Origin of the sequence: Pelagibius sp. (assembly GCF_028281305.1) — a bacterium.
Lineage (GTDB): Bacteria > Pseudomonadota > Alphaproteobacteria > Kiloniellales > Kiloniellaceae > Pelagibius.
Map to the genome: position 1 here is coordinate 1 of NZ_JANQKD010000127.1, position 55,982 is coordinate 55,982.

Annotated in this window: 49 protein-coding genes and 2 tRNA genes; 23 read left to right on the top strand and 28 right to left on the bottom strand. The window is 67.5% G+C overall.

What is annotated here, in order from left to right:
- Positions 1–15 precede the first annotated feature (15 nt).
- Positions 16–90 (top strand) — tRNA-Gly (locus tag Q0982_RS22980).
- Positions 91–265: 175 nt separating this feature from the next.
- Here Q0982_RS22980 and Q0982_RS22985 read toward each other — a convergent pair.
- Positions 266–1,180, bottom strand: a complete 915-nt coding sequence (locus tag Q0982_RS22985; RefSeq protein ID WP_299400199.1) for a LysR substrate-binding domain-containing protein — start codon at positions 1,178–1,180, stop codon at positions 266–268.
- A gap of 71 nt (positions 1,181–1,251) precedes the next feature.
- On the opposite strand from Q0982_RS22985, the gene Q0982_RS22990 reads away from it, so the two are divergent.
- The 3 genes from Q0982_RS22990 (at position 1,252) to Q0982_RS23000 (ending at position 8,094) form a co-directional block, all read left to right on the top strand.
- Entirely contained in the window at positions 1,252–1,494 is a 243-nt protein-coding gene (locus Q0982_RS22990) for a hypothetical protein (protein ID WP_299400201.1), read from the top strand.
- 186 nt (positions 1,495–1,680) lie between these two features.
- Positions 1,681–2,940, top strand: coding sequence for a hypothetical protein (locus tag Q0982_RS22995; RefSeq protein ID WP_299400204.1), 1,260 nt, complete (start codon positions 1,681–1,683; stop codon positions 2,938–2,940).
- Positions 2,941–3,213: 273 nt separating this feature from the next.
- Positions 3,214–8,094, top strand: a complete 4,881-nt coding sequence (locus Q0982_RS23000; RefSeq protein ID WP_299400206.1) for an NAD-glutamate dehydrogenase — start codon at positions 3,214–3,216, stop codon at positions 8,092–8,094.
- A 17-nt stretch (positions 8,095–8,111) separates the two neighbouring features.
- On the opposite strand, the gene Q0982_RS23005 is transcribed toward Q0982_RS23000, so the two are convergent.
- On the bottom strand, positions 8,112–8,426 hold the full coding sequence (locus Q0982_RS23005; RefSeq protein WP_299400208.1) for a YbjQ family protein: 315 nt from the start codon (positions 8,424–8,426) through the stop codon (positions 8,112–8,114).
- Positions 8,427–8,571: 145 nt separating this feature from the next.
- On the opposite strand from Q0982_RS23005, the gene Q0982_RS23010 reads away from it, so the two are divergent.
- On the top strand, positions 8,572–9,912 hold the full coding sequence (locus Q0982_RS23010) for an MFS transporter (RefSeq protein WP_299400210.1): 1,341 nt from the start codon (positions 8,572–8,574) through the stop codon (positions 9,910–9,912).
- On the opposite strand, the gene Q0982_RS23015 is transcribed toward Q0982_RS23010, so the two are convergent.
- Positions 9,900–10,157 carry a hypothetical protein gene (locus tag Q0982_RS23015; RefSeq protein WP_299400212.1) on the bottom strand — a complete coding sequence of 86 codons (258 nt, stop codon included), beginning with the start codon at positions 10,155–10,157 and terminating at the stop codon, positions 9,900–9,902. The two genes, Q0982_RS23010 and Q0982_RS23015, sit on opposite strands and share 13 nt — an antisense overlap.
- A gap of 153 nt (positions 10,158–10,310) precedes the next feature.
- On the opposite strand from Q0982_RS23015, the gene Q0982_RS23020 reads away from it, so the two are divergent.
- Positions 10,311–11,198, top strand: a complete 888-nt coding sequence (locus Q0982_RS23020; RefSeq protein WP_299400213.1) for a LysR family transcriptional regulator — start codon at positions 10,311–10,313, stop codon at positions 11,196–11,198.
- Positions 11,199–11,236: 38 nt separating this feature from the next.
- On the opposite strand, the gene Q0982_RS23025 is transcribed toward Q0982_RS23020, so the two are convergent.
- The 6 genes from Q0982_RS23025 to rpe form a co-directional block, all read right to left on the bottom strand.
- A complete protein-coding gene (locus Q0982_RS23025; protein WP_299400215.1) occupies positions 11,237–12,355 on the bottom strand; it encodes a response regulator in 1,119 nt (372 codons plus the stop codon).
- A 178-nt stretch (positions 12,356–12,533) separates the two neighbouring features.
- Positions 12,534–14,126 (bottom strand): bifunctional phosphoribosylaminoimidazolecarboxamide formyltransferase/IMP cyclohydrolase, encoded by a 1,593-nt coding sequence (gene purH, locus Q0982_RS23030; protein ID WP_299400217.1) that lies wholly within the window; start codon positions 14,124–14,126, stop codon positions 12,534–12,536.
- Positions 14,127–14,232: 106 nt separating this feature from the next.
- Positions 14,233–16,176: a nucleoside-diphosphate sugar epimerase/dehydratase gene (locus Q0982_RS23035; RefSeq protein WP_299400220.1), complete on the bottom strand. Its 1,944-nt coding sequence runs from the start codon at positions 16,174–16,176 to the stop codon at positions 14,233–14,235.
- Between the two features lie 114 nt (positions 16,177–16,290).
- On the bottom strand, positions 16,291–17,349 hold the full coding sequence (locus tag Q0982_RS23040; RefSeq protein WP_299400222.1) for a glycosyltransferase family 4 protein: 1,059 nt from the start codon (positions 17,347–17,349) through the stop codon (positions 16,291–16,293).
- Positions 17,350–17,365: 16 nt separating this feature from the next.
- Positions 17,366–19,126, bottom strand: coding sequence for a heparinase II/III family protein (locus tag Q0982_RS23045; protein ID WP_299400223.1), 1,761 nt, complete (start codon positions 19,124–19,126; stop codon positions 17,366–17,368).
- A gap of 41 nt (positions 19,127–19,167) precedes the next feature.
- Positions 19,168–19,833, bottom strand: a complete 666-nt coding sequence (rpe, locus tag Q0982_RS23050; protein ID WP_299400225.1) for a ribulose-phosphate 3-epimerase — start codon at positions 19,831–19,833, stop codon at positions 19,168–19,170.
- Positions 19,834–20,125: 292 nt separating this feature from the next.
- On the opposite strand from rpe, the gene Q0982_RS23055 reads away from it, so the two are divergent.
- The 5 genes from Q0982_RS23055 (at position 20,126) to Q0982_RS23075 (ending at position 24,153) form a co-directional block, all read left to right on the top strand.
- Positions 20,126–20,812, top strand: coding sequence for a hypothetical protein (locus Q0982_RS23055; protein ID WP_299400227.1), 687 nt, complete (start codon positions 20,126–20,128; stop codon positions 20,810–20,812).
- A 250-nt stretch (positions 20,813–21,062) separates the two neighbouring features.
- Positions 21,063–22,097 carry a TRAP transporter substrate-binding protein DctP gene (dctP, locus tag Q0982_RS23060; RefSeq protein WP_299400229.1) on the top strand — a complete coding sequence of 345 codons (1,035 nt, stop codon included), beginning with the start codon at positions 21,063–21,065 and terminating at the stop codon, positions 22,095–22,097.
- 79 nt (positions 22,098–22,176) lie between these two features.
- Positions 22,177–22,674 (top strand): TRAP transporter small permease subunit, encoded by a 498-nt coding sequence (locus tag Q0982_RS23065; protein ID WP_299400231.1) that lies wholly within the window; start codon positions 22,177–22,179, stop codon positions 22,672–22,674.
- Positions 22,675–22,698: 24 nt separating this feature from the next.
- Entirely contained in the window at positions 22,699–24,012 is a 1,314-nt protein-coding gene (locus Q0982_RS23070) for a TRAP transporter large permease subunit (protein ID WP_299400233.1), read from the top strand.
- Positions 24,013–24,024: 12 nt separating this feature from the next.
- The gene (locus tag Q0982_RS23075) at positions 24,025–24,153 is read left to right on the top strand and encodes a hypothetical protein (protein ID WP_299400235.1); all 129 of its coding nucleotides are present in this window, start codon (positions 24,025–24,027) and stop codon (positions 24,151–24,153) included.
- Positions 24,154–24,171: 18 nt separating this feature from the next.
- Here Q0982_RS23075 and rsmB read toward each other — a convergent pair whose 3' ends face one another.
- The 3 genes from rsmB to htpX all read right to left on the bottom strand — a co-directional run bounded on the left by rsmB (position 24,172) and on the right by htpX (position 27,711).
- Positions 24,172–25,545 (bottom strand): 16S rRNA (cytosine(967)-C(5))-methyltransferase RsmB, encoded by a 1,374-nt coding sequence (gene rsmB / locus Q0982_RS23080; protein ID WP_299400237.1) that lies wholly within the window; start codon positions 25,543–25,545, stop codon positions 24,172–24,174.
- 60 nt (positions 25,546–25,605) lie between these two features.
- On the bottom strand, positions 25,606–26,724 hold the full coding sequence (locus Q0982_RS23085; RefSeq protein ID WP_299400239.1) for a mandelate racemase/muconate lactonizing enzyme family protein: 1,119 nt from the start codon (positions 26,722–26,724) through the stop codon (positions 25,606–25,608).
- Between the two features lie 111 nt (positions 26,725–26,835).
- Positions 26,836–27,711 (bottom strand): zinc metalloprotease HtpX, encoded by an 876-nt coding sequence (htpX, locus tag Q0982_RS23090; RefSeq protein WP_299400346.1) that lies wholly within the window; start codon positions 27,709–27,711, stop codon positions 26,836–26,838.
- Positions 27,712–27,877: 166 nt separating this feature from the next.
- Between htpX and Q0982_RS23095 the strand changes: the two genes are divergently transcribed.
- Positions 27,878–28,132: a DUF1674 domain-containing protein gene (locus tag Q0982_RS23095; RefSeq protein ID WP_299400241.1), complete on the top strand. Its 255-nt coding sequence runs from the start codon at positions 27,878–27,880 to the stop codon at positions 28,130–28,132.
- Between the two features lie 58 nt (positions 28,133–28,190).
- Here the strand turns inward: Q0982_RS23095 and Q0982_RS23100 are convergent, their stop codons facing one another.
- The 3 genes from Q0982_RS23100 to Q0982_RS23110 form a co-directional block, all read right to left on the bottom strand.
- The gene (locus Q0982_RS23100; RefSeq protein WP_299400243.1) at positions 28,191–29,102 is read right to left on the bottom strand and encodes a DMT family transporter; all 912 of its coding nucleotides are present in this window, start codon (positions 29,100–29,102) and stop codon (positions 28,191–28,193) included.
- A gap of 85 nt (positions 29,103–29,187) precedes the next feature.
- Complete coding sequence (locus Q0982_RS23105; protein WP_299400261.1) at positions 29,188–29,643, bottom strand: GNAT family N-acetyltransferase; 456 nt, start codon at positions 29,641–29,643, stop codon at positions 29,188–29,190.
- Positions 29,644–29,671: 28 nt separating this feature from the next.
- Complete coding sequence (locus tag Q0982_RS23110; protein ID WP_299400263.1) at positions 29,672–30,352, bottom strand: pyridoxamine 5'-phosphate oxidase family protein; 681 nt, start codon at positions 30,350–30,352, stop codon at positions 29,672–29,674.
- Between the two features lie 148 nt (positions 30,353–30,500).
- Here Q0982_RS23110 and Q0982_RS23115 point away from each other — a divergent pair, with 148 nt between their 5' ends.
- A complete protein-coding gene (locus Q0982_RS23115) occupies positions 30,501–32,099 on the top strand; it encodes a PLP-dependent aminotransferase family protein (protein WP_299400266.1) in 1,599 nt (532 codons plus the stop codon).
- A gap of 265 nt (positions 32,100–32,364) precedes the next feature.
- Here the strand turns inward: Q0982_RS23115 and Q0982_RS23120 are convergent, their stop codons facing one another.
- The 6 genes from Q0982_RS23120 to tsaD all read right to left on the bottom strand — a co-directional run bounded on the left by Q0982_RS23120 (position 32,365) and on the right by tsaD (position 38,188).
- Positions 32,365–33,060 carry a hypothetical protein gene (locus tag Q0982_RS23120; RefSeq protein ID WP_299400269.1) on the bottom strand — a complete coding sequence of 232 codons (696 nt, stop codon included), beginning with the start codon at positions 33,058–33,060 and terminating at the stop codon, positions 32,365–32,367.
- Positions 33,061–33,176: 116 nt separating this feature from the next.
- Positions 33,177–35,120 (bottom strand): acetate--CoA ligase, encoded by a 1,944-nt coding sequence (gene acs, locus Q0982_RS23125; RefSeq protein WP_299400271.1) that lies wholly within the window; start codon positions 35,118–35,120, stop codon positions 33,177–33,179.
- 216 nt (positions 35,121–35,336) lie between these two features.
- The gene (locus tag Q0982_RS23130; protein WP_299400348.1) at positions 35,337–35,738 is read right to left on the bottom strand and encodes an EVE domain-containing protein; all 402 of its coding nucleotides are present in this window, start codon (positions 35,736–35,738) and stop codon (positions 35,337–35,339) included.
- 14 nt (positions 35,739–35,752) lie between these two features.
- The gene (locus Q0982_RS23135; protein WP_299400272.1) at positions 35,753–36,031 is read right to left on the bottom strand and encodes a YciI family protein; all 279 of its coding nucleotides are present in this window, start codon (positions 36,029–36,031) and stop codon (positions 35,753–35,755) included.
- Between the two features lie 76 nt (positions 36,032–36,107).
- Positions 36,108–37,106 carry an NAD(P)H-dependent glycerol-3-phosphate dehydrogenase gene (locus tag Q0982_RS23140; protein WP_299400274.1) on the bottom strand — a complete coding sequence of 333 codons (999 nt, stop codon included), beginning with the start codon at positions 37,104–37,106 and terminating at the stop codon, positions 36,108–36,110.
- 23 nt (positions 37,107–37,129) lie between these two features.
- The gene (tsaD, locus tag Q0982_RS23145; protein ID WP_299400351.1) at positions 37,130–38,188 is read right to left on the bottom strand and encodes a tRNA (adenosine(37)-N6)-threonylcarbamoyltransferase complex transferase subunit TsaD; all 1,059 of its coding nucleotides are present in this window, start codon (positions 38,186–38,188) and stop codon (positions 37,130–37,132) included.
- A gap of 88 nt (positions 38,189–38,276) precedes the next feature.
- Here tsaD and hemC point away from each other — a divergent pair, with 88 nt between their 5' ends.
- The 5 genes from hemC (at position 38,277) to Q0982_RS23170 (ending at position 43,865) form a co-directional block, all read left to right on the top strand.
- Positions 38,277–39,227 (top strand): hydroxymethylbilane synthase, encoded by a 951-nt coding sequence (gene hemC, locus Q0982_RS23150; RefSeq protein ID WP_299400276.1) that lies wholly within the window; start codon positions 38,277–38,279, stop codon positions 39,225–39,227.
- A complete protein-coding gene (locus Q0982_RS23155; protein ID WP_299400278.1) occupies positions 39,208–39,981 on the top strand; it encodes a uroporphyrinogen-III synthase in 774 nt (257 codons plus the stop codon). Before hemC ends, Q0982_RS23155 begins: the two co-directional genes overlap by 20 nt.
- A gap of 96 nt (positions 39,982–40,077) precedes the next feature.
- Positions 40,078–41,754, top strand: a complete 1,677-nt coding sequence (locus tag Q0982_RS23160; RefSeq protein ID WP_299400280.1) for a COG4223 family protein — start codon at positions 40,078–40,080, stop codon at positions 41,752–41,754.
- 3 nt (positions 41,755–41,757) lie between these two features.
- Positions 41,758–43,524, top strand: a complete 1,767-nt coding sequence (locus tag Q0982_RS23165; protein ID WP_299400281.1) for a heme biosynthesis protein HemY — start codon at positions 41,758–41,760, stop codon at positions 43,522–43,524.
- A 265-nt stretch (positions 43,525–43,789) separates the two neighbouring features.
- A tRNA-Thr gene (locus Q0982_RS23170) sits at positions 43,790–43,865 on the top strand.
- Between the two features lie 30 nt (positions 43,866–43,895).
- On the opposite strand, the gene Q0982_RS23175 is transcribed toward Q0982_RS23170, so the two are convergent.
- A complete protein-coding gene (locus tag Q0982_RS23175) occupies positions 43,896–44,375 on the bottom strand; it encodes an Lrp/AsnC family transcriptional regulator (RefSeq protein WP_299400282.1) in 480 nt (159 codons plus the stop codon).
- 154 nt (positions 44,376–44,529) lie between these two features.
- Here Q0982_RS23175 and Q0982_RS23180 point away from each other — a divergent pair, with 154 nt between their 5' ends.
- Positions 44,530–45,543, top strand: a complete 1,014-nt coding sequence (locus Q0982_RS23180; RefSeq protein WP_299400283.1) for a 1-aminocyclopropane-1-carboxylate deaminase — start codon at positions 44,530–44,532, stop codon at positions 45,541–45,543.
- A 10-nt stretch (positions 45,544–45,553) separates the two neighbouring features.
- Here Q0982_RS23180 and Q0982_RS23185 read toward each other — a convergent pair whose 3' ends face one another.
- Positions 45,554–46,246 (bottom strand): hemolysin III family protein, encoded by a 693-nt coding sequence (locus tag Q0982_RS23185; protein ID WP_299400284.1) that lies wholly within the window; start codon positions 46,244–46,246, stop codon positions 45,554–45,556.
- 204 nt (positions 46,247–46,450) lie between these two features.
- On the opposite strand from Q0982_RS23185, the gene Q0982_RS23190 reads away from it, so the two are divergent.
- Both Q0982_RS23190 and Q0982_RS23195 read left to right on the top strand, forming a co-directional pair.
- Complete coding sequence (locus Q0982_RS23190) at positions 46,451–47,122, top strand: hypothetical protein (RefSeq protein ID WP_299400286.1); 672 nt, start codon at positions 46,451–46,453, stop codon at positions 47,120–47,122.
- A gap of 150 nt (positions 47,123–47,272) precedes the next feature.
- Complete coding sequence (locus tag Q0982_RS23195; RefSeq protein WP_299400287.1) at positions 47,273–48,439, top strand: dimethylsulfoniopropionate demethylase; 1,167 nt, start codon at positions 47,273–47,275, stop codon at positions 48,437–48,439.
- Here the strand turns inward: Q0982_RS23195 and Q0982_RS23200 are convergent.
- Positions 48,436–48,729, bottom strand: coding sequence for a DUF1330 domain-containing protein (locus Q0982_RS23200; protein WP_299400289.1), 294 nt, complete (start codon positions 48,727–48,729; stop codon positions 48,436–48,438). The genes Q0982_RS23195 and Q0982_RS23200 overlap by 4 nt on opposite strands.
- A gap of 24 nt (positions 48,730–48,753) precedes the next feature.
- The gene (locus tag Q0982_RS23205; RefSeq protein ID WP_299400291.1) at positions 48,754–49,509 is read right to left on the bottom strand and encodes a sulfite exporter TauE/SafE family protein; all 756 of its coding nucleotides are present in this window, start codon (positions 49,507–49,509) and stop codon (positions 48,754–48,756) included.
- A gap of 137 nt (positions 49,510–49,646) precedes the next feature.
- Here Q0982_RS23205 and Q0982_RS23210 point away from each other — a divergent pair, with 137 nt between their 5' ends.
- Positions 49,647–50,408: a glucose 1-dehydrogenase gene (locus tag Q0982_RS23210; protein ID WP_322097098.1), complete on the top strand. Its 762-nt coding sequence runs from the start codon at positions 49,647–49,649 to the stop codon at positions 50,406–50,408.
- A gap of 201 nt (positions 50,409–50,609) precedes the next feature.
- On the opposite strand, the gene Q0982_RS23215 is transcribed toward Q0982_RS23210, so the two are convergent.
- The 3 genes from Q0982_RS23215 to Q0982_RS23225 all read right to left on the bottom strand — a co-directional run bounded on the left by Q0982_RS23215 (position 50,610) and on the right by Q0982_RS23225 (position 54,897).
- Positions 50,610–51,332, bottom strand: coding sequence for a Bax inhibitor-1/YccA family protein (locus Q0982_RS23215; protein WP_299400293.1), 723 nt, complete (start codon positions 51,330–51,332; stop codon positions 50,610–50,612).
- Positions 51,333–51,598: 266 nt separating this feature from the next.
- Positions 51,599–54,184: an ABC transporter permease gene (locus tag Q0982_RS23220; RefSeq protein WP_299400294.1), complete on the bottom strand. Its 2,586-nt coding sequence runs from the start codon at positions 54,182–54,184 to the stop codon at positions 51,599–51,601.
- Positions 54,181–54,897: an ABC transporter ATP-binding protein gene (locus Q0982_RS23225; RefSeq protein WP_299400296.1), complete on the bottom strand. Its 717-nt coding sequence runs from the start codon at positions 54,895–54,897 to the stop codon at positions 54,181–54,183. The genes Q0982_RS23220 and Q0982_RS23225 overlap by 4 nt, the downstream gene beginning before the upstream one ends.
- 360 nt (positions 54,898–55,257) lie before the next feature.
- Between Q0982_RS23225 and Q0982_RS23230 the strand changes: the two genes are divergently transcribed.
- A complete protein-coding gene (locus Q0982_RS23230) occupies positions 55,258–55,965 on the top strand; it encodes an arylesterase (RefSeq protein WP_299400298.1) in 708 nt (235 codons plus the stop codon).
- The last annotated feature ends 17 nt before the right edge of the window (positions 55,966–55,982 follow it).

Here is a 55,982-nt window from a genome sequence, read left to right on the forward strand (position 1 = left end):
CCCCGCTTCGCCGATGCGGGCGTAGCTCAGGGGTAGAGCACAACCTTGCCAAGGTTGGGGTCGTGAGTTCGAATCTCATCGCCCGCTCCAGTTTCTCGCGGTTTCGCGGCGATAAAGCGTCCCTTTCTCAGGGGCGCTTTTTTCGTTTGGCTTCCCGGCCGGGGCCGCCCGGGGTTTCCGGTCGGGGTTCTCAGGTCGGGGTTCTCAGGTCGGGGTTCTCAGGTCGGGGTTCTCAGGTCAGGGTTTTCCGGTCAGGGTTTTCCGGTCAAGGCTCTCCGGCCAGGGCCGCGTCCTCGGCGGCGAAGGCCGCCAGTTCCTCGCGCAGCCAGGCCTCGAAGGCCTTGAGCTTGGCCGTCCGTCCTTTGCGCGCCGAGGTGACCAGCCAATAGGCCAGCCCGGTCTTGTGGCGCCCGGGAAAGGGCGCGACCAACTGCCCGCTGGCAATGGCATAGTCCGCCAGGGTCGGCCAGGCGAGAAAAACGCCCTGACCGGCGATGGCGGCTTGCAGGCAGAGCGCCGCATCGGAATAGATCGCCCCTTCCTGCAGCACCAGCCCGCTCAGTCCCTGCGGCCCCAGCCAGGCATCCCAGGTGAACATGGCGCCGCCGTCGCGCAGAACCGCGACCTTGGCGAGGTCCTCGCGGCGATGGAGCTTCTTGGCAACGGCGGGGCTGCAGACGGGAAAGACGCAGTGATCCATCAAGTGGACGGCCTTGACGCCGGGCCAGTCGCCGCGCCCGATCCGGATGGCCAGGTCGACGTCGGAGTGGTCGAGATCGGCCAGCTCGACCGAGGCGTCGATGCGCAGCTTCAGGTCCGGCAAGCGCTCGCTGAAGTGGGAGAGGCGCGGCACCAGCCACTTCGCGGCGAGAACCGGCGGCACCGAGACGGTCAGGGTGTTGACCGCAGCGGCCCGGCCCAGCGCCGCCGCTGCCGCCAGGTGGCGAAACCCTTCGCGCAGGTGGACCAGAACCTCCTGTCCGAAGGCCGTCGGCTGCAGTCCTTTCGGGCTGCGCACAAAGACCGGCTGGCCAAGCTGCGCCTCGGCCTTCAAGACCTGCTGGCTGACCGCCCCCAGGGACACGCCCAGTTCCCGTGCCGCGGCCGTCAGGCTTCCCAGGCGTCCGGCGGCCTCCACAGCCCGCAGCCCGTTGAGCTGCATCTTCGCCAAATCTTCCATATAGAAAATCTATAGGATGCTTCCGAAGAAATACAGTTTTTCAGCGCTAATCAGGCCCCATAGTTATAGACATGCTATGGACTTTCGAAGATCTGCTGCGGCGTGCGATCGCCGCTCCGGCAAACCCTGACAGGGCCCCCATCCGCACCTTGACCTCTCTGCTCGTGCGCCTCGGCGGCAAAACCGGCCGGCCGGGGGCGCAGCCCTCCGTGGGCTGGCGGCGCGACCCGCTTACGCACCCGGCGCTGCAGGCCATGTCGCAGCGCGAGCTTGGCGACCTTCCGTTCGACCCGGGTGCGCTCGCCGAAGACTAAGGGGGCAAGAAGACTGGGGGGCAAGAAGCGGACCGGGGCCGTCGGCCGGCTCCTGCTGTTGATCGCCCCTTCGCGCCGAATGCCCGACAAATACTAATACCCGGCAAATGCTGCGGTCGCTTAACGATATCCTGAGCCTGTCTGCTGCAGAATGGAGGGCGATGCAATTGAAGGGGAACCGCGGTCATGGCGCTCCAGGAGACGATTTCGCAGGCAGGCTCTCTGATCCCCGCTGCGGGCCATCAAGAGGCGGGGTCCGGCAACCCATCGGGCCGCCGCACCGGGCGTGACGGTTATCTGTTTCACCCCCTGATCGACTTCCTCTGCCTTGGCGGCGGAGCGCTGATCGTGATGCTGTTGCTTCTGGTCGTCAGGCCGCCGGCGAGCAGCGAGCCGACTCTGGCCCTCGTGATGCTGTGGGTCGCCCACATCATCAACCATCCTCACTTTGCCCATTCCTATCAGATCTTTTACCGCGACTTCGGCCAGAAGGCCTTCGGTGCCCACTATGATCCGGTCTTGCGTTTGCGCTACATCTTCGCCGGCATCGTCGCGCCGCTGGCGCTGCTGGCCTACCTTCTAGGCGCGGTCCTTCTACAGGACGCCCGTGCGCTTGGCCTTACCGCAAATCTCATGTTCTTTCTGGTCGGCTGGCACTACGTCAAGCAGGGCTACGGGATGCTGATTGTCTGCTCCGTGCTGAAACGCCAGTTTTTCAACGACATCGAGAAACGGGTTCTGCTGGTCAATGCTTATGTCGTCTGGGCTGCCGACTGGCTGATTGCGAACTGGGTGTTCAGTGAGCGCAACTTCTGGGGATTGGCCTACTATACCTTTGACATGCCTGGATGGTTGGTGGTTCTCGCCATCGCGCTCAGCGCGGGCACCACGGCCGCCACCCTTTGGATGCTGGTCCGCAAATGGGCGAGTGAAGAGCGCCGGCTACCGTTTAACGGCGTGATCGCTTATCTGGTCACGCTTTACGCTTGGCTACTCTTCGCCCTGGATCCCTTCTATCTGCTGGTGATCCCCGCCTGTCATTCGCTGCAGTACCTGGTGGTGGTGTGGCGGTACCAGTTGAACGCTGAGCGCGATAGGGCCGCACAGACAAGAGCGGCTGACGAGAGTTTGCTTTCTGACCCGGCTTATCGAGACAATGGAGACAGGCCCCGATGGGCTGTCAGGGTTCAAAGCTGGATTGCCAAGCGCGCAACTGCACGGTTCACCGTGTTTGTGAGTACGGGCCTGCTGCTTGGCTTCCTCGGGTTCTGGTTCCTGCCAGCGGCCCTTGAGATTGGGATTCCGGTCGATCAGGCGGTGTTTGGGCCCAGCCTCTTCTTCTTCCTGGTCTGGATCTTTATCAATGTCCACCACTACCTGCTGGACAATGTTATGTGGCGGCGCGGCAATCCGGATACGGGACGTTACCTCTTCGCGCCCCGTTAACCAGGGCGGTGAGGCGCCGGACCTTCTGCCTTCTCTCCCCGTCTTGGGAGTCTTGATGCACAGCCGAACTTGCGGCAGAAGCAACTTTTCGGCGTCAATCTTGGTGTGCGAACAAATCCTTCATTCACCTTTTCGGGGTTATTGGTTTAGCTTCTAGTCTGTGCGTTCACATCCAGCGGTCGCAGAGCCCGATGTCGCACAAGTGGTTCGAGCGGTTGTGACGACCGCTCGCGGGAAGAGACAAAAAACGTTTCGCGGCAGGGGGAACACGCAATGGCCGACACCAGCGCACAAGGCCGGTCCCGTTTGATCAGCCAGGTCTTGCAGGCTGCACGCAAGCGCCTGGGGGCCAGAAAGTCCAAGAACGCCGAGGCTTTCGTTCAGCAGTTCTTCGCGAACGTTCCACCCAGCGACCTGCGCGGGGAAACGGCGGCCAACCTGGCCGGCGGGGCCCTCGCGCTTTGGGGCCGCTTCCAAAACCGCATACCTGGCGAGGCGCTGGTCCACGCCTACAACCCCGACAAAAAGTCTGACGGCTGGGACTCGGCGCACAGCATCATCGAGATCATCAACGACGACATGCCGTTTCTCGTCGATTCGGTAACGGCTGAGATCAACCGGCGTGATGCCGAGGTGCGCCTTGTGATCCACCCGATCATGGCGCTGCGGCGCAACGACAAGGGCAAGCTTCTGCAGTTGGCCGATGCGAAGGCAGCCGCGACGCCGGGCTCTGTGGCGCCGAGCAGCGAATCGGTCATGCAGATCCAGATCAGCGAGCAGCCCGCCGAGCGCTTGGCGGAGATCGCAGCAGGCATCGAAGCGGTGCTCGCCGACGTCCGCGCTGCGGTCGTGGACTGGCCGAGCATGCGCGACCGCTGCGCCGATGTGATCGCCGAGTTGGAAACCTCGCCGCCCATGCTGCCGGTGGGCGAGATCTCCGAGGGCCTGGAATTCCTGAAGTGGATGAACGACGACCACTTCACCTTCCTGGGCTATCGCGAGTTTACTTTTCACGGCCGCGGCGGCGACGCGGTGACCCGGATCGACAAGCAAAGCGGTCTGGGCGTCCTGCGCGATCCCGACGTTCGGGTCTTCGATGCGCTGCGCAATCTCGGTAAGCTGCCGCCGGAGGTGCGCGATTTCGTGCGCAAGCCGCAGCTTCTGCGCATCACCAAGGGCAACCGGCGCAGCACGGTGCACCGCGCCGTCCACCTGGACACCGTTGCCATCAAGAAGTTCGACAAAAAGGGCAACGTGATCGGCGAGCGCCTCTTCGCCGGCCTTTTCACCTCTGTCGCCTATTCGCGCTCGCCCAGCGCCATCCCGTTGCTGCGGCAGAAGATCGATGTGGCGATGAAGCGCTCCGGCTTTGCGCCGCGCAGCCACGACGGCAAAGCGCTGATGCACATTCTGGAGACCTATCCGCGCGACGAGCTGTTTCAGATCCCCACCGACGAACTCGGCACGATTGCCACGGGCGTCCTCCACCTGCAGGAGCGCCAGCGTACCGCGCTCTTCGTCAGGCGGGATCCCTTCGAGCGCTTCGTCTCCTGCATGGTCTATGTGCCGCGCGACCGCTATGACACCGGCCTCAGGCGCCGGATGCAGGATCTGCTCTCGGAGGCCTTCGACGGGCACTGTGCCGCCTTTTCGACCCATCTGGGCGACGAGGTTCTGGCGCGCCTGCATCTGATCATCAAGACCACCCCGGGCAAGATCCCGCCGGTCAAGCTCGACAAGCTGGAGGAGGATCTCGTCCAGGCTTCGCGCTCCTGGAGCGACCTTTTGGAAGAGGCTCTGGTCGCCGAGTACGGTGAGCAGCGGGGTATCCGCCGGCTGCGCCGCTTCGAGCGCGCCTTCCCGCCGAGCTATCAGCGCCACTACGATTCCCGGATCGCCGTCTTCGACATCGACCGCATCGAAGAGGCGATCGAGAACGACGACCTCGCGATGAATCTCTACCGGCCAGACGGCGGCCCGGCGGAGCTGCTGCATTTCAAGATCTACATTCTCGATAAGCCGGTGCCGCTGTCCGACATCCTGCCGATGCTGGAGAACATGGGGCTGAAGGTCATCGGTGAGGTGCCCTACGACATCGACGTGATGGACCGCAAGGAACCGGTCTGGATGCACGACTTCGATATGATCGCCGAAGGGCAGGCGGCGATCGATCTGGAACCTGTGCGCGACGCTTTCCACGACGCCTTCCGGCGGGTCTGGCATGGCCGTATGGAAAACGACGGCTTCAACAAGCTGGTGCTTCATGCCGGGCTGACGGCGCGGGAGGTGATCATCCTGCGCGCCTACTGCAAGTATCTCCGCCAGGCGCGCATCCCCTTCAGCCAGGCCTATATGGAAGCCACGCTGGTCCGCAATCCGAAGCTCACCCGGCTTCTGGTCGATCTTTTTCTCGCCCGCTTCGACCCGGCGAAGGCCAAGACCGGCGAGCGGGAGAGCAAGCGCATCGTCAAGGCGATCCAGGCTCTGCTCGACCAGGTGTCGAACCTGGATGAAGACCGCATCATCCGGCGCTACCTGAATCTCATCCTTTCGACGCTGCGCACCAACTTCTTCCAGCCCGCTGCAGGCGGTGGCAAGGAAGGCAGCGAAAAGGTCTACTGTTCCTTCAAGTTCGACTCCCGCGCCATCGAGGAACTGCCGCAGCCGCAGCCGCTGCGGGAAATCTTCGTCTACAGCCCGGGGATCGAAGGCGTTCATCTGCGCTTCGGCATGGTCGCCCGCGGCGGTCTCAGATGGTCGGACCGGCAGGAGGATTTCCGCACCGAGGTGCTGGGTCTCGTCAAGGCGCAGCAGGTGAAAAACACGGTCATCGTTCCCGTCGGCTCCAAGGGCGGTTTCGTGATGAAACAGCCACCGCCGCCGGAGGCTGGACGCGACGCCTTCCTGGCGGCCGGCGTCGAGTGCTACAAGACCTTCATCCGCGGCCTTCTGGACATCACCGACAACTTGAAGCGCGGCCGCGTCATTCCGCCGAAGGACGTGCGGCGCTACGACGGCGACGACCCCTATCTCGTGGTCGCGGCCGACAAGGGCACGGCCACCTTCTCCGACATCGCCAACGGCGTTTCCGCCGACTACGGCTTCTGGCTCGACGATGCCTTTGCCTCAGGCGGGTCGGCCGGCTACGACCACAAGAAAATGGGCATCACGGCGCGGGGCGCCTGGGAATCGGTGAAGCGCCACTTCCGCGAGATGGGCAAGGACATCCAGACCCAGGACTTTACCTGCATCGGCTGCGGCGACATGTCCGGCGACGTCTTCGGCAACGGGATGCTGCTGTCGAAGCACATCCGCCTCGTCGGCGCCTTCAACCACATGCACATCTTCGTCGACCCGGAGCCCGATGCCGCGCGCAGCTGGCAGGAGCGCAAGCGCCTCTTCGATCTGCCGCGTTCGGCCTGGACCGACTATAACCAGGAGCTAATCTCCAAGGGCGGCGGTATCTTCGAGCGCAGCGCCAAATCGATTCCCGTCTCCGCGCCGATGAAGAAGCTCTTCGGTATCGCCAAGGACAGCGTCACGCCCAACGAGCTGATCCGTGCCATGCTGCTGGCCCACGTGGAGCTGCTGTGGTTCGGCGGCATCGGCACCTACGTGAAGTCGGAGGACGAAAGCGATCTCGACGTGGGCGACCGCGCCAACGACGCGATCCGGATCAACGGCAAGCAGGCCGGCGCCAAGGTGATCGGCGAGGGCGCCAATCTCGGCGTCACCCAGCTCGGCCGTATCGAGTACGGCGAGGCCGGCGGGCGCAGCAACACCGACTTCATCGACAACTCCGCCGGCGTCGACTGCTCCGACCACGAGGTCAACATCAAGATCCTTCTGGGCGCCGTCGAGGCGGCCGGCAACATGACCCGCAAGCAGCGCGACCGGCTGCTGGAAAAGATGACCGACGAGGTCGCCGAGCAATGCCTGCGCGACAACTATCTGCAGAGTCAGGCGATTACGGTGACCCATGAGTTGGGCGCCCATCTTCTCGACCGTTTCGCCCGTTTCATGCGGGCCCTGGAAAAGGACGGCCTGCTGGACCGCGACATCGAGTTCCTGCCCGACGACGAAGTGGTGCTGGAGCGCATGAAGCGCGGCGAAGGGCTGACCCGGCCGGAGGTGGCGGTGCTGCTGTCCTACTCCAAGCTCGTGCTTTACGACGAACTTCTGGACTCCGATCTTCCGGACGACCCCTATTTTGCCGACGACCTGACCGCCTATTTCCCCAAACCGCTCCAGGGTGCTTACGGCAAGCAGATCGAAACGCACCGTCTGCAGCGGGAAATCGTCGTGACCGTGGTCAGCAACGACCTCGTCAACCGGGTCGGCATCAACTTCGTGCACGAGGTGCGCGAGAAGACCGGCATGGCCCCGGCGGACGTGGTCCGCGCCTATGTGGTCGCGCGGGAGATCTTCGGCATGCGCGACCTCTGGGGTCAGATCGAGGCGCTGGACAACAAGGCGCCGGCCCTCTTGCAGGCCCGCATGCTTGTGGAGTGCGGCCGGCTCATCGAGCGCGAGGCGGTATGGTTCCTGCGGGAGGTCGGACCCGGGCTGGACATCGCCACGGAGGTCGAGACCTACGGCGCCGGCGTGGGGGTCCTCATCGGCCGTATCGAAAGCCTGCTCTCAGCGACCGACCGGCGCTACCTGGCCGAGCGCAGCCGCCAGCTCGTCGAAGAGGGTGCGCCCAAAGCCCTGGCGCAGCGGATCGCAAGCCTGCAGTTCCTGGCACCGGTCTGCGACATCGTGCGCATCGCCGGTGCCCTGAAGCTGCCCGTCGAAAAGGTGGCGGAGGCCTATTTCACCATCGGCGAACGGTTCGGTTTCGACTGGTTGCGCCGCTCGGCCGGCAGCCTGCCGACCGACACCGCCTGGGACAAGCTGGCGGTGACGGCGATCATCGACGACTTCTACGGCCACCAGAGCGAGCTCACCTCCCGGGTGCTCAACGGCAACAGCGGCGCCAAGCGCGCAACGGCTATGGCCACCGACAAGGTAATCGACAAATGGTCGGCCCGCCGTGCGCCGCTGGTCAGCCGCACCGATCAGCTGCTGGAGGAGCTGAAGTCGTCCGGCGCGCCGGACTTCGCCATGCTGGCGGTGGCGAACCGCCAACTGAAGTCGATGGTTTCCGGCTAGAGCACAGCGGACCGGCGTCAGCCGAGCTTCACCGCGGTGCCGTTGGCGGAGACCATCAGCATGGAGTCGCCGACCACCTCGTAGTCCAGATCCACCGCGATCACGGCGTCGGCGCCGCGCGCCTGGGCCTCTTCCACCATGTCCTCCAGCGCCCCTTCCTTGGCGCCCTTCAGCGCCTTCTCGTAGCCGCCGGCGCGCCCGCCGACCACGTCGCGCACCCGGGCAAAGACGTCGCGAAAGATGTTGGCGCCGACAATGGCGTCGCCGGACACGATACCCAGGTATTCCACGACCTTCCTGCCCTCGATGGCATCGGTGGTGACGATCAGCATGACGCGTGAGCTCCTTTTCTTCCGGTCTGTGTGAAGGGCCCCTTTTGCGCCGGCCCGGCAAGGCAGGGGCGCGGCCAGCCTACACAGCTTGAGCCGCCCACGGAAAGCTGGTAGTGCGGAAGCGCGACGGTGGAGGAGGGCGGCGATGGCCGGTGATCCAGTACGACCCGGCAACAGCGGCTCTCCCGGCTGGGTTCAGACCTGGCAGGGCCGGCGCAGCGCGGCCGTTGCCTGGTGCTTCTATGACTGGGCCAACTCCTCCTATCCCACTGTCATCGTCACCTTCGTTTTTGCCGCCTACTTCACCCAAGGCGTCGCCGAGACCGTGGAGATCGGCACTGGCCAGTGGGGGGCGGCGCTCAGCATCTCCGGACTGGTCCTGGCGGTGCTGGCGCCGGTTCTGGGGGCGATTGCCGACCAGGGCGGCGGGCGCAAGCCCTGGATCGCCTTCTTCACCGCGCTCTCCGTCCTGGCCGCCTTCGGCCTCTGGTGGATCGAGCCCGATCCGCGCTTCATCCTGCCGGCGCTTTTGCTGGTGGCGGTCGGCAACGCCGCCTTCGAGTTCGGCCACGTGTTCTACAACGCCATGCTGCCGGACGTTGCGCCCTCCAGCCATCTCGGGCGCCTGTCCGGCTGGGCCGGCGGTCTGGGCTATGCCGGTGGCCTGATGTGCCTGGGGCTCTGCCTCGTGCTCTTCGTCATGCCGGAGACGCCGATCTTCGGTCTCGACAAATCGGCCGCCGAAGATGTGCGGATTACCGGGCCCTTCGTCGGGTTGTGGTTCGCGGTCTTCGCGATACCCCTTTTTCTCATGGCAAGGGAGGAACGCCGCCCCTTCCGTCCCGCCGGGGCCGTCCGCGCCGGCCTCAAGAGCCTCTGGCAGACCCTGCGCCAGCTGCCCAGCCACGGCCAGACGGGGCGCTTCCTGCTCGCCCGCATGCTCTACACCGACGGGCTGAACACGCTCTTCGCCTTCGGCGGCATCTACGCCGCCGGCAGCTTCGGCATGAGCTTCGAGGAGATCCTGATCTTCGGGATTCTGCTGAACGTGGCGGCCGGCATCGGCGCCTTCGGTTTCGCCTGGTTCGACGATCTCGTCGGCGCCAAGGCGACGATCCTGGTCTCGGTCGCCGCCTTGACCGTTCTGGGCGCGGCCATCCTGCTGATCGACAGCAAGCTCTGGTTCTACCTGCTCGGCTGCGGCATCGGGGTCTTCATCGGCCCGGCGCAGACCGCCAGCCGCTCTTTCATGGCGCGCATCGCGCCGCCCGACCTGCGCGCCGAGTTCTTCGGTCTCTATGCGCTGTCCGGCAAAGCGACGGCCTTTCTGGGCCCGGCCCTGGTCGGCTGGGTGACGGTCATGGCCGACAGCCAGCGCGCCGGCATGGCCACCATTCTGATCTTCTTCCTCGCAGGCCTGATCCTGCTCTGGCCGATCCGCGATCCCCAGGCCGGCGGGCGCAACGGTGGGCCTCAGCAGGCCTGAGCGCGATTGCCGTAGGCGCCTTCGCGACGGCTTTGTTGGCCGGCAATGGGATGCAGCACCCGGCGCAAGGCTGCGCCGAAGATGGCGCGCATCGCTTCGCCCTGGAGACGCCGGCCGCGGGCGATGGCCCGGGCGATCTGCGCCTCGGTCACCGCGCTGCGGGGCCGGGCAATCCGCCCGGCGGTGGGCTGGACGGCGGCAGGGAACTGAGGAGCGGACGTGATGGAGGGAGACATCGGGCTCATATCTGCAACTCCTGGGTTGGGGGTAACGGGGGCTGTGGGTGAACGGGTGAGACCCGTTGGACAGCGTTGCAGGGACCCTATATCCGTTCCTCAGTTGCGATAATCCCTATAAATGGCATAGGATTTGTTCCGTATAGGATCAAGTGAGGCGCCATGAACAGCCTGGACGGACTTCCCGTCTTCGTGCGGACGGTGCGCGAGGGCAGCTTTTCCGCGGCGGCGCGGGCTCTGGACCTTACGCCCTCGGCGGTGAGCAAGCAGATCGGCCGGCTGGAGGACAGCCTCGCTGTGCGGCTGTTCAACCGCACCACCCGGCGGCTCAGCCTGACGGAGGAGGGGGCGGCCTTCTACGAACGGGCCAGCCGCATCCTGGCCGACCTGGACGATGCGGCGGCCTCGATCTCCAGCCTGCGTGCCGTACCGCGGGGACGCCTGCGGGTCACTATGCCGTCCGGCTTCGGAGTGATTCATCTGCTGCCGGTGCTGCCGGCCTTCTACGCGCGCTACCCGGAGGTCGCGCTGGACATCGACCTCAACGACCGCTTCGTGGACATGGTGGAAGAGGGCTTCGACGTTGCGCTCAGGATCGGAGACCTCGGCGACTCCAGCCTGATCGGCCGCCGCCTGGCCGCCAACCGCCGGGTGCTGGCGGCGGCGCCCGGCTACCTCGACCGCGTTGTCCCGCCGCAAGGCCCGGCCGATCTCGCCGCACACAACTGCTTGGTCTACACCTATCGGGCGCAGCGCCACGACTGGCATCTGGTCGACGAGGCCGGGGCGGAGACGGTGGTCACCGTCGGCGGCACCCTCGAGACCAACAACCCGATGATGCTGCGCGGCGCGGCACTGGCCGGCATCGGCATGGTGCTGCTGCCGCTGTGGCTGATCGGGCCGGACCTGAAGGCCGGTCGTTTGCGTCGGGTCCTGCCGGACTATCACTGGCCGGACAGCGCCATCCAGGTGGTCTATCCGCCGGGCAGGCATCTTTCCGCGCGGGTGCGCTGCTTCATCGATTTCCTGGTGGAGCGCTTCGCCGACTAGGCGGCAGGTTCAAGGGCGCGGGCTTCAGGATGCGGGTTTCAGGACGCGGGCACGCTCTGCCGCGCTTCGCCGTACTTCTTCACGGCTCGCTCGATGTCTTTCAGCAGGGCGGCACCGACGTCACCGCCGTGGCCGCGCACCTTCTGTGTAAAGACCAGACGGATGGCGTCGATATGGGCCTCGATCAACTCCAGGCGATGCGCGCTGATCTTGGCGCTGGTGTCGATGGTGGCTTCGTAAAGCGTCTTTCCGAATGCAGAGATGAGCGGATAGTCGAAGATCCCGCCCTGGCCGCGCAGTTCGTGGGCGATCTGATTGATGTTCAGGACGTGGTGCTGTGACTCCTTCGTCCCTTCGCGCAGGGCCTTGAAGGAGGTGCTCATCGACTCGAGATAGTCGCGCACCCAGGTGGCGTAGTCGCCGACCATCTCCTGAATGCGCTCCTCAGCGGCCTGGATGACCAGGGGGTCGAAATCGATCTGGCCGCGCAGGGCGTTCGGCCCCAGCTTGTCGCGCAGCTTGTTGGCTGGGCGGAAGTACACCGCCCGGACATCGTCGCGCAGGGTCCGAATGTTGGAGCGGGCGTGGATGACCTGGATCTCCGAGGCCTTGGTCACCCGGCGGTCGGTCTGAAGCTTGGAGCGGTCGTCGTAATACTCGCCCCAATTGACCAGGCGGTCCTGGCGGCGCCGGTCCGGACCGAAGTAGCCGGGTGCCAGGACGTACTGGCGCGGGTTCTTGATGACCTCAAGGATCCGGTCGCCGATCGACTTGGCCGAGAAGGGCTTGGCCAGGAATTCCGTGACCCCGGCATCCCGGGCCGCTTCGACGACATCCTGGTCGGCGGCGCCTGAGACCATCACGAAGGGCACGAAACGGTCCGGCGCCTGGCGGCTGGTGCGGATCCAGCGCAGAAAGAGCGCCCCGTCCACCTCCGACATGACAAAGTCGGAGAGTACGATGTCGATGGTGCCGATGCCGGCCTGAACCGGGTTCTTGCGGCTTATCCGCAAGGCCTCGATTGCCGCGGTGGCGCTCGACATGGCAGTGACATCGGCGATGCCCAGAGTGCGGAGGGTGGTCACGATCAGGTTGCGCATGAACGAATTGTCGTCCACCACCATCACGGTGACGTTTTCCCAGTTCAGCTTCGGCATAGGCCCCCGGTACTGTCTGTGACGCTGTGGATCGCGGCCCTTGGACGGGCGCTGGTTGCTCTCGTATGCCCTGCAAACAATAGGCGCAATTCGTGAACAATTGCCTACAATTTATAAGCGATCAACCATACGCGGAGCCGGGTTACGGCGATTCTCGCGGAATCGGCAGGACGGACGGTCAGTGGCGGAAGTGCCGCATCCCCGTAAAGGCCATGGCGAGGCCGGCCTCATCGGCGGCGGCAATCACCTCGTCGTCGCGCATCGAACCGCCAGGCTGAATGACCGCCGTCGCGCCCGCTTCGGCGGCCGCCAAGAGTCCGTCGGCAAAGGGGAAGAAGGCGTCGGAGGCAACCGCAGCGCCCTCGGTTTTCGGCGCCGCACCCTCCCCGGGCGCCTGCTCCGCTGCTTCCCGCGCCTTCCAGGCGGCGATGCGGGAGGAGTCGACCCGGCTCATCTGTCCCGCGCCGATGCCCACGGTGGCGCCGTCGCGGGCATAGACGATGGCGTTGGACTTCACGTGCTTGGCCACGCGAAAGGCGAAGATCATGTCAGTCAATTCGCGCTCGCTGGGTGCCCGCTTGGTGACGATCCTGAGGTCGCCGGCGGCGATGCGCCCGTTGTCCCGGCTTTGTGCCAGAAAGCCGCCGGCCAGCGGCATCGTCACCAGCCCCGGCGCGGCCGGGTCGGCCATGGCGCCGGTGACCAGCAGCCGCAGGTTTTTCTTGGCGGCCAGAATGCCGCGGGCGTCGTCGTCGACCGCCGGGGCGATCACCACCTCGGCGAAGAGCTTGGCGATCTCGCCGGCGGTTGCTGCGTCCAGGCTGCGGTTGATCGCGATGATGCCGCCGAAGGCGCTGACCGGATCGCAGGCCAGGGCTTCGCCATAGGCCTCGGTCAGGGTCGCCCGGCTGGCGACACCACAAGGGTTGGCGTGCTTGATGATGGCGACGGTCGGAGCGTCGAACTCGCTGACCAACTCAAAGGCAGCGTTGGTGTCGTTCAGGTTGTTGTAGCTCAGTTCCTTGCCCTGCAGTTGTTCGGCGCTGGCGACGCCGGGGCGCGCCGGGCTTTGCAGATAGAGCGCCGCTTCCTGGTGCGGGTTCTCGCCATAGCGCAGCGTCTGCTGCAGCACGCCGGCCGACGTCAGGCGCCCGGGAAAGGTCTCGCCCTCCTCCGCCGCCAGCCAGCGGGCAATCATGGAGTCGTAGGCGGCGGTATGGGCGAAGGCGGTCATCGCCAGGCGCCGGCGCAGCGCTGCCGAAACAGCGCCGCCCAGCTCGCGCATCTCTTCCTCGATCGACGCGTAGTCGACCGGGTCGGTGACGATGGCGACGAAGTCGTGGTTCTTGGCGGCGGCCCGCACCATGGCCGGGCCGCCGATGTCGATGTTCTCGACGCAGGTGTCGAAGTCGGCGCCGGAAGCGAGCGTCGCTTCGAAGGGGTAGAGGTTGGAGACCACCATATCGATCCCTGCGATCCCGTGCGCTTCCATGGCCGCCAGATGGTCCGGCAGGTCGCGCCGCGCCAGGATGCCGCCATGGATTTTGGGATGCAGGGTCTTCACCCGCCCGTCCATGATTTCCGGAAAGCCGGTATGCGCCGCCACCTCGACGACCGGGACGCCGGCGTCCGAAAGAGCCTTGGCCGAGCCGCCGGTCGAGAGGATCTCGACGCCTCGCTCGCTGAGGAACCGTCCGAAGGCGATCAGTCCGGTCTTGTCGGAGACGGAGATCAGGGCGCGCTTAACCGGGACGGGCGTGTCGAGGGGCATGGGCGAGAGGCTCCGGGCAGGCGGTTGGCGAAAGCGGTGGTGCAAGGACCTAAAACAGAGAGGCCCCGCAAGAGAGACCCGGTACTAGGGGGCACCGGGGCGGGCGTCAAGACGCGGCGGCGGCGCTCTTGCCTTCGCCTTCAGTCAAACCGGCGCCCTCGCCGGAAAACTCCGGCACCAGACGGTGCAGCGCCTGCCGAACCTCCGCCTGCTTGCCCGCTGCGACCAGGCGCGCAAGGTCCTCCAGGCTGCGGCTCAACAGCTCGGCATCGGCGGTCCGCGGCGCTGCCTGATGCAGGCCCGGATGGCTGGTGGGGATCAGCGGCTCGCCGTCGTGGAACAGCTCTTCGTGCATCTTCTCGCCCGGGCGCAGCCCGGTGAACACGATCTGGATATCCTTGTCCGGGCGCAGGCCGGACAGGCGGATCATCTGGCGTGCCAGGTCGACGATCTTCACCGGCTCGCCCATGTCCAGCACGTAGATGCGTCCGGCCTCTTCGGGCGGGCTGTCGTTGCCGAGGGCGGAGGCCTGCAGCACCAACTCCACCGCTTCGCGGATGGTCATGAAGTAGCGCGTCATCTCCGGGTCGGTCACCGTCAGCGGTCCGCCATGGGCAAGCTGACGCTGGAACAGCGGCACCACCGACCCGGTGGAGCCGAGCACGTTGCCGAAACGCACGGTGACGAAGCGCGTGCCCTCGCCGCTGCCTTGGCGCAGCAGGTCGAGGGCCTGGCAGTAGCTCTCCGCCAGGCGCTTGCTCGCCCCCATTACGTTGGGCGGGTTGATCGCCTTGTCGGTGGAGATCAGCACCATGGTGGCCACGCCGCTGCGGCGGCAGGCCTCCGCCATGTTGCGGGTGCCGAGAACGTTGGTGTGAATCCCCTCCACGGGATTGTGCTCCACCAGCGGCACGTGCTTCATCGCTGCCGCGTGGAACACGAGGTCGGGCGTCGCCTCGCCCAGCAGCCTGCCGACGCGGCGCGCATCGCGGACATCGCCGATCAGGGCGAGGCGCGGCACTTCGGGGAAGCGCTCGGCCAGCTCCATGTCGATGCTGTAGAGATTGAACTCGGAGTTGTCGAAAAGCGTGAGCTGGGCCGGCCCCAGGGCGGCGACCTGGCGTGCAAGCTCGGCCCCGATGGAACCGCCGGCGCCGCTCACCAGCACCCGGCGGCCGCGGATCAGCTTCTCCATCGCCGGCCGGTCGAGCTTGGTCTGGGTGCGGCCCAGCAGATCCTCGATGGCGATCGGACGGATGTGCAGACGGTCTTCCACGCCGCCGCTGAAGTCGGTCAGCCGTGGCAGCCGCGCCACCGTCGCACCCTCGTCGTCGGCGCAACCCAGCACCGTTTCGACCTCGTCGCGGGTCAGCGGTTTGGTCAGGATCACGCGCTGGGGCTTGCGTTCGCGCTGCGCCAGCTTGCGAAAAGCGGCGGGCAGATCGTCAAGGTCGCCCAGCACCTTCACACTGTGGATGTTGCGGCCGGTCCGGGTGCCCTTTTCGTCGATCACGCCCAGGACTTCGAAGGGTCCGTCGCGGTCGCGGGCCATTTCGCGGATAAAGGTCTCCGCCGCGTCGCCGGCGCCCACCAGCAGCACCGGGACCCGGCGGTGGCGGTCGCGCTCCAGCAGATGGCGAAAGCCCTGATCCTTGAACACGCGGTAGAGCATGCGTGGCGCGCCCAGCAGGAAAACCAGCACGAACCAGCTGATCACCAGCCAGGACCGGGGCAGGTCGTCCAGCCGGGTAACGAGGAAGGTCACGGGCAGGAAGATCGCCAGCGCCAGGGTGACGGCCTTTACGATGGCCCCGAGATCGTTCATCGAGGCATAGCGCCAGATGCCGCGGTAGAGCCCGGTGGTCAGAAACACCAGGCCGCAGATCGCGGTAAACAGCAGCATCGGCTGCCAGAGGCTGGTGGTGAAGGATTCCCAGGCGCTGTCGCCCATGCGCAGGAACAGCGCAGTCACAAACGCCGCGCCTGCCATGAGAAGGTCGTGCAGAAAGGCGACAAGCTGCCGCGGGAACCTGGTCGAGCCCAGTTTCATAACGGATTTCGGCTTCCCCTCATCGGTTCACAGCCTTCGCAAGGCCTGCTCATACCGCCGCGCCGGCCCCGTCCGGCCCCGCCCGGCCCAGGTGTGACGCTGCGACCACAAGCGTCAGGCGGCCCCGCCGCCGTTTCGGTTTTCCTGCCGATTTCCGGCAGCGCCCCCCGGCGGCATCTGATGGGCCAGCATAAACAGAAGCGCGGCAACCGCAAGACAGGCAAGGGCCAGGGCCAGCCAGGTCAGGCCGCTCACGGCCAGCAGCGCGGCAGCCACCAGGACCCCGTTGCAGAGCAGAATGCGGGTCGATACCGCGGCGTGGCTGTGCCCTCGCTGAACCGCCTGCTGATAGAAATGCTGGCGGTGGGCCTTCCAGACCGCCTCGCCCTTCAGGGCCCGGCGGCAAAGAGTCCAGCTCGCATCCGCCAGATAGTAGAGCGGCAGAATGAGGGCTGCCGCCCAATACCCCTTGGCCGCCAGGAGGATCAGCAGCCAGCCGAGCAGGTAGCCGAGCGAGACCGAGCCGACGTCGCCGAGGAAGATGCGGGCCGGCGACCAGTTCCAGCGGATGAACCCCAGGGCCGCGGCCGCAAGGCTGGCCGACCAGAAGATGTAGCCTGCGCCAAGGCTGGCCAGGAGTGCACAGAGGGCGAGACCGCCGGCGACCGAGGCGCTCTCCACCGCCGAGATGCCGTCGATCCCGTCCATGAAATTGAACAGGTTGATGAACCAAAGCCAGAGCACTGCCACCGCCAGGTGGTCGACCAGCGGCGGCAGGAGGCCCTGGAAGACGAGCAGCGACTCGCCTGTCCCCCAAAGCGCTATGGCCACCGCCACGACCTGAACCGCCAAGCGCAGGGAGGCGGGAAGCGAGCGCAGATCGTCGAGCCAGGAGACGACCGCCAGAATTGCCAGGCCGCCGACGACAAACCAGAAGCCTAAAATCACCGGGTCGAAGACGAAGGCGCCGGCGATCCAGGCCAGGGCAACCACCGGAACCACGGCCAGGCCGCCGCCCCGCGGGGTCGCCACCTGGTGGCTGCTGCGATGGTTGGGTTCGTCGAAGACCTGCCAGGCCAGCAGCCGCCGCAGCACCGCCCCCGTTGCAGCCCAGCTCGCCAGAGCCACCACAGCCGCGGCGCCGAGGATCAGCGCTGCCGTCGCTCCCGCCATGCCAGTCCCGTCCATTCTAACTGGCGTTCCCCAGGCGCTGCAGCGCCCATTTCACGACGCAGAGGTCGTCCGGGTTCCAACCGCTGGCTCCGCTGTCGCGCTCCCCCGTGATTCCGGACAGCACGATCTGCTGGCAGCGGCGCACCTGTCCGGGCACACCCAGATAGACGCTCGGCTCCAGCGCCGCGGCGGCTCCGGCGACGCGCAGGCGCCAGCCGCCGCCCTTGGGCAGGCGCAGCACGACCGAGCGTCCGTCCTGGGCCGTCATCGCCTTGACGCCCGGGTGAAGATGGAAACGGATGGCAAAGGCCAGGGGCTTGCGCCCCTTGGTTTCGCCGCACAACCGGTCCTCGCCGCGTAGATCTTCACCGGAGGCGGAGAGATAGAGGCGCCGGTGATGGGTGAGTCCGAAGAGCGGCAGATAGCCGTCGTGACTGAGGTCCAGCCAGACCGCGCCTTCGTCCTCGTCGCGCCGGCAGGTCACGGTCTCGGCCCGCCGCGCCAGCCCGCCGCCGGCGAAGAGGGCGGCGGAATTGGTTTCGTTCAGCACCAGAGTGGAATGGGCGGCGGTGCTGCGCTGGGCCTGCTGCCAGCTGCTGCTGCCGGCCTGGGCGCCGCAGTTGACGATCAGCCTTTCGCGGCCGACCGACATCTCGAAGCTCAGCGTGCCGGCATGGGCGGCGCCGTCGTAGCCCGGGGCCGGCGGGCGGCCGCAGTCCACAAGGACCAAGCTGCGTCCGGCCTGCATCCGTTGGAAGCCGCTGTCCGGCGCCCGCATCAACTGGACCTGTTTGCCGCCGCCGCGCTGCAGGATCATATCGATCTGCAGGTCTTCGCCTTCGCCGCCGCCGTTGAACAGGGAAAGACCGCCGTCGCCGTGCTGCAGCAGGCGCAAAACCGCCACCATGGCCTCGATGCGGGCGGACAGCGCCGCCGGCGCCTCTTGCCCGGCGGCCAACAGGGCGGCGCGCAGATCGATGCAGGCCCGCAGGACCGACAGCAGGCGCGCGGGCGAGCGCTCGCGCTGTCCGCCATCCGCCAGCAGCTGGTCGTCGAGCGCCCGCAGCAGCAGGGTCATGCCCTGGTCCAGCCAGTCGGTGCCCTGCGGCAGGCAAAGCCCGGCGGTGCAGAGACCGCGGGTGGCGGTGATCAGATCGGCGCCGCAGAGCCCGGCGGGCAGCACGGCCGTAAGGTAGCGGGCCTGGCGCCCGGCGCTGGCCAGAAGCGCCTGCCGGAAGGAGACCTCGGCGCTGGCGGCGAAGAACTCGTACTGACTGAACCAGTGGGACAGCCGCTCGCCGGTCACCACCGGGTCCCAGGCTACCGGCGACCAGCTCTGGTTGTTCGCCACCCAGTCGGCGACCAGGCTGCGGGCCTTGCGCCGCGGGGCATCCCCGCCGGCGGCGCGCAGATCGCGCAGCCAGGCAAAGTCGTGCAGACGCTTCAGCCAGGCCGTTTCCATACCCAGCGGTGCCCAGAGCGGCGCCGGCTTGTCCAGGTTGCGGCCGAGAAAGCTGAAACTGCCGTCAACGATCGCCAGGCCGCGCTCGGCCCTGCCGGGCCAGGGGTCCGGCGGCACCAGTGCCAGGCTTGCCGCGGGCGTGCCGGCCCGGTGCCAGGGTGCTTCCGGCAGGGCGAAGAAGGGGCGATGGAGGTGGTAGCCGAGCTGCGCCCAGGCCAGGTCGCGCGGCAGCATGCGCCAGCGCCGAAAGGCCTCCAGGCGGGCGCGAAGCCCGCCGTCAGTGCCAATGGCGTTCCGCTTCCGGCTTGCGGTCATGCCAGCCTTCGCGTTGCGATCCGCGGGGCTGCCGGCGACCATCAGGCCTCGCCGCGCAGGCGCCTGATGTTCCCACTGTAGGCCTGGGGGCCGCCCTTGAAGGTGGCAGTGCCGGCAACCAGCACGTCGGCACCGGCCGCAGCGGCGCGGGGTGCCGTTTCCATGTTGATCCCGCCGTCGACTTCCAGGTCGATGCGGCGCCCGCTGTCGTCGATCTTGCGGCGCAGCGCCTCCAGCTTGCCCAGGGTGGAGGGGATGAACTTCTGGCCGCCGAAGCCCGGATTGACCCCCATGCAGAGGATCAGGTCGATGTCGTCGATGATAAGGTCGACGATGTCGACGGGCGTTGCCGGGTTCAGCGAGACTCCTGCCTTCTTCCCAAAGCCCTTGATCATCTGGATCGTGCGGTGCAGATGCGGGCCGGATTCCGGATGAACGGTGATGATGTCGGCGCCCGCCTTGGCGAAGTCTTCGATGAAGAGATCCGCCGGGGCGATCATCAGGTGCACGTCGAAAACCAGTTCCGAGTGTGGGCGGATGGCCGACACCATGTCCGGCCCCAGGGTGATGTTCGGCACGAAGTGGCCGTCCATCACGTCGATGTGGATGTAGTCGGCTCCGGCTTCGGTGACCGCGCGAACCTCCTCGCCCATGCGGGAGAAATCGGCGGCCAGAATGGAGGGGGCGATCCGGACGGTCTGCTGCATGAAGGCGCGGGTCCAGCGTGGTTTGCGATCCGGCCCCTTGGTATCAGTCCCGCCCCAGGGTCGCAAGGAGGGCTCGCAAACAGGGCTCCCAAGCAGGGCCCGCAAGCGGGCCCCGCGCGCCGCCGGGATGCGCCTCTCCTACAGGTCTGCTACGCTGTTCGCTTAGGTCTCCCGTCGGGCATGAGGAGGCGAAAATGGAGGGGCAGCAATGTTTGGGACAGCAAGGGTGGGCGCCGCCTTAGGGGGGATTGCGCTCGCAGGGTTTATGGCGCTGGCGGCGGTTCAACCTGCCGTGGCGTTCGAAAAGGGCACCGACAGCCGGAACGACGGCGAACAACGCGACGGTCATTCGCGCAACGAAGGGCTGCGGCTCAACGTCGTGCCGGTGATCACCGATGACCGGACCATCACGCTTCGCATCGAATCGGTGGTTGTGATTCAGAGCCGGTTCGTTCATGTCGCCGAAACCTCCTTCGGCGTCGACTACAAGAACCTGGACACGGTCGACGTCGGCGCGGTGCCGGTGCTGGGCTCGCTCTTCGGCGACCGCCTCGATGCCGACGACTTCACCGCAGAGAATCAGGTCGGCACCGTCTACATCGCCGGGGAGAACACCCTGGCGGCGGTGGTGAGCGACGACGTCGATGTCGGCGACTACCGGGTGGGAGTCGTGAACGGCAAGGGGCACTACCGGCTGTCGGGAGGACCGATGCTGACGGAGGTTGCGCCGACCAGCCTCGGCGCGTTGGGCGGCCTGCCGTCTGTTCAGAGCATCCTCAGCGACATGCCGGATCCCGGTGCGTCCGTTCTGCTGGGCGGGCTGAAGAGCCTGGACGAGTCGGACCGGCAGGACATGCCGTTTCTGGGCGACATTCCGGTTCTGAACAGTCTGTTCAAGGGCAGCGTGCACCGCGGCCAGGATGATGAACTGCTGTTCTTTATCCGGCCGACAATCCTGGCGGACGACGACGTGTCGTAACACAGCGGTTTCTGCATAGGGTCCGTCCCCGCAGGTCCGCGGCGTTTCCCGCTTGTCTGCGGCCGTCCATGCGCGGCCGATCTACCTCCTTGCGCGGGCCAAGGCCGCTGCCCCTGCGGGCACACACCAATGCGGCCATTACCGGATAAATTAATGTATGCATTGACGCATGCCTGATGTTTGGGTATTTTCGCGATGGCTTATGCATGGGCCCAATGATCGGCGCAGATGCCGCCAAAGGGAGGAAAAGATGCCGTTGAAGCGCAATGTGGTGGCGCGTCTGAGCGCAGCCTTGTTTGTTCTCGTCTCGACCGAGGTTTCGGCGGACGTGACCTTGATGGTCCAGACATCCACCCAGTCCGGGGGTTACTCCTTCCAGTATCTCAATGAGCATTGGGTTCCCAAGCTCGCAGAGATGACCGGCGGTGAGGTCGCCGTCGAGTTGACGCCGATCAAATCGATCGTCCCGCGCGGTGAGACGCCGGAAGCCGTGGCGGCCGGGGTGCTCGGGGGCGATCTCACTTCGATCGCCTATTTCTCCGGACGCAATCCTGCCTTTGCGATCCTCGGCGATCTGATTGCCGGCTACGACTCGCCGGCGCAGGTTCAGGAGTTTTGCCGCAGCGGTGGCGGGGCCGAGGTCCTGCAAGAGCTCTGGGATGCGACGCTCCCCGGCATGATCAAGGTGATCGGCTGCGGCGCTGTGTCGAAGGAGGCCCTGGTGTCGAAAGTACCCGTGCGCGGTGTCGACGACCTGAAGGGCCTGAAGATCCGCTCGCCGGAGGGCCTTGCCGCGACCGTGTTCAAGGCGGCTGGCGCCAGCCCGGCGAACATCCCCTTCTCGGAAGTCTTTACCTCGCTCGAGAAGGGCGTCGTCGATGCCGCCGATGCCTCCGCTTACGTGAACAACGACAAGAACGGCTTTCATCAGATCGCGAAGTATCCGCTCTACCCCGGCATTCACTCCATGGCCGTCCACCAGTTCACCGTCTCTGAGTCGACCTGGGCGGCGTTGAGCCCGAAGGCGCGCGAGGGCATGACGGCTTGGTACTACGACGCCTACGCCGACCTGCTGCAGGCGCTTGATGAACAGGACAAGGCCTTGGTCGCGCGGGACATGGCCGACCCCCAGATCGAAGTGATCGACTGGCCGCAGGCAGAGCGCGACCGGTTCCGGGCCATCGCCGTCGAGGCGTGGCAGGACACGGCGGCGAAGTCGCCGGAAGCCGAAGCGGCCTTGGCGGCGCATCTGGCATTCATGAAGTCCAAGGGCCTGCTCGACTGACTCCGGGCGGTTGCCTCCTCAGCAACTGTCTGCGGCAACTGTCTGCAGCAACCGGTTTCCTGCACCTCGATCCATGGGCATGCGCGCTTCATTCTGTCACATGGTTGGCCGCTTTTCGGTCCTGCTCGGCAAGGCCTGCGGCATCTTCTACCTCACCGCCATCGGCCTGTCGGTCTACGAGGTCTTCACGCGATACCTCCTTGACCAGCCGACGGTCTGGACGACGGAAGCGGTTATGGCTTGCTGCGCGACTGCCTGGATGCTGTCGGCGGCTGCGATTACCCAGCAGAACCGTCATATCACCGTCACCAGCCTGGAGCTCCTTGTCGGCCCGTCTTTCTGGCTGGTGCTGCGCCGCATTGCGCTGGCGTTCCGCCTTGCAGCCGTCGCCGGGCTGACCTGGGCGATGTGGGGCCCCGCAGTCAGATCCCTTGAGAAACTCGAAAGGTCCGGCAGCGCCTTCAATCCTCCCTTGCCGAGCTACCTGAAGGTGCTGCTGGTCTTTGCCTGCGTGGTTTTCGCACTCCAACTGATTGCGAAGCTGATCGCACCACGGCCGGCCCGGCCGCCAGTCTGAATCGCGCCCGAGGCCGCCAACCCCGTGGGCATCGAATCCATCACGCTTCTGATGATCGCGAGTCTGTTCGCGCTCATGGCGCTCGGTGTGCCGCTGGGCGCGTCGACGCTGCTGATATCGGTTGCAGCAGCGCTTCTGAAGTTCGGGCCGCCGGGGTTGATCCTGATTTCCTCGAACGTCGTCGCGGTTTTCGGCAAGTACACGCTCGTCGCGGTGCCCTTCTTTGTGTTTATGGCCAACATCCTCGAGAGATCGGGCGTTGCCCGGGACCTCTTCAACTCCATGGCCATTCTGGGCGGACAGATGCGGGGCGGTGTCGCGGTCCAGACCGTGTTTGTCAGCGTGGTGCTGGCGGCCATGAGCGGTATCGTCGGCGGGGAAATCGTGCTCCTGGGCCTCATCGCCCTGCCGCAGATGTTTCGCCTCGGCTACGACCGCAAGCTGTCGATCGGAACGATCTGTTCGTCCGGCGCGCTGGCGACCCTGATCCCGCCCAGCGTCGTCCTGATCGTCTACGGTGCTGAGGCGGGGGTATCCGTAAAGGACCTCTTCACCGCCGGCTTCGGACCGGGGCTCCTGCTTGCCACCCTCTACACGGCCTACATCGTCATTCGGTGTCGGCTCAACCCGGCCCTTGGCCCCGCCTATGACGCGCCGGAAGCGGCGCTGCCGTTCGCGCGGCGGCTCGTCTACCTCAAGGGTTTGATTCTGCCGCTGATCCTGATCGGCGGCGTTCTGGGATCGATCTATGCCGGCGTGGCGACTGTGACCGAGGCCGCGGCCATCGGAGCCGTCGGCGCCTTGCTTATCGCGGTTCTGCGTCGGGAACTGACCGTCGAGAGCCTGCGTTCGGCGTTGTGGAGCACGACCGTCACGACCGGGTCGATCGTGTGGCTGATCGTCGGCGCCGTGAGCCTGGTCGGCATTTACAATGTTATGGGCGGTACGCGCTTTCTCGCCGGGCTGCTGACCGGGATGGAAGTCCAGCCGCTGGTGGTCGTTCTCGTGATGATGGGCATCATCATGATCCTCGGCACCTTCATGGATTGGGTGGCCATCGTGTTCATCACCGTTCCGGTCTTCGCTCCCGTGATCGTCGACCTCGGCTATGACCCGGTGTGGTTTGGCATCCTCTTCGCGATGAACATCCAAATCTATATGCTGTCGCCACCCTTCGGGCCGGCCTGCTTCTACCTGAAGAGCGTGGCGCCCAAGGACGTGACCCTGCAGGAAATCTTTGCTGCCGTACTGCCCTTTATCGGTCTTCAGATCGTCGGGCTGGCTTTGGTGATCCTGTTCCCGCAGATCGCTCTGTGGCTGCCGTCCTTGGGAAAGTGATGGAGATCTGGGATGCATTCGCCCGATGATGATGACGATGCACCGGTTTATGATCTGGGTTGGTGGCCGGAGATCCTCGGCATCGCCGGGACGGTGGCCCTGCTTGCCTTCCTGATCGGCTATGCAAGCGGGTTCATGTGAGTTGTAGTCCCAATCGGGTTAGCGGCGTTTCAGCCTGCAGGCGTAGAAGCCGTCGAGGCCGCCCTGCGCAGCGAGATGGCAGGGCAGGCTGCGGAAGTCGCCCTCGGCAGTGAGTGCCTCGGCCATGCCGGGCAGCTCCTCCGCCGTGATGGGCACACGGACGAGGTTCTCGGTTTTCTCCAACAGTGCGGCGATGCGCTCCGGCCCCTCTTCGGGCTGCAGCGAGCAGACCGCGTAGACCAGAAGCCCGCCGGGCTTCAGCATGGCCGCCGCCGCCTCCAGCAGGCGGTCCTGCGCTTCGGTCAGCCCGGCGATCTGGTCCGGGCCCTTCAGCCAGGCGATGTCGGGATGGCGGCGCAGGGTGCCGGTCGCCGAGCAGGGCGCATCCAGCAGCACCGCGTCGGCCGGCTGCGGCGGCTGCCAGGCGGCGGCGTCGGTGGCGACCGTCGCGGCGCCGAGGCCGAGGCGCTGCAGGTTCTCCTCCAGGCGCTTCAGGCGGTTGGCCGCCCGCTCGACGGCGATGACCTCGGCCCCCGCCGCGGCGAGCTGGGCGGTCTTGCCGCCGGGCGCGGCGCAGAGGTCGAGGACCGTCCTGCCGGCGATGTTGCCCAGCAGGCGCGCCGGCACTGCCGCGGCCGCATCCTGTACCCACCAGGCCCCTTCCGCATAGCCGGGCAGGCGGGCGACGTCGCCCTGGCCGCCTTTCAGGCGCAGGCTGCCGCCCGGCAGCACCGCCGCATCGAGGCGTTCGGCCCAGGTCTCGGCCCCGGTTGTGCCATCGTCGGCTTTGCAGCTCAGGTCCAGCGGCGGCTCGGCCAACTGTGCTGCCGCAATGGCGCGCGTCGTCGTTTCGCCGTAGGCCGTGCACCAGCGCTCCCACAACCAGTCGGGCGTGTTGAGGCGTGCGGCGTCCTGTGTTGCGACCAGGTCGCTGCCCTCCCGCGCGAGGCGCCGCAGCACGGCATTCAGAAGACCCCGCTGCCCGGCCAGCCGCGGCCCGCGCGCCAGGTCCAGGCTGGTGCTCACCGCCGCATGGGCCGGGGTGCCGAGAAACAGCAGTTGCACTGCGCCGAGGCGCAGGATGTGGCGCAGCGCCGTGTCCTTGCGCTTCAGCGGCCGGTCCAGGCAGTGGTCGATCAGGGCATCGGTCTGGCCGAGGCGCCGCAGCACGGTGGCTGCCAGCAGGCGGGCGAAGCCGCGGTCGCGCGCCGCCAGCTTGGGCAGCACCGGGTTCCGGGCCAGCGCATCGTCCAAAGGCTGCCCGTCATCCAGGACCGCCTGCAGAACCGCCAGCGCCGTCCGGCGGGCGTCTCCCTTTTTTGGGCCGCTTCCCGGTCCATTCTTGGCGGCGCCTCTGGGCCGGCGGCGCTCTTCGCTGCGGTGATCGCTCATGGCGCTAGCAGGTAAGCGACCGGGGCCGCTCCTGCAAGCTTCGCGCGCGGCGCTGGCAGCTTAATCCGATGTAGCACGGTGGGGCTTCAGCGTCTCCCAGTCGAAAACGACGCCGGTGCCGGGTGTGTCCGGCGCCACGGCCAGATGGTTCTCCACCACCAGGGGACGGGTCGTGTAGGCGTCGATGGGAAAGCTGTGGACCTCCAGCCAGCCGGCCTGCGGATCCTCGGCTGTGGTCAGCCCGGCCAGCAGGCTCACGTGCAGCTCCTGCATACCGTGGGAGCAGACGAGGATGCCGCGCTCCCCGGCCATGGCGGCGGCTTTCAGAAAGGCCGTGATGCCGCCGCAGTTCCCGGCATCCGGTTGAAGGAAGGACAGCTTCGCCGTGGAGAGCGCGCAGGCGAACTCGTGCAGGCTGCGCTGGTTCTCGCCCATCGCCAGCGGCATGCCGGTCGCCTCCGCGATGCGCGCGTAGCCTGCATAGTCTTCCGGGTCGGTCGGCTCCTCGAACCACAGCGGGTCGAAGGCCTTGAAAGCCTCGGCGGCGGCGATCGCCTGGTCGACGCTCAAGGCGTAGTTGGCGTCCACCATGAAGGCCCTGTCGGGGCCGATGAGCGCGCGCACCGCCTCCGCGCGGGCGATGTCCTCGGCCAGGTCCGGGCGTCCGACCTTGATCTTCACGCCGTTGAAGCCTTCGTCGAGGTAGCCCTGGACGCTGGCCAGCAGCTTCTCCAGGGAGTAGCCGAGGTCGATGCCGCCGCGGTAGGCTCTGGCGGTTCTGCCCGCGCCGCCGGCCATCTGCCACAGCGCTTCGCCGCGCTGCTTGCCGCGCAGATCCCAGAGCGCGATGTCGACGGCCGAGATCGCCATGGTGGCGATGCCGCCGCGCCCGACGTAGTGCAGATAGTCGTGCATGAAGCCGAAGAGCCCTTCGACATCGGCTGCATCCCGCCCGATCAGGACCGGCCCCAGATCGTGTTCGACCACCGCATGGACGCCGTGGCCGCCGCGCCCGCCGGTGTAGCTGTAGCCGAAGCCCTCGGCGCCGTTGTCCAGCGCGATGCGAACCGTGATGAGGTCGAAGTGGGTGTGGTCGCCGTGCATGGCATCGCTCAGCACCTCCGCCAGCGGCACCTTGAACAGGGCCGGCTCGATGCTGCGGATGGTCGTCCCGCTCATGGTGCTTCCTCCCCCGAACGCGGCCGTCTAGGTGCTCTTTAAGAGCAACCTAGCCGATGGCTTGAGGAACGAACCAGCGTTGCTTTACGAGTAGGCCCTGCGTTAGCGCCCTCAGCCCCAGGGGCGTCCCGGGCGGGCGCTGGACTGGCCCATGTCGGACGCCATCTGGCGCAGCCGCTGGATACGGTTTTCGGTGCGCGGATGGGTGGTGAAAAGGCCGTCCATCTGGTTGGCGTGCAGCGGGTTGATGATGAACATATGCGCCGTCGCCGGGTTGCTCTCGGCCACCTCGTTGTCGATGCCGCGCGCGGCGCGGTCGATCTTCTCCAGCGCCGAGGCGAGCCAGAGCGGCTGGCCGCAGATCTCGGCGCCCATGCGGTCGGCGGCATACTCGCGGGTGCGCGAGATGGCCATCTGCACCAGGGCGGCAGCCATCGGCGCCAGGATCATGATCAGGATCACGCCGACGAAGCCCAGCGGGTTGTTGCGGCTGTTGCCGAAGAACAGGCCGAAGTTGGCGAGCATGGAGATCGCGCCGGCGATGGTCGCCGTGATGGTCATGGTCAGGGTGTCGCGGTTCTTCACGTGCGCCAGTTCGTGGGCCATGACCCCGGCCAGTTCCTCCGAGCTCAGGCGGCGCAGCAGACCGGTGGTGGCGGCCACTGCCGCATTCTCCGGGTTGCGCCCGGTGGCGAAGGCGTTAGGCTGGTCGTCGTCGATGACGTAGACGCGCGGCATCGGCAGCCCGGCATTGGCCGAGAGCTGCTCGACGATGCCGACCAGGGCCGGCGCCGTCTTGCGGTCGACCTGGCGGGCCCGGAACATCCGCAGCACCATCTTGTCGGAGTTCCAATAGGCGAAGGCGTTCATGCCCAGGGCGATGACGAAGGCGATCAGCATGCCCCCGGTGCCGCCGAGCAGAAAGCCGACGGCCAGGAACAGGCCGGTCATGACGGCCATCAGAATGCCGGTGCGCAGTGAGTTCATCATTTCGTCACTATGGGGTCGTCACTATGGGGCCTGGCGGGAGCGCCGGAACCTCGATTTTATCCATTGTTTCAAGGGTGTTGTGCAATCTCCCTGTCTGAGGTGGGGAGGGCCGGCGGGCAGGTCAAGACTTGGCGATGGTGCCCGGCGATGCCATATAAAGGGCATGTTCGAGAAGTTCACGGCGCGCAAGCCCAAACCCCGGGATTCCCAGGTGGAGCCGCTCCAGGCGCCCGCTCCCGCGCGCGATCCGGGGACCGCGAAGCAGGCAGCCCAAAAAGCCGACCCCAAGGCCGCGCCTGCAAAAGAAGCTGTTTCGCGAGAAAAGGATGGGCAGCCCAAGGAGCTCGGCGGCCCCAGCGGCCCGGAGCCGACGCGCTACGGCGACTGGGAACGCAAGGGCATCTGCGTCGATTTCTGAGCGTCCCGTCCTCTGCCATCACGGTCTTCAAGGACTTCATTCCTGATTAGACAGCGCTTCAGGGGCGCTTCTGTGTCTCGCCCAGGTTGACCAGGGCGACCCCCAGCATCGTCAGAGCCATGCCCAGCAGGGCCAGGGGGCCGAAGGTCTCGCCGAACAGCGGCCAGGCGATCAGCGCGGTGAACGGCGGGGCCAGGAAGAAGAGGCTCGAGACGCGCGACGCCTGGCCGCGCTGGATCAGCCAGTAGAGCAGGCTGACCGCCCCCAGCGAGAGCACCAGCACCAGCCAGGCCATGGCCAGCACAAAGTCGCCGGTCCAGGCGATCTGCCCTTGCTCGAAGACCGCCGCGAAAAGCCCGCAGCCCGCGGCGGCGGCCAGGTACTGGATCACCGACCCGCTGCGCAGATCCATCTCGGCACAGAAGCGCTTCTGATAGAGCGTGGCGACGGTGATGCCGCAGAGCGCCAGCAGGCTGAGGGCGACGCCTTCGACCGTGCCCAGGCCGGCGCCCAGCTTGCGCCAGACCACCAGGCCGACCCCCAGCAGCGCCAGGACGAGGCCGAGCCACTGGCGCGGGCTGACCCGCTCGCCCAGAACCGCGCCGGCCAGGGCGGCCACCAGGACCGGCTGAATGCCGACGATGAGGGCGGAGACGCCGGCCTCGACGCCCTGGTCGATGCTGGCGAAGACGCCGCCCAGGTAGACGCCGTGCAGCAAGAGGCCGGCAACGCAGAGGTGGGCGAGGTTGCGCCAGCCCCGGGGCCAGGGCGCTCCGGTGGCCAGGGCCAGCAGGGCCAGCAAGGCCGCGGCGATCACGAACCGCAGCGCCAGAAAGGTCAGTGGCTCGGCATGGGGCAGTCCCAGCTTGGCGCCGATGAAGCCGGTGCTCCACAGCAGAACGAAAGTCGCCGCTGCGCCGAAGCCCAGCAGGCCGTGCCGGGCGGCGCCGGGCACGCCTCCGCCCGTCATGACTGGCCGCTCATCATGACTTGCTGATAGACGCCCGGAGGGTTCCCCGCAAATGCGGTTACGGCATGGGTGCTACCCGCCCGGCTTAGACCTCCAGCGCTTTGACGAAGGCAAAGCCGCGCTTGTGCAGGCCGAAGGCTTCATAGAAGCGATGCGCATCCTCGCGCCAGAGGCCGGAGTTCAGGCGCAGCGCTGCGCAGTCTTCGCGCCGTGCCTCCGCCTCCGCATGGGCCAGCAGCGCCTGCCCGATGCCGCCGCCCCGGCGTGCCGCCGCGACGACGAGGTCGTCGACGAAGAGACTGCGGCCGAAGACGAGATCGTTCCAGAGGCGGTAGCCGATAACACCCACCACTTGGCTCCGCTCCTCTGCCCGGGCCAGGCGGTAGCCCTGGGTCCTGGCCGCCACGACCCGCTCGTCGTAGCCGGCCCGATCCAGGCCGTCGCGCAGTTCGTGCATCACGTCATAGCAGGCCGCAATGCTCTCCGCGTCGCAGCAGGCGATGACGGTGACCTCCGTACGCTGGCTTTGCGTGTGCTCCATGGCGTCGATCGACCTCTCTGCTCTCCTGTCAGCCGATCCGAATTCTGGCGAGATTCGCCGGCCGGGTCAGCCCGCTCTTCAGGGCCGGGTCGTCGATCGGCGCGCCGATCGCCGTGGGCGTCGGTACCACGCCGGCCCAGACGTCCAGGTCCATGTCCTCGTCATCGTCGATGGGCGGGCCGCTGCGCACCTTGGCCGCGACCTCTTCCAGCTTCAGGGAAACGACGGTCGTGGCTTTGACTTCCTGGGTGGTCGGGGCGCGCAGATCGGGCCAGCGGCCGGGCACCATACGCTCAAGCAGCGCTTCCAGGCAGGCCAGCTTCCTTTCCTTGCCTTCCACCAGTTCGGCACGGCCGAGCGCCATGACGCTGCGGTAGTTGACCGAGGTGTGGAAGCCGGAGCGCGCCAGCACCAGGCCGTCCATCAGAGCGACGGTAAAGCAGACCTGCGGGCCCTGCTTCAGGTGGCGCAGCATCTTGCTGGCCGAGGAGCCGTGCCAGTAGACCCGGTCGTCCATGCGCCAATAGGCCGTCGGCGTGACGTAGGGCTGGCCGTCGATGACGTAGCCGACATGGCACATCAGGCCGGCGTCGAGGATCGCGTAGACCGTTTCGCGGTCGTAGTGGCCGCGGGTGTGGGCGCGCTTGAGCTGCGTCCGCGCGGTGGGTTGGAAGGCGTCTTGGGCCTCGGGACTAGGTGAATCGTTCATGGGTCTTCCAAGGATCTTCAGATGGCTCGCGTGCGGTGCGAGCGCACGCTAGGCACAAGGTGGTTTTTCAGGAAGAGCCGCTTCGTGCTATTTTACCGGACCAGTTTGTTGGGTCCTCGGCTCTGCGGGCCCGGTTCGGGAGGGCGCCATGCCGCAGCCATCGCTTCGCCGCCGCAAAACAGCGCTGCTCGCCCTGGCACTCGAGCGCGCTGCGCCCACCACCCTGCAGCAGCAGATCTGCGAGCAACTGCGCGAAATCATCCTTGCGGGCCGCCTGCCGCCGGGGGCCCGGCTGCCGTCCAGCCGGGCGTTGGCGGCGGAACTGGGCTGTTCGCGCAACACCGTTGTGACCGCCTTCGATCAGCTCCTGAGCGAAGGCTATCTGGAGGGCCAGGCCGGCTCGGGCACCTACGTCTGCCGCGTCCTGCCGGAAGAGCTGCTGGGCGTGGCGCCGTCGGCGGAGGCCGCTACGGCTTCCTCAGAGGCGCCCGGGGGCACAGCCGGCCCCCGGCTCGCCGGGCGCGCGGCAGCCATCGTCGACCTCAGCCGTCGCGACCGCGACCGGCACCGCTTGGCGCAAGGGTCGGCTGGGGACACAGCGCCGGGCTCGGCGCAGGCTCCGGGCGAAACGCTGCGGGCCTTTCTTTCCGGCCCGGAGACCAACGACTTTCCCTTCGATGTCTGGGGCCGCCTCTACGCCCGCATCTGGCGCCGCCCGGCCGAGCGGCTCCTCCAGCTCGACAGCGCCGCCGGGATGCAAAGCCTGCGCGAGGCGATCGCCGGCTACCTCCGGGCTTACCGCGGCCTTCAATGCGACTGGCACCAGGTCATCGTCACCACGGGCGCGCAGGCGGCCATCGGCCTGGCGACCCAGATGCTGCTGGAGCCGGGCGATGCCGTGTGGATCGAGGAACCCGGCTACGTCGGCCTGCGCGGCCCGCTGCTGGCGGCCGGCGCGGAACTGGTGCCGGTGCCGCTGGACGGCGAGGGGATCTCGGTTACCGCCGGGACCCACCTCGCAGCGAAGGCCCGCGCCGCCATCGTCACGCCTTCGCACCACTATCCTCTCGGCACAACGCTCACCCTGGCGCGCCGCCTTGAGCTGCTGGAATGGGCGCGGGAGGCCGATGCCTGGATCCTGGAGGACGACTACGACAGCGAGTACCGCTACGCGGGCCGGCCGCTGGCGTCGCTCCAGGGCCTTGCCGCCGGGCGCGGCGAAGCCGGCCGGGTGATCTACGTCGGCACCTTTTCCAAGGTGCTCTTCCCCTCCATCCGCATCGGCTACCTCGTGGTGCCGGAGGCGCTGGTGGAGCCGCTGACCGCTGGCCAGGCGGCGCTCGGCGCCATGCCCTCGGCCCTCGTGCAGCCGGTCCTCGCCAGCTTCATCGAGGACGGTTCCTTCGCCACCCACGTGCGCCGCATGCGCCGGCTGTATGCCGCGCGCCAGGCCGCGCTGGTGACGGCGGTGAAGACGCACCTCGACGACCTGCTGACGGTGACGCCCGACGATGCGGGCTTGCACGTCATGGCCGGGTTGAAAGCGCCGCTGGCCGAACGTCTGGGCGACCAGGGCGCCGCGCGGGTGGCGGCCGCGGCGGGCATCGGCGTCGTGCCCCTGGCGAACTACTTCCACGGCCCGGCGACACGCCAGGGCCTCATGCTCGGCTACGCCGGCGTCCCGGAAGAGGAGATCGACCGCGGCGCCCGATGGCTGGGCGAGGCGCTGCGTTCTGCGCTTTCGTAATTGCGGTTCTCCGGCAGGAGCAATGCCCCGCCCGCCGTTGAACTCGTCATGCTCGGGCTCGACCCGAGTATCCATCCTTCGAGACGCCGCCTGCACGTGTCATAAGGGCGCGGCTCCTCAGGATGAGGCGGTTCTCTTCCTCATGCTGAGGAGCGCCCGCAAAGGGCGCGTCTCGAAGCATGCCGGGCGGGTCGCGTACGTGGACCTTCGGATCAAGTCCGAGGCCGAGGATTCGATGGAAGGCTTGCGGCCTTGGGCGAGGTTGTTAGATCGTGCCGATCTTGCGGCGGGAGAGGGCCTTGCGGAAATCCTCCCGGTCTTCCACCACCTTCACCTCCGCCAGCAGGGTCAGAAGTGCGGCCTCGTCCAGGGCATCGCCGCAGAGCTGGCCGGTAACGATGGTGTCGATGGACTCGGGGTCGCTGTCGAAGGAGCTGTAGTCCACCAGGTGGTAGCCAAAGCGGAAGATGAAACAGTCCTCGTGGCGCAGCTCCGAGATCGCCTTGGTGTAGTAGCCGGTGCTGCCCTTGTCGGGGGTACCGAAACGCTTGGCGCTGCCGACCGTCAGGCGCCGGCTTTCCACTGCCGGCAGGCTCTTGGCGAAGCGCAGGAAGTCGTCCTCGTCGCGGATCTCCAGCGAGGGGTTGCGCGCAAACGCGCCGAAGAACACCCGTGAGGTGATGAGGAAGCCGTTGACCCCATGAAAGGTATAGAGGTTCTCGAAGAGCTGATACGCGCCGACCCGTTGACGCAGCTCGTCGATCTCGTAGGGGGAGCCGAGCGGCAGGTCGAGATCCGCTTCGCCGATGTCGATGGTGTCCCACTTGTCCGGCAGGGCGACGAGACGACCGTTGCCGTCGTCCACATCCGCCGTGGCACAAGCGCCCAGCATCAGCAGCAGCGCAGCGGCAATCGGCGCTGTCCAGCCGCGCTGCGTTCGATTTCTCCGGTTCTCCGTCACGCTCCACCCCGGCATGTCGTTGCAATCGAAAGGCTAGCAAAGGCGATCCGAAGAGGCCAAAGAGAAACGGCCGGTCTCGGAAGAAACCGGCCGCTTAATTGGGTGTAGTCTTACGACTATCCGCGGTTCATGCGGTTTTCGATCAGGTCGTCGACGACGCCGGGGTCGGCCAGGGTCGAGGTGTCGCCCAGACTGCCGTAGTCGTTCTCGGCGATCTTGCGCAGGATGCGCCGCATGATCTTGCCGGATCGGGTCTTGGGCAGGCCCGGTGCCCACTGGATCAGATCGGGGCTGGCGATGGGGCCGATCTCCTTGCGCACCCACTGCACCAGTTCCTTGCGCAGGTCGTCGGTCGGCTCCTCGCCGGCATTGAGGGTGACGTAGGCGTAGATGCCCTGGCCCTTGATGTCGTGCGGGTAGCCCACCACGGCTGACTCGGCGACCTTGTCGTGGGCGACCAGGGCGGATTCCACCTCGGCCGTTCCCATGCGGTGGCCGGAGACGTTGATGACATCGTCGACGCGCCCGGTGATCCAGTAATAGCCGTCCGCATCGCGGCGGCAGCCGTCGCCTGTGAAGTACTTGCCGGGATAGGTCGAGAAGTAGGTCTGCACGAAGCGCTCGTGAACGCCGTAGACCGTGCGCATCTGCCCGGGCCAGGAATCGGCGATGCAGAGGTTGCCTTCCGTGGCCCCCTCCAGATGCCCGCCCTCGCTGTCGACGATAACGGGGCGCACGCCGAAGAAGGGGCGCGTCGCCGAGCCCGGCTTCAGCGGTGTCGCGCCCGGCAGCGGCGTGATCAGAATGCCGCCGGTCTCGGTCTGCCACCAGGTGTCGACGATCGGGCAGCGGCCTTCGCCGACCACGTTGTGGTACCACATCCAGGCTTCCGGATTGATCGGCTCGCCCACGGTGCCGAGGACACGCAGGGTGTCGCGCTTGGTCTTCTTCACCGGCTCCTCGCCTTCGCGCATCAGGGCGCGGATGGCGGTTGGGGCGGTGTAGAAGATGTTCACCTTGTGCTTGTCGCAGACCTGCCAGAAGCGCGAAGCGTCCGGATAGTTCGGCACGCCTTCGAACATCAGTGTGGTCGCGCCGTTGGCCAGCGGCCCGTAGACGATGTAGCTGTGCCCGGTCACCCAGCCGACGTCGGCGGTGCACCAGTAGATCTCGCCGTCGTGATAGTCGAAGACGTACTGGTGGGTCATGGAGGCATAAACCATGTAGCCGCCGGTGGTGTGCAGAACGCCTTTCGGCTTACCGGTCGAGCCGGAGGTGTAGAGGATAAAGAGTGGTGCCTCGGCTTCCATCTCTTCGGCCGGGCAGTCCGGCGCCGCGGTCGCGCAGGCCTCGTGGTACCAGACGTCGCGGCCCTCCGACCATCCGATGTCGCCGCCGGTGCGCTTGACCACGAACACCGTCTTGACGTCCGGGCAGCTTTCCAGCGCCGCGTCTGTATTCTTCTTCAGCGGGATCTTGCGGCCGCCGCGCAGGCCCTCGTCGGCGGTGATCACGCATTCGGACTGACAGTCCTGGATGCGCCCGGCCAGGGCGTCCGGCGAGAAGCCGCCGAAGACGACGGAGTGGATGGCGCCGATGCGCGTGCAGGCCAGCATGGCATAGGCCGCCTCCGGGATCATCGGCATGTAGATGGTCACCCGGTCGCCCCGCTTCACGCCGCGTGCCTTCATGGCGTTGGCCAGGCGGCAGACGGCCTCGTGCAGTTCGCCGTAGGTGATGTGCTGCTGCTCGTTCGGGTCGTCGCCTTCCCAGATGATGGCGACATCGTTCTCGCGGGTCGGCAGGTGGCGGTCGATGCAGTTGTAGCTGGCGTTGGTGGTACCGTCGTGGAACCACTTGATGTGGACGTCGCCGGGCCCGTAGCTGACGTCCTTCACCTGGGTAAAGGGCTTGAACCAGTGGATCCGTTTGCCGTGTTCGGCCCAGAAGGCCTCAGGGTCGGCGATAGACTGTTCGTAGAGCTTGAAATAGCCGGCTTCGTCGCACCAGGCGCTTTCCGCGGTGTTGGCGAGAACGGGGAATACGGTCGCTTCGGACATGTCTGAGGAGGCCTCCCTGCTAGGATCGGATCTTGCGGACGGCCGGCTAGCCCTTGGTGCCGTCTTCTTTAGTTATTGGGATTATTTCCGCAAACGGGGCTGGAAACAAGGCCCGGGCCCCTGGCCTTTGGTATCGGTCGGCGGGCCGGCAAAGTCCTAGGATTACAGGCTTATAAGCACTCCGACCTGCGGGCGGGGCCTCTCAGACGGGGCCTCTCAGGCGGGTTCGGTCTTGCCCATCTTGCAGATCAGGGTCCACTCGGCTTTCCTGACCGGCAGCACCGACAGCCGCGACTGGCGCACCAGCGCCAGATCCTGAAGCTTCGGCTCGGCCTTGATCTGGGCCAGGGTCACCGGCTGCTCGAAGGGCTTCACCGCCTTCACGTCCACCATGCCGAAGCGCCCGCTGGCATCGCTGGGGTCGGGGTAGTAGAGCTTCGCCACCTCGACGATGCCGACGATCTGCTTTTCGTTGACCGAGTGGTAGAAGAACGCCAGATCGCCCAATTCCATGGCCTTCATGTTGTTGGAGGCCTGATAGTTGCGCACGCCGTCCCACTCCGCAGTGCCGGCCTTCACCTGGTCGTCCCAGGACCAGGTGCCGGGCTCCGACTTCATCAGCCAGTAGGCGGTCACGGCAGCACCTTCTTGTAGGCGGTGATGGTCACGCTCTCGAAGAGGCCGGCCTTCGTGTAGGGATCGCCGGCGGCGAAAGCTTCGGCATCTGCGCGGCTGTCGTCGCTCAGGATGATGACGCTGCCCGTTACCGAGGCGCCGTCGTCGCTGGTCATCGGGCCGGCAATCAGGATGCGATCCAGGTTGCCGTTCAGGTAGTCGAGATGGGCCGGCCGGTTCTCCGCCCGGACATGGCCGTGGCCGGCCTTGTCGACACAGTACAAGACGAACGCCATGAAACTCCCTCTCTTCCTCTGAAGTCTGCCCTTCGGATTGACCGTGACGATAGCCCCGGTAGCGGTGGAGCCGGCACTATGCCGAAAAGCCCTCCGCCTTGAAAGGCCGGGCCATCAGACCTTCAATGGTGGCGGCCAGGTCGGCGCCGTGGTTCACCACCTGATCGACCGCCGCGCAGATCGGCATCTCGATGCCTTCCGCTTCCGCCATGGCGACGGCGGCCTTGGCTGTATAAACGCCTTCGGTAACGCCCCGGCTGGCTGCCAGCGCCGCCTCCAGGCTCTCTCCTGAACCCAGGGCGAGGCCGAGGCTGTAGTTGCGCGACTGGGTCGCCGTGCAGCTGAGGGTGAGGTCGCCGAGGCCCGCCAGCCCCATCATCGTTTCCACCTTGCCGCCGCGCGCCAGGCAGAGCCGTGTCATCTCGGCAAGCCCGCGGGTGATAAGGGCGGCGCGGGCGTTGTCGCCCAGCTTCTGGCCGGCGACAATGCCGCAGGCGATTGCCAGCACGTTCTTCACGGCGCCGCCGATCTCCACCCCCAGCGGATCGTCGGAGACATAGGGACGGAAGCGGCTGCTGCCGATCGCCTGGGCCAGGGCCTTGGCCAGTTCGGCTTCGCCGCTGGCCAGCGTCACGGCGGTCGGCAGGCCGGCAGCCACCTCGGCGGCGAAGGTGGGGCCGGAGAGCACCGCGAGTGGATTGCTGCGGGCACAGTCCTCCGCCACCGCAGTCGTCAACTGCCCGCTGTGCTGCTCGATCCCCTTGGCGCAGAGCACCAGCGGCAGGTCCGATCCCAGGGCGGGAGCCAGATCCGACAGGGTGGCCCGCAGCGTCTGCGCCGGCACCACCACCAGGGCGGCCTCGGCTTCGGCCAGCGCGGCGGCGTCGCCGGTGATCCGGATTCCGCTGTCGAGGGTGACGCCCGCAAGGTAGCGCGTGTTCTCGCGAGCTTCTGCGATCTCCTCCATGCGCGCCGGGTCGCGGCCCCAGAGGGTGACCTGCCGACCGGCGCGTCGGCAGACCACGGCCAGGGCCGTGCCCCAGGCTCCGGCACCGATAACAGCCAGATGGTCCATGACGTGTCCCGACTCCTCCGGCCTCAGCGGCTGCCTCTCGCCTCGGCGGCGAGCTCCTCCAGCGGCCAGCGCGGCCGCGCGGCAAAGTCGAGGGGATCGGTGAGGCCGAGCCTCAGCCGTTCCACCCCCGCCCAGGCGATCATGGCGGCGTTGTCGGTGCAGAGCGCCGGCGGCGGTGCGATCAGGGTGCTGCCGATGTCCTGTGCCACCGTGTCCAGGCGCTGGCGCAGGTGCCGGTTGGCGGCGACCCCGCCAGCCACAACCAGCGGCCCCGGCCGGCCGTAGTCCTCGGCGAAGACCGCCAGGGCCTTGCTGCAGCGCTCCGCCAGGATGTCGCCCACCGCGGTCTGGAAGGCGGCAGCCAGGTCTGCCTTGCGGGCCGGGTCGCCATCGGGGTTGTCCAGCAGACCGGCGCTGTCGGCGGCATGGCGGACGGCGGTCTTGAGGCCGGAGAAGGAGAAGTCGAGACCGGCGCGTCCCAGCATCGGGCGCGGCAGATCGAAGGCCTCGGGGTCGCCCCCGGCCGCCTGGCGTTCCACCGCGGGCCCGCCGGGATAGCCGAGGCCGAGCAGCTTGGCCGTCTTGTCGAAGGCTTCGCCCACCGCGTCGTCGATGGTGCCGCCCAGGCGTCTGTAGCGTCCCACACCTTCCACCGCCAGGAGCTGGCAGTGACCGCCGGAGACCAGCAGCAGCAGATAGGGAAAGGCGAGATCGCTTCCCAGCCGCGCGGTCAGGGCGTGGCCCTCCAGATGATTGACGGCCAGGAAGGGCAGCTCCCAGGCCAGGGCGATGGCCTTGGCGGTCATCACGCCGACGAAGACGCCGCCGATCAGCCCGGGCCCGGCGGTGACGGCGACGCCGTCCAGTTCGGGGAAATCCAGCCCCGCCTCTGCCATCGCCTGCTCGACCAGGCGGTCGATGTGGTCGAGATGGCTGCGCGCGGCGATCTCCGGCACGACGCCGCCGAAGGGGCGGTGCTCGTCGAGCTGGGAGAGGACCAGGTTGGCGCGGATCTCGCCGGCGCCGGTTACCACCGCCGCGGCGGTTTCGTCGCAGGAGGTCTCGATGCCCAGCACGGTCAGCGCGTCGCTTGAGGGTTCCGTCTCGGCCATGCGCCGGACCTTAGAGCAAGGATTGTGGCGAAGCCAGTCATGCTCTAATGCTTGGTGCATGGCGACACGCTTACCCTTCCGCCTCGGCACCCGGGGCAGCCCGCTTGCCCTGGCCCAGGCGCACGAGGTACGCCGCCGCCTTGGCGATGCGCACCCGGAACTGGCCGGGGACGGCGCCGTCGAGATCGTGGTGATCAAGACCACCGGCGACCGCATCCAGGACCGCGCCCTGGCGGAGATCGGCGGCAAGGGACTCTTCACCAAGGAGATCGAAGAAGCCCTTCTCGCCGAAGAGATCGATGCCGCCGTGCATTCCATGAAGGACGTGCCCACCTGGCTGCCGGACGGGCTGGTGGTGGAGCACATCCTGCCGCGCGAGGACCCGCGCGACGCCTTCTTCTCGCCGCACGGCGACAGCCTGGCGGCCCTGCCGAAGGGTGCCAGGGTCGGTACCTCGTCCCTGCGCCGCCAGGCCCAGGTGCTGCTTGCGCGCCCGGATCTCAAAGTCGAACCGATCCGCGGCAACGTCGACACCCGCCTCGACAAGCTGGCCGCCGGAACGGTCGACGCCACTCTGCTGGCCGTGGCCGGGCTGCGCCGCCTCGGCAAGGCGGAGCGAATCACCGCCGCACTCCCGGTGGAAGAGATGCTGCCGGCGGTGGCCCAGGGCGCCATCGGTCTGGAGATCCGCGAAGGCGACGCGCGCAGCCGCAGCCTGCTCGATGCCATCTGCTGCCGTGACAGCGGCCTCCGCGTTGTGGCCGAGCGGGCCATGCTGGAAGTTCTGGAAGGGTCGTGCCGCACGCCGATCGCCGGGCTGGCGGAGCTGGCAGAGGACGGTACCGGCCTGCGCCTGCGCGGTCTGCTCGCGATGCCGGATGGCAGCGCCGTCTTCCGCGCCGACCTGCAGGGTTCGGTGGCCGACCCGGTCGGGCTCGGCAAGGCGCTGGGGCAGGAGCTGCTGGCCTCCGCCGGCAGCGACGTCATCGATGCCATCACCGGACACTGACGGCTCGGACCCGGGTTCACGAAGCCTGCGCGTCGTCGTCACCCGCCCGCGCGAGGATGCGGAGGCCCTGGTCGAAGCCCTCACCGTGCGCGGGCACTCCGTTCATCACGAACCGCTGCTCGCCATCCAGGCGCGGGAAGACCCGGCCTGGCCGGCCGGTCACGAGGATGTCCAGGCGCTGCTGATCACCAGTGCCAACGGCCTACGCGCCTTTATGCGTTGCGACGCACGCCGGACGCTGCCGGTCTTTGCCGTCGGCGATGCCTCGGCGGCGGCGGCGCGGTCGGCGGGCTTCACCGCGGTGCACTCCGCCGCGGGCACCGTCGAAGACCTGGCGCAGCTTGTCGGGGAAACCCTCGATCCCGGCGCCGGCCCTTTGCTGCACCCGGCGGCGGGCAAGCTGGCCGGCGACCTTCAGGGGCTGCTCGCGCAGGACGGGTTCCAGGTGCTGCGGGCGGTTCTCTACGATGCCGTGCCGGCGCAGAGCCTTTCCGAGGAATTTGTTCGCAAATTCGACTCAGGATTGATCGACGCCGTCACATTTTTCTCCCCCAGGACAGCGGCCACCTTTGCTAGCCTGATCGCGGAGGCAGGCCTCGTTCGGGCTTGTGGGCGGGTCGCCGCCCTGTGCCTCAGCCAGGCCGTTGCCGAACGCCTCTCGGGGCTGCCCTGGGCGGCGGTGGCGGTGGCCGAGCAGCCGGATCAGCCGGCCTTGCTGGCACGGCTTGACGCCCTGGCTGCGAAGCGCGAGTAATGAGGCGCATACTGCGCTGCAACGAAGGGCCTGAGGTATTGGGGGGCGTGCGGCGTCCGATCTAAGGGCACCCGATTTAGGGCATCTGCGGGGATCATGGCGGAATCCGAAGGGCAGGGCGGCAAGACGGCCGCCACAGGCGACAACAAGGCCGACGGCCAGCAGGCGAACGGCAAAAAGCCGGGCGAGAAGAAGGCTGCGCCGGCTATTGCGGTGATTGAGCTCTTCGGCGGCATCCGGCCGATGGCGAAGGATCTCGGCGTCGCGGTCTCCACCGTGCAGGGCTGGAAGGAGCGGGAGTCGATCCCGGCCAACCGCCACGATCAGATCCGCGCCGCCGCCCAGAAAAAGGGGCTGGCCCTGGACGCCGCGCTGCTGCGTGCCTCCGCCCTGCCGGAGGCCGGCTCGACGCCGCCGCCGGTCATCGAGGCAGAAGCCCAGGAAGTGAAGACGGCGGACAGCCCCGCGGCGGAAACCCCCGCGGCGGAAACCCCTGCGGCGGAGACCCCTGCGGCGGAAACCCCGGCTGCGGAAAAACCCTCGGCCGGCACGACGGAAAAGGCCGCTCAGGGCGCCACCGGTTCCATGGCCTCGCGCAGCAGCCAGGCCTCCCGCGCCGCGGCGGCCCCGGCCCAGTCCCCGAAACCGGAATCGGCAGCGAAACCGGACCCGTTGGCCAAGCCTGAACAGACAAGCGCGGCCTCCACGCCGGCACGGCGGTCCGGATCGTTGGTGCCCGGTCTTGTCCTCGGCGTGCTGCTGGCGGTGGCGATTGCCGTTGCCACGGTCTTCAGCCGCGGCTACTGGCTGCCGCTGATCGATCCCCAGACTGGCCAGCAGCAGGAGGCCGTGGCCACTGCGCTGCAGGATCTCGATGCCCGGCTGGCGGAGCTGCAGGCCGCGCTGCCGCCCGACAACTCGGATGCGGTTGCCGCGGTCGACGACCGTCTCTCGGCTCTGGAGGTCGCGGTCTCGCAGGGCGCCGGCCAGGACCCCGAAACCCGGGTTGCACTGGAGTCCCTGAGCGCCAACCTGGCACGCCTGACCGACCGGCTGCAGTCGCTCGAGGAAAGCCAGGCCGCGGCGGGCATTCCGACCGAGGCGCTGAGCAGCCGCCTGAGCAGCGAGGCGGCGCGTCTCGACGAACTGCTGACCGCCCAGTCGGAACTGGTGGCCCGCCTGGAACAGGCCGAACGCGATCTCGCCACGGCGGCCGCCAGCCGCGACGCCGCGCCCGGCAGTCAGGAGACGCTGATGCTCCTGGCCATGCTGCAGTTGCGCGATGCGATCCGTGGCTCCGGCCCTTACGAGGAACCCCTGCGCATGCTCCAGAACCTGGCCGAAGGGGATGCCGCGCTGACCGAGATCACCGCACCCCTGGAGCGGCGGGCCCCGGCGGGCCTGCCGAGCCTGCGGGATCTGCAGGCGGCCTTTCCGGAGGTCGCGCGGCGCCTCGCCGCCATCGAGCTGGGCGAGGAGGGCGAGGGCTGGTCGGCCGGCGTCCTGCGCCGCCTTTCGGAGGCCGTGAACCTGCGTCCCGTCGGACTGGTCGAAGGCGACACCCCGACGGCGGTCGCCGCCCGCGCCGAGGTCAAGCTGAACGACGGCGACCTGGAAGGCGCCCTGGCGGAGATCTCCAGCCTCACCGGCGCGGCGGCAGAGGCGGCGGCGCAGTGGCGCGGTGAAGCCGAGGCGCGGGTCGCCGCCAATCAGGCGGTCAGCGCCCTGGGGGCCATGGTCTCCGAACGGTTTCGCCTGACGGCGGGCGGATAATCCATGCGCCGCGTCATCGTCTTCGTCGCGCTCGCCGCCCTGGCGGTTCTCGCCGCCTTTTGGCTGGCGGAACACCCGGGCCGGGTTTCCATCGAATGGCTCGGCTACCAGATGGAACCGCCGATCGGCATGCTGGTGCTGGCCGGTGTGCTGCTGTCCGTCGCGGTCATCATTCTCTACCGCATCATCACCCTGATCCTCGGAACCCCCGGCACCATCGGCCGCGCGCTTTCCGCCAGCCGGCGCCGGCGCGGCTTCCGCGCGCTCAGCCAGGGTATGGTGGCGGTGGCCGCCGGCGACGCGCAGGAGGCGGCGCGCTGGTCGCGCAAGGCCGACAGCCTGCTGGAGGACCCGCCGCTCACCCTGCTGCTGTCGGCCCAGGCGGCCCAGCTCAACGGCGACGAACTGGCGGCGGAGAAGTACTTCAACGCCATGCTGGAGAAGCCGGAGACCCGCTTCCTGGGCTTGCGCGGTCTGTTGATGCAGGCGCTGCGCAAGGGCGACGACCAGCGCGCGCTCGGCTATGTGCGCGAAGCCCATGCCATGCGCCCCAAGACGCCCTGGGTGGTGACCAACCTCTTCGAGTTGAGCGAGCGCACCGGCGACTACGACGGCGCGGCGGCGGCCCTGAAGCAGGCCGCCAAGATCAAGGCCCTGGCAAAGCCGGAGGCCGATCACAAGGGGGCCGTCATCACGCTTGCCAAGGCGGAGAAAGCCCTCGCCGAAGGCCGGCGCGACGAGGCGCTGAGCCTCAGCCGGACGGCCCAGAAAGCCGATGCCGCCCTGCTCGCCGCGGCGGTCCTGCATGCCCGGCTGGCGGTAGACAGCGAGCGCTTCCGCGAGGCCGCCAAGGTGGTGGAGCGTATCTGGGCGCGCAGCCCCTCGGCGGAGCTGGCGGCGCTCTACCGCAAGGCGGCGCCCGCGGCCAAGCCGCTGGAGCAGGTCAAGCGCTTCACCAAGCTGGCGGCCCTGAACCCGAACCACCGCGAAAGCCACCTGGCGCTGGCGGAAGCGAACCTGGATGCCGGGCTGTGGGGCGAGGCGCGGCGCCATCTCGGCATTCTGGTGACCCTGGAGGGCGAGGACCCGGCCCGCGCGCACGTTTGCCGGCTCATGGCCCGGCTTGAGGAGTCCGAGCACGGCGACATCGCCGCCGCCCGCGCCTGGCTGGAGCGGGCCGGCGAGGCGCCGCGCGATCCCGCCTGGGTCTGCACCACCTGCGGGGCGGTGGCGGCGCGCTGGTCGGTCGACTGCGGCGCCTGCGGCAGCTTCGATTCCCTGGCCTGGGGCGCCCCGCGCCGGGTCGGCAGCCTGGCTGTGTCCGGCGCGGGCTCCGCGCTCGCCCAGATCACCGCAAAGCAGGGGGCGCGCAGCGGCGAAAGCCGGGTCGCCCCGGTGACCATGCCGCTCGCCAAGCTGCCGGACCAGCCGCCCGACCGTCCCGACGGCGGGGAGCCAGAGCAGACCGGCGCTGTCGTGGCCAAGCCCGCTGCGGCACCGCCCCAGCCAGCGCAGCCGCAAACGGCGCCGGCGCCCACGACGCCGGCTGCCGCTTCAGCCGAAATCGGCCCCTCCGACGTCAAGCCGGCGCTGCCCAAGCCTCCGGCACCGCCCGCCCCACCGGCCGGCGGTCTCGGCCCGAACGGGCAGGAGCCGCCCGCCAGTACAAGCCGGGCGGTCGAACGCCCTGAACTCGGCGACGAAGACGCGGAGGAGGCGGCGGCGGTCGAGGGCTCGGTGCCCCCGCGCATCGAGCGCGACCCCCGCTAGGATTGTTCCGGTTTTGCGGCGCCGGCCCGCTCCCCCTCCCGGCCACCCAGCACCAGTATCCTATGGGTGGCCGGGAGGGGGAGCGGGCTGGAACCGCATTCAACGACGCCAAGGCGCGCTGGCGCGCGCCGTTAACCCTGGATTAAGGCCGTTCGCTTAGGGATCGAGGGGTGTCTGGAGGGGCCTGCCGCACTTGCGTTGGCGACAGCTTCGCCGTAAGGTCCCGCCGATTCAGGTGGCCGGGCGTGAAACCGGCTACAGGTGTGCCGCCTTAGCTCAGTTGGTAGAGCATCGCATTCGTAATGCGAGGGTCGCGTGTTCAAGTCACGCAGGCGGCACCATTCCTCCCCGACACCTCAATACCGCTGCGCTCAAAACTCCAGCGGCGCATTGTCGATCACCTCTTTCATAACAAAGAAGGTGCGTGTCTGACGCACGCCCGGCAGGGCGATCAGCCGTTCGCCATGCAGACGATTGAAGTCGGCGATGTCGCGCACCCGGATCTTCAAGAAGTAATCGAAGTCGCCGGCGACGAGGTGACAGTCCAGCACGAAGGGAAGCTTCGTGATGGCCGTCTCAAAGGCGGCAAAGCTCTCCGGCGTCGAACGGTCGAGCACCACGCCGACGATGGCCAGCGCGCCGCGGTCGACCCGCTCCGGCGCGACCTCGGCACGCACCGACCGCAGGATGCCTTCGCGAAACAGGCGCTGGGTGCGGCGGTGACAGGTCGCCGGGCTGACATTGATCTTGGCAGCCAGTTCCGCGTTGGTCAGCCGGCCGTCCCGCTGCAGGTGCCGGAGAATGCGGCGATCTATGCGATCGAGATCGGTTTCTGTGGGAGAATCTTTCATATATGTGGGAATTTTTTAGAGAGTATGGGAGTAATTGGGCATGAGGTGAGAATTCTGACTTATTCAGAGGCTCAGTTCGAGAGCCAATTTCATCCGGCTGCCGCTACACTGCCGCGCTCAGACACCATCCGGGCCGGTACGCAGGGAGGCCGCAGTGCTGGACAGTTTCGAACGCTATCCGTTGATGTTCGGGCCGACGCCCATCGAGAGGCTGGACCGCCTGTCGGCGCATCTTGGCGGCGGGGTGACGCTCTACGCCAAGCGGGAGGACTGCAATTCCGGCCTTGCCTTCGGCGGCAACAAGATCCGCAAGCTGGAATATATCGTCCCGGATGCCCTGGCCGCGGGGGCGGACACGCTGGTGACCATCGGGGGCGTTCAGTCGAACCATACGCGCCAGGTGGCCGCCGTCGCCGCCAAGCTCGGCCTGAGGTGCCGGCTGGTCCAGGAAAGCTGGGTGCCTTTCCCCGATGCCGTCTACGACCGGGTCGGCAACATCCTGATGAGCCGGGTTCTGGGCGCGGAGATCGAGCTGATCGACGAAGGCTTCGACATCGGCATCCGCGAGAGCTGGCAACGGGCCCTGGACGCGGTCGAGGCCGAGGGCGGCCGGCCTTACGCCATTCCTGCCGGCGCCTCGGTGCACAGGTTCGGCGGGCTTGGCTATGTCGGTTTCGCGGAGGAGGTCCGCGCCCAGGAAGCGGCCATGGGATTCACCTTCGACTATGTCGTCGTGTGCTCCGTGACTGGTTCCACCCAGGCCGGCATGGTCGTGGGCTTCGCCAGGGACGGCCGGGCGCGCAACGTCATCGGCATCGATGCCTCGGCAGCTCCGGCACAGACCCGCGACCAGATTCTGGAGATCGCGCGCAGCACGGCGACCCTGGTCGACCTTGGGCGGGAGATCACCGGAGAAGACATCGTTCTGCTGGAGGACTACGCCTACCCGGCCTACGGCGTCCCGTCGCAAGAAACCAACGCGGCCATACGCCTGTCTGCGCGCATGGAGGGCATGATGACCGATCCGGTGTACGAGGGAAAATCGATGCAGGGGCTCATCGATCTGGTGCAGCGGGGCTATTTTCCGGCCGGCTCAAACATCCTCTACGCACACCTTGGCGGCGTGCCTGCCATCAACGCCTACAGCTACCTCTATCGCGACGGCTGACCCGCTCTCATCACCCGGTCCCCAGCGCCACGGCGTCGAGGATGGCGAGGTAGTGGCAGGCCGCGGCGATCAGCACCAGCGCGTGCCAGATCGCGTTGTGATACGGCAGGCTGCGCCAGAGGTGGAAGACGACGCCCAGGGTGTAGATCACCCCGCCGGCGACCAGCAGGCTGAGGGCCGGGGTGGAGAGCGCGGCCGCCAGCGGCTCCACGACCACCAGGACCGACCAGCCCTGGGCTAAGTAGAGCACGATGGCCGCCCGCTCGAAGCGGCGCGGCAGAAAGAGCTTCAGCGCGACGCCCAGGGCCGCCACGGCCCAGACCACGGCAAACAGCGCCCAGCCCCAGGTCCCGCCGATCACCGCCAGGGAGAAGGGCGTATAGCTGCCGGCGATCATGACGAAGATGGCCGCGTGGTCGAGGCGCCGCAGCACCTCCTTCCAATTCGGATGCCAGGCCATGTTGTAGGCCGCCGAGCAGGCGAAGACGGCCACCAGGCCCAGGCCGTAGACCGCGAGGCTGAGGTTGGCCGTACTGAAAAGCTCCGGCCGGACAATGAAGACGGAGGACTGGCTGTGCCAGACCGCGAGGACCAGCAGCGCCGGCGCGGCAGCCAGGCTGGCACTGACGCCCAGGATGTGGACCACGGCGTCGGCCAGCCGCTCGCCTCTGGTGAACTGGGGAAAGTGCAGGGGTTTGGACATTGCCGGCGCCTCCTCCTGAGGGTCCTATCATCCCTCAGGCCCCGGCGCGGCGGCAAGGGGGGCTTCCCGTCGGGACCCGCCTATAACACCACTGTGACTTTGCAGCTCTATGGCGGGAGTGGTTAAATGCGCCCCGGCGCCGTGAGGGAAGGGTTGCCCCCGGAGCAGATCTGCTTCGGGCACCGGTTCTGTTGGGGGGAAGAGATGAGCTTCGAATTGGGCACAGGGCGTCTGTGTGCGGCGGTCGGGCTGCGGCCGGTTCTGGCCGGCGGCGTTATGGCGTTGCTCGCGGCCTGCGGCACGCCCGGCGGCGACTACGACGCCCTGATGGCCGAGCGCAACTTCACCGGCGCCAAGCTGGAGAACTTCTCGATCTGCCATGGCCATGGCTGCCGCCTGGTCTCCCAGGTCTCGCTGACCGAGATGGACTGGGACCCGGTGGCCGATCTCTTCGCCGAGCCGGCGGCCTCTGCGGACATCGAACGCACCCGCATCGCCATGGCGACGGCAATCCTGGAAGAGGCGGTGGGCCGCCAGACCGGGACCTACAAGGACGAGGCCGGTACCTTCAACGCCATCAGCGGCAACGATCAGCTCGATTGCGTGGACGAGACCAGCAACACCTCGGTCTACCTGACCCTCATGGCTCGGGCCGGTTACCTGAAGTGGCACAAGATCACGGGCTGGGCCGGGCGCGGCCTGCTGATCGACGGCGAGTGGCCGCATCAGTCCGCCGTGGTCGAGGAGATGAAGACCGGCAAGGCCTACGCCATCGACACCTGGTTCGAGGACAACGGCCGTCCCGCCCACGTGGTGCCGCTGGAGACCTGGCGCGCCGGCTGGATCCCGCCGGGCTTCGTGGACAGCATGCTCTAGGGGACAGCAGAAGCAGTCGCCGCATAAGCAAGTCGCCACTGGGATAACCGCGTGTCGCCTTCGGGGGCGACAGGCCCGGCCGCTTGCCGCATCCCTTCGCCAAGACAGGTTTCCTTACGCTGCCGAAGTCTTCCCTGCCGGAGAGCGGTCATGTCCGTCGTCTCGAACATCGTGCTGTCGTCGCGGGTGCGCCGCTCGCCGTACTTCGCCGCCACCCAGCGCTACGGCTGCAAGGCCTACTCGGTCTATAACCACATGTATCTGCCGCTCTACTACGAGAGCCCGGAGGCCGACTACTGGCATCTGGTGAACGGCGTCACGCTCTGGGACGTGGCGGTGGAGAGGCAGGTGGAGATCGTCGGCCCCGACGCCGCGCGCCTCGTCCAGCGCCTGAGCCCGCGCGACCTCTCCTCCTGCGCCGTCGGGCAGTGCAAGTACGTGATGATGACCGATGCGCGCGGCGGCATCGTCAACGACCCGGTCTTGCTGAAGCTTGCGGAGGACCGTTTCTGGCTTTCCCTGGCCGACAGCGACGTGCTGCTCTGGGCCAAGGGCATCGCGCTTGCCGGCGGCTACGACGTGGAGGTTTTTGAGCCGGACGTCTCCCCCCTGCAGCTTCAGGGGCCGTTGGCGGCAGCGGTGGGCGAGGCGCTGTTCGGCGCCGCGCTGAACGACCTGAAGTACTTCCGCTTCGCAGAATTCGATCTGGACGGCATGCCGCTGATCGTTTCGCGCACCGGCTGGAGCGGCGAGCGCGGCTACGAGATCTACCTGCAGAACGGGGCGGACGGCGACCGGCTCTGGGAGGTCATCATGGAGGCGGGCCGCCCCCACGGCATTAAGCCGGCCACGCCCTCGACCATCCGCCGCATCGAGGGCGGGCTGCTCTCCTACGGCGCCGACATGACCCTGGAGAACAATCCCTACGAGATGAACCTCGGCCGTCTCATCGACCTGGAGCAGGAGGCGGACTTCATCGGCAAGGCGTCGCTCGCCCGTATCGCGCAGGACGGGGTGCGCCAACGCCTTGTCGGCCTGATCATCGAGGGCGGACGCGAGACCACGGCAGGCCTTGAGCGCGCTGCCGTCGTCCGGGACGGGCAGGCGGTCGGCCGCGTGACCAGCGTGGCCTACTCTCCCCGGCTCGAGCAGACGATTGCCCTCTGCCTCGTCACCGCGGAGTACAGCGCCGAGGGGACGGTCCTGACGGTCCAGCCTGAGGGCCAGCTTGAGGGCCAGCTTGAGGGGAAGACAAGGGCGTCGGTTCGAAACGCAAGCGTCAGCCCGCTGCCGTTCGTCACCAAGAAGACGGTCTAGCTTTCGACGCCCTCGACGATGGCGACCGTCCCTTCGGCATTGGCCAGGCGCAGGGGCAGGATCTTCTGATAGGCGGCGGAGTGATAGAAGCCCTCGGCGGCCGCCTTGTCGGGGAACTCCAGAATGATCAGCCGGGGCACCGTCCACGCGCCCTCCAGGGTCTCCACCGCGCCGCCGCGCACCAGGTAGCGCCCGCCGTGGGCGGCGATGACGGCCGGCACGGCGTCGCGGTAAGCCTCAAAGGCTTCGGGGTTGGTGACGTCGATATGTGCGACAACGTAGGCGGCCATGATCGTCTCCCGGTTTGTGGCCGCCTAGTATAGCGGCGCGAGGAAGGCGGCCCAGGCGAGATAGGCGCCGAGGGCGGTGAGCGCGACGAAGAAGAGCTTGCGAAAGCGCGCCTCCGGCAGGCGCTTACGGAAAGCCTGCCCCAGCGCCATGCCGCCCAGTGCCGGCAGCAGGGCGACCGCCGACAGCAGGCCGGCCTCCGCCGGCAACAGTGCGTGACCCCTGAGCGCGACGGCGAGGGCCAGGGTGGAGACCAGGAAGGTCAGACCCATGGCCTGCACCAGATGGTCGCGCGACAGGCCGAGGGCCTGCAGGTAGAGCACCGAGGGAAAGATGAAGGAGCCGGTAAGCCCGGTGATGGCGCCGTTGACCAGGCCCAGGGGCGGCGACAGCCAGGGTTCCTTCGCACCCGGTGGCGGCATCTGCAGGCCGGTCAGGCTGACCAGCGCATAAACGCAGAGCAGGGCGCCGAAGAGCCCCGACGGCAGGCTGGCGTCGAGCCCGGCCAGCAGGCCGGCGCCGAACCAGATGGCCGCGCAGGCTGCCAGCAGAAAGATCCAGAGCCGCAACACCAGCGCTTTCAGCGCGCCACCGGCCAGCGCCTGCCAGATGTTGGTGGCCAGGGAAGGAACCAGCACCAGGGGTATGGCCGCTTTCAGGTCCATCTGGGTCGCCAGCAGCGCAAGGGCGATGGTGGGCAGGCCGAGGCCGACCAGGCCTTTCACCAGGCCGGCCAGCAGAAAGCTCGCCGCCACGATCAGGATTTCCTCACTCGCCCACATGGGGATGGATCATAGGCGTATGTCCGGCCGCGGCGAAAGCGCCGGCATTGTTCAGCAGCGATCTTGGGTTGGGGTGCCGCGATGGGCTAGGTTGGTCTGTTCGATTGAGTATAGGTTCAGAGACTATGAGGGAGGGAATGATGCGGCTTCACGGCAAGGTCGCTGTGGTCACCGGCGGCGGTTCGGGCTTCGGCGAGGGCATCGCAAAACTCTTTGCAGCGGAAGGCGGGCGTGTGGTGGTCGCCGACATCGACGGCGCGGCAGCCGAGCGCGTTGCCCAGGAGATCGACAGCGCCGGCGGCGCTGCGGTGGCGGCGCCTGCGGACGTGACCAACAGGGGCGACGTCGATGGCATGATGCGCGCGGCCCTCGACAGCTACGGGCGGCTCGACATCCTGGTCAACAACGCCGGCGTCTCCCATCGCAACAAGCCGATGACCGAGGTGACGGAGGAGGAGTTCGACCGCATCTACGCCGTCAATGTAAAGGCCATCTACCTCGCCGCGCTGGCGGCCATTCCGCTGATGCGCGCCGAAGGCGGCGGCTGCATCGTCAACACCTCCTCGACCGCCGCGCTGCGGCCCCGACCGGGGCTGACGGTCTACAACTCCTCCAAGGGTGCGGTGAACATCATGACCAAGTCCATGGCGGTGGAACTGGCGCCCGACAGGATCCGCGTCAACGCGGTCTGTCCGGTGATCGGCGAGACGGCCCTGATGGAGACCTTCATGGGCCTCCCCGATACGCCGGAGAACCGCCGGAAGTTCGAGGCGACCATTCCGCTGGGCCGCTTCTCGACGCCGCACGACATCGCCGAGGCGACGCTCTTCCTCGCCTCCGACGCGGCGGCGTTCCTGACCGGCGTGACGCTGGAAGTGGACGGTGGGCGCTGCATCTAGAGGACGCCGGCCACCATGCTTCGAGACGGCCGCTGCGCGGCCTCCTCAGCATGAGGGATCAGAGAAGGCCTCACCTTGAGGAGGCGCGTCAGCGCCGTCTCGAAGGGTGCCATGCCTGCTCAAGCAATTGGGTGCTGCAAAAGCAAAAGGCCCGGAACCAAAGTTCCGGGCCTTGCGCTTTGTCGGAGCGTTTCGCCGCGTCTACTCGCGGGCCACGCCGAAGATGCTGAGCAGCCAGATGAACATGGTCACGAAGCTGCCGTAGAGCATGAAGGCGCCGAAGATCGACTTGCGGGTGGCGACCTCGCTGCCGTCGGCCTCGCTGTACATGTTCTTGATCATCTGCGTCTCGTAGGCGGTCAGGCCGGCGAAGACCAGCACCACCACGATGGACAGGCCGAGGTGGAACAGCTCGGACTGCAGCAGGAAGATGTTCACCAGCAGCGCCACCAGGATGCCGATGGTCGCCATCATGAAGAAGGCGCCCAAGGGAGCGAGGTTCCGCTTGGTGGTGTAGCCGTAGAGGCTGGTGCCGGCGAAGGCGGCGGCGGTGATGAAGAACACCCGCACCATGCTGTCGCCCGTGTAGAGCAGGAACATGGGGGACATCAAGGCGCCCCACATCGCGGCATAGATCCAGAAGGATCCGTGCGCCATGGCCATGGAGCCGCTCATCATCACGCGCGGCGCAAAGAAGCCGAAGCCGATGATGCCGATGAACAGCACCCAGCGGAAGGGGCTCAGCGCGATAGCCTCCAGAAGCGCGGGCTGGGAGGCGACGAAGAGGGCCACGATGCCCGTGAAGGCCACCCCCAGCGCCATGTAGTTGTAGACGCCAAGCATGTACTTGCGCAGACCCTCATCGATCTGCGCGGCATCCGCCTGCGTCTGCGTCATGTACCTGCGGTCGGGACCGAGAGCCATTAGGACACCCTTTCGTTTTACTCAAGTGGCCGGGACAGTAACGCCCAGGCCACCGTCTTGCCCAGAGAATTCAGAGATAATATTGGAGGTTCCGGAGCCTGAATCAACCGATTTTCGCACGGCTTGTGCGTAAATTTTTCTTCATATTCAAGGCACTGAAACACAGCTTTGAGCTGTGCCAAAAATGCGGTCAGGACCCGATTCCTGCTTGTGCGGCGGGGGTTTGGCAACCCCCTTTAAGGCCACTGAGACTTCCTACGCTACGGCTATTCGTTGCGCAGCAGGGGAGCGGCTTTCTGGCCCAGGGCCCGCCAGGTGCCGGCGAAGCCGAAGGCGACCGTAATCGCCGTGGCCAGCAGGGCGGTGGTGATCACCGAATCCGGCAGGAAGACGAAGGGCGCGCGCATGATCTCGGTCAGCACCAGATAGGCGGCGCCGGTGCCGATGACCGAGGCGATGGCCGCCGTCACCAGGCCCAGCAGGCCGTATTCCAGCAGGAAGGCCTGGGCCACCACCCGGCGGGTCGCTCCCAGCACCTTCAGCACCACGGCGTCGTAGACCCGCCGGTGATGCCCGGCGGCAACGGCCCCGGCCAGCACCAGAACGCCGGCGGCCAGCGCCACGGCGGCGATGGCGCGGACCGCCGTTGCGATATGGCCCATCAGTTCACCGACCTGCTCCAGCGCCTCTTTCACCCGGATCGAGGAGACGTTGATGAAGCGGTCGGTCACCGCGATCTCCAGGGCATCCTCCGCCTCCGGGGCGGCGCGCACGGTGGCGATGTGGGTCTGCGGCGCCTGCTCCAGCAGGCCGGGGGAGAACACCATGACGAAGTTGATGGTGAGGCTGCCCCAGTCGACCACGCGCAGGTTTGCGATGGTCACCTCCACGTCGCGGCCGAGGATGTTGATGCTGAGCTTGTCGCCCGGCCCCAGCCCCAGGGCGCGTCCCACCTCGTCGTCGAGGGAGACCAGGGGCGGGCCGTCGTAGTCCGCCGGCCACCAATCGCCCAGGGTCAATTCGTCACCGGCGCGCTGCTCGCGCATCCAGGTCAGGCCGCGGTCGCCGCGGAAGATCCACTGCACATCCGGCGGAATGACGAGCTGCTCCGGCGGGACGCCGTTCACCGCGGAGATGCGGCCGCGCAGCATGGGCACGCGCTGGATGTCCTCGATGCCCTCCAGGCCGGCGATCAGACGGTCGAACTCCGCGACCTGGTCCGGCTGGATGTCGATGAAGTAGAAGCCGGGCGCCTCTTCGGGCAGGCTCTGCTGCACCTGGCGGGAGAGGTTGCCTTCGATGAGGGCAATCGCCACCAGCACCGTCAGGCCGAGGCCGAGGGACATCACCACCGATCCGGTGGGGGCGCCGGGCCGGTGCAGGTTGGTCAGCGCCAGGCGCAGGCCCGGGCGCCGCGGCCGCGGCAGACGCCGGCTTACCGCCATGATGCCCTGGGCCGCCAGGCGGAACAGCAAGAGCGCGCCGATGGCCCCGATGACGAAGTAGAGCGCCAGCATCTGATCGGTGGCGGTGACCACCGCCAGTCCGGCCAGCAATCCGCCAAAGACGAGCAGCGCCAGCAGGCCCTTGCGGTCCGGCCGGCCGCCGGCCGGCGTGATGAGATCGCGGAACAGGCTGGCGGCGGCGACGTTCTGGGCGCGGGTCAGCGGCCAGAGCGAGAAGGTGATGGCGGTGAGCACGCCGAAGACGGCCGCGGTGATCAGCGGCAGCGGATAGATTCCGAGTTCGGCGCGCCAGCCCAGGGTGTCGCCGATGATCGCCGAGACGACGGGCGGGCTGAGCCCGCCGATCAAGAGGCCGATGACGATGCCGAGGGAGGCGAGCACCAGGATCTGCGTCATATAGACCTGGAAGATCAGGCGCCCGGGCGCGCCCAGACACTTCATAGTCGCGATGGTTCCGGTCTTGCCTTCCAGGTAGCTGCGCACCGCGTTGCCGACGCCGACGCCGCCGACCAGAAGGGCGGTGAGACCGACCAGTGTGAGAAACAGGGTTAGGCGGTCGATGAAGCGGCCGATCCCGGGGGCCGCTTCCGTCGTGTCGCGGATGCGCCAGCCGGCCTGCGGGAAGGTTTCCTGGAGGTCCTGCCGCAGATCGGCAGCGGAAAGACTGTCGCCGAAGCGCAGGCGGTAGTGGTTGCGGATCAGGCTGCCGGGCTGCACCAGGTTGGTTTCCGGCAAGCTTGCGCGGTCGACCATGAAGGTCGGACCCAGAGTGAAGGCCCGCGAGGTGCGGTCCGGTTCGCGCTCGAGCACCGCCGACACGCGGAACTGGGTGTCGCCGATCTGCACCAGCTCGCCCAGCTCGACGTCCAGCCGGCGCAGCAGATTGCCGTCGACCACGGCACCCCAGACGCCGTCCTGGCGGGCCAGGGCCGCCGCCAGATCGCCCTCGGGCGCCAGGCGCACGGCGCCGTAAAGCGGATAGAGGTTGTCGACAGCCTTCAGTTCGACCAGGACGCGGCGCGACCCTTCGTCGAGGCCGCGGGCCATGGCGCGCATCTCCGAGACGCTGGAGACCTCGACACGCTCGGCCAGCCAGTCCTGCTGCTCGGCGCTGGCCTCCACGTGGGTGAGGCGCAGATCCATGTCGCCGCCCAGCAGGATGCGCCCGTCGCGCTGCAGCCCCTGCAGCATCGCCTCCGAAACCGAGCCGACGCCGGCGATGGCGGCAACGCCCAGGGTGAGGCAGGCCAGGAAGATGCGGAACCCCTTGAGACCGCCGCGCAGCTCCCGCCGCGCCAGCCGCAGGGCCAGCGGCAGGCCGCCGCCGCTCTCGGCGTCCAGGCTTCCGGCGCCGCTGCGCCCGGCATGCTGTTCCAGCGTGGTCACGAGACGGCCGCTTGCGTGCCGGCCCCGTTTGCGGCGCCGCTTGATCCAAGGCCGTCGTCGATGATCAGGCCGTCCAGCAGCTTCACCGTGCGCGAACAGCGGGCGGCCAGTTGCGGGTCGTGGGTGATCAGCACCAGGGTGGTGCCGTGGTCGGCCTGCAGGCCGAAGAGAAGATCGATGATCTGCTGGCCGGTTTCGCCGTCCAGATTACCGGTCGGCTCGTCGGCCAGCATCAGGTCGGGTCCGGCGGCAAAGGCGCGGGCGAGCGCCGTGCGCTGCTGCTCGCCGCCGGAAAGCTGGCCCGGGTAGTGGGTCAGGCGATGGCCCAGGCCGACGGATTCCAGGCAGGCGGCGGCCCGGTCGAAGGCGTCACCGCGGCCGGCGAATTCCAGCGGAATGGCGACGTTTTCCAGGGCCGTCATCGTCGGCACGAGGTGAAAGTCCTGGAACACGATGCCGACGGAATCGCGGCGGAAGCGGGCGAGGGAATCCTCGTCCAGGCCGTTGAAGCGGGTGCCGCCGATGATCACATTGCCTTTGCTGGCGCGTTCCAGCCCGGCGATGATCATCATCATGGACGACTTGCCGGAGCCTGAGGGCCCCACCACGCTGACCGTCTCGCCGCGCGGGATCTCCAGGTCCAGGCCGCGCAGGATGTGGACCGGTCCGGCGGTGGACGGCAGGGTCAGTTCGACACCCTGCAGGGCGATCATGGGATTGCCTCCTGATGTCCTGACACCAGGGTTTCCGAGAGGGTTGGCGCCGGGGGCCGGCGCCCCAGGAGCTGATCCGCGGGGCGCACTGTCGGTTGTCTCGCTCATCATCCCTCTCTTATACGGCTTGCCTGCCATATGGATCGCCGCAGGCGCATTTCAACGCGCCGGTCAACGCGCCGGTCAACGCGCCGGTCAACGCGCCGGTCAACGCGCCGGTCAAGACGCTGGGCCGGGTGCGCCCCGGGGCCTGAGATGCTTGATCGCCCGCCCCGCGGCCCCTACTTCTTAGCCAAGCGGCGCCTTTCGGCATAGTCTTGTCCCGAAGCACTGCGGATTCCTTAAGTAGGCGAACGATTCATGCCGTCTCCCACAAGGCCCTCTCCAACAAGACAGCGCCCCGCGGCACAGCGCTTCGGTCTGGCTGCGCTCTTCGGCCTTGTCCTGGCCGCTTTCGCGCTGCCCGGCGGCGATGCGGCCGCGCAGACCGTGCGCCTGATGGCGTTCGGCGACAGCTTGGTGCATGGCTACGGGCTGCCGGCCGGCGAAACGTTTCCGGAACAGTTGGAAGCGGCGCTGCGGGCAGACGGGCTGGACGTCACTGTGATCAACGCCGGAAACTCGGGCGATACCTCCGCTGCCGGGCGCGCGCGCGTCGACTGGGCGCTGGCGGACGAGCCGACGGCGGTGATCCTGGAACTGGGCGCCAACGACGGCCTGCGCGGCCTCGATCCGGCAGCCACCTATGACAACCTGGATGCCATCATGGCGCGCTTCGTCGAGGAGGGGCTGCCGGTCCTGATTGCCGGCATGCTGGCACCGCCCAACCTGGGGCGGGAGTACGGCGACTCCTTCAACAGCGTCTTCCCGCGGCTGGCGGAGAAGTACGACGCGCCGCTCTATCCCTTCTTCCTCGACGGCGTTGCCCTGGAGCCGGAGCTCAATCAGCCCGACGGCATCCATCCCAACGCCCGCGGCGTGGCCGAGATCGTCAAGCGGATCAAGCCTTATGTCGTCGCCCTGGTGCGGGACGCCGCAGCCGGTGCGCAGCCGGCGCAGGTCAATTGACGGGCCCCGATGCTGAT

Bases quoted from the DNA above. Each gene is read 5' to 3' on its own strand.
- Q0982_RS22985 (WP_299400199.1), bottom strand. From the start codon at position 1,180: ATGGAAGATTTGGCGAAGATGCAGCTCAACGGGCTGCGGGCTGTGGAG.
- Q0982_RS22990 (WP_299400201.1), top strand. From the start codon at position 1,252: ATGCTATGGACTTTCGAAGATCTGCTGCGGCGTGCGATCGCCGCTCCG.
- Q0982_RS22995 (WP_299400204.1), top strand. From the start codon at position 1,681: ATGGCGCTCCAGGAGACGATTTCGCAGGCAGGCTCTCTGATCCCCGCT.
- Q0982_RS23000 (WP_299400206.1), top strand. From the start codon at position 3,214: ATGGCCGACACCAGCGCACAAGGCCGGTCCCGTTTGATCAGCCAGGTC.
- Q0982_RS23005 (WP_299400208.1), bottom strand. From the start codon at position 8,426: ATGCTGATCGTCACCACCGATGCCATCGAGGGCAGGAAGGTCGTGGAA.
- Q0982_RS23010 (WP_299400210.1), top strand. From the start codon at position 8,572: ATGGCCGGTGATCCAGTACGACCCGGCAACAGCGGCTCTCCCGGCTGG.
- Q0982_RS23015 (WP_299400212.1), bottom strand. From the start codon at position 10,157: ATGAGCCCGATGTCTCCCTCCATCACGTCCGCTCCTCAGTTCCCTGCC.
- Q0982_RS23020 (WP_299400213.1), top strand. From the start codon at position 10,311: ATGAACAGCCTGGACGGACTTCCCGTCTTCGTGCGGACGGTGCGCGAG.
- Q0982_RS23025 (WP_299400215.1), bottom strand. From the start codon at position 12,355: ATGCCGAAGCTGAACTGGGAAAACGTCACCGTGATGGTGGTGGACGAC.
- purH (WP_299400217.1), bottom strand. From the start codon at position 14,126: ATGCCCCTCGACACGCCCGTCCCGGTTAAGCGCGCCCTGATCTCCGTC.
- Q0982_RS23035 (WP_299400220.1), bottom strand. From the start codon at position 16,176: ATGAAACTGGGCTCGACCAGGTTCCCGCGGCAGCTTGTCGCCTTTCTG.
- Q0982_RS23040 (WP_299400222.1), bottom strand. From the start codon at position 17,349: ATGGCGGGAGCGACGGCAGCGCTGATCCTCGGCGCCGCGGCTGTGGTG.
- Q0982_RS23045 (WP_299400223.1), bottom strand. From the start codon at position 19,126: ATGACCGCAAGCCGGAAGCGGAACGCCATTGGCACTGACGGCGGGCTT.
- rpe (WP_299400225.1), bottom strand. From the start codon at position 19,833: ATGCAGCAGACCGTCCGGATCGCCCCCTCCATTCTGGCCGCCGATTTC.
- dctP (WP_299400229.1), top strand. From the start codon at position 21,063: ATGCCGTTGAAGCGCAATGTGGTGGCGCGTCTGAGCGCAGCCTTGTTT.
- Q0982_RS23065 (WP_299400231.1), top strand. From the start codon at position 22,177: ATGCGCGCTTCATTCTGTCACATGGTTGGCCGCTTTTCGGTCCTGCTC.
- Q0982_RS23075 (WP_299400235.1), top strand. From the start codon at position 24,025: ATGCATTCGCCCGATGATGATGACGATGCACCGGTTTATGATCTGGGT.
- rsmB (WP_299400237.1), bottom strand. From the start codon at position 25,545: ATGAGCGATCACCGCAGCGAAGAGCGCCGCCGGCCCAGAGGCGCCGCC.
- Q0982_RS23085 (WP_299400239.1), bottom strand. From the start codon at position 26,724: ATGAGCGGGACGACCATCCGCAGCATCGAGCCGGCCCTGTTCAAGGTG.
- htpX (WP_299400346.1), bottom strand. From the start codon at position 27,711: ATGAACTCACTGCGCACCGGCATTCTGATGGCCGTCATGACCGGCCTG.
- Q0982_RS23095 (WP_299400241.1), top strand. From the start codon at position 27,878: ATGTTCGAGAAGTTCACGGCGCGCAAGCCCAAACCCCGGGATTCCCAG.
- Q0982_RS23100 (WP_299400243.1), bottom strand. From the start codon at position 29,102: ATGACGGGCGGAGGCGTGCCCGGCGCCGCCCGGCACGGCCTGCTGGGC.
- Q0982_RS23105 (WP_299400261.1), bottom strand. From the start codon at position 29,643: ATGGAGCACACGCAAAGCCAGCGTACGGAGGTCACCGTCATCGCCTGC.
- Q0982_RS23110 (WP_299400263.1), bottom strand. From the start codon at position 30,352: ATGAACGATTCACCTAGTCCCGAGGCCCAAGACGCCTTCCAACCCACC.
- Q0982_RS23115 (WP_299400266.1), top strand. From the start codon at position 30,501: ATGCCGCAGCCATCGCTTCGCCGCCGCAAAACAGCGCTGCTCGCCCTG.
- acs (WP_299400271.1), bottom strand. From the start codon at position 35,120: ATGTCCGAAGCGACCGTATTCCCCGTTCTCGCCAACACCGCGGAAAGC.
- Q0982_RS23130 (WP_299400348.1), bottom strand. From the start codon at position 35,738: ATGAAGTCGGAGCCCGGCACCTGGTCCTGGGACGACCAGGTGAAGGCC.
- Q0982_RS23135 (WP_299400272.1), bottom strand. From the start codon at position 36,031: ATGGCGTTCGTCTTGTACTGTGTCGACAAGGCCGGCCACGGCCATGTC.
- Q0982_RS23140 (WP_299400274.1), bottom strand. From the start codon at position 37,106: ATGGACCATCTGGCTGTTATCGGTGCCGGAGCCTGGGGCACGGCCCTG.
- hemC (WP_299400276.1), top strand. From the start codon at position 38,277: ATGGCGACACGCTTACCCTTCCGCCTCGGCACCCGGGGCAGCCCGCTT.
- Q0982_RS23155 (WP_299400278.1), top strand. From the start codon at position 39,208: ATGCCATCACCGGACACTGACGGCTCGGACCCGGGTTCACGAAGCCTG.
- Q0982_RS23160 (WP_299400280.1), top strand. From the start codon at position 40,078: ATGGCGGAATCCGAAGGGCAGGGCGGCAAGACGGCCGCCACAGGCGAC.
- Q0982_RS23165 (WP_299400281.1), top strand. From the start codon at position 41,758: ATGCGCCGCGTCATCGTCTTCGTCGCGCTCGCCGCCCTGGCGGTTCTC.
- Q0982_RS23175 (WP_299400282.1), bottom strand. From the start codon at position 44,375: ATGAAAGATTCTCCCACAGAAACCGATCTCGATCGCATAGATCGCCGC.
- Q0982_RS23185 (WP_299400284.1), bottom strand. From the start codon at position 46,246: ATGTCCAAACCCCTGCACTTTCCCCAGTTCACCAGAGGCGAGCGGCTG.
- Q0982_RS23190 (WP_299400286.1), top strand. From the start codon at position 46,451: ATGAGCTTCGAATTGGGCACAGGGCGTCTGTGTGCGGCGGTCGGGCTG.
- Q0982_RS23195 (WP_299400287.1), top strand. From the start codon at position 47,273: ATGTCCGTCGTCTCGAACATCGTGCTGTCGTCGCGGGTGCGCCGCTCG.
- Q0982_RS23200 (WP_299400289.1), bottom strand. From the start codon at position 48,729: ATGGCCGCCTACGTTGTCGCACATATCGACGTCACCAACCCCGAAGCC.
- Q0982_RS23205 (WP_299400291.1), bottom strand. From the start codon at position 49,509: ATGTGGGCGAGTGAGGAAATCCTGATCGTGGCGGCGAGCTTTCTGCTG.
- Q0982_RS23210 (WP_322097098.1), top strand. From the start codon at position 49,647: ATGATGCGGCTTCACGGCAAGGTCGCTGTGGTCACCGGCGGCGGTTCG.
- Q0982_RS23215 (WP_299400293.1), bottom strand. From the start codon at position 51,332: ATGGCTCTCGGTCCCGACCGCAGGTACATGACGCAGACGCAGGCGGAT.
- Q0982_RS23225 (WP_299400296.1), bottom strand. From the start codon at position 54,897: ATGATCGCCCTGCAGGGTGTCGAACTGACCCTGCCGTCCACCGCCGGA.
- Q0982_RS23230 (WP_299400298.1), top strand. From the start codon at position 55,258: ATGCCGTCTCCCACAAGGCCCTCTCCAACAAGACAGCGCCCCGCGGCA.